Source organism: Peptostreptococcus sp. D1 (assembly GCF_900112955.1).
Lineage (GTDB): Bacteria > Bacillota > Clostridia > Peptostreptococcales > Peptostreptococcaceae > Peptostreptococcus.
On sequence record NZ_FONP01000014.1, the window covers coordinates 1 to 40,703 of the forward strand.

The window sequence follows — 40,703 nt, forward strand, 5'->3', positions numbered from 1 at the left end:
TGTATAACTATATTATACAATATATAACACCATAATGGTATATTAAAGTTTTTTTTGTTGATTTATCAAGTGTTATAATGTCGCTAGTGTCCAATAGGGTATATTATATAAATAAAAGTTGTCCCTTATTTGTCCCCCGGGGATTAATGTAAAATTAAATTTATTTTACCATTGACAGTCGCCCCGATTAATGGTATAATATAAATATAGAAAGGAGGAAATGTGATGGAAAAAATAATAGCTTTAACAATCTCAGTTCTAACAATTAGACAACTGGTTCTCCTAAATCAAAAGTCTAAGCTAGAAATAAAAAAGCTAAAGCTAGAAATAAAGAACTTGAAGAGAAGGGAATAACCCTTCTCCGGTTCTATACTTAAATTTTATCACATAAAATAATTATGTTCAAGTATGTAATATTAGCGATACTTATTTGTATAGTTGTTTTATCTATACAGCTTTTACTAAAAAAGAGAATCATTAAAAAATTAAAAAAGGAGAAAAAAGAATTATGCAAAACGAAGAACGATTAGCTAAAGTACAATTTTCTAAAAATGGTCAAGGCTATAGAACCACACGCATAGCCTTACCTATACCGTGGATTGATGCACTTGGTATATCAATCGATGATAGAGATATACGTCTATTATTTGATAGAGAAAACAAAAAAATTGTAATTAGAAAAAAATAATGAAAGGAGGAAAAATAATGAAATACTATAATAGGAATACAGACACACTTTTAGATGAAACTGAATATATTGAGCTAATTGAAAAAGAAGCAAAAGAATTATATCCGGAGTATTTAGAAAATACTCCGGAAGATGAAGATCCTATGGATTTCGATACGTACAAAATGAAACTTATCGAAATGGAAAGCGACTTTGAAGTTATAGAAGAGTAGGCAAACGCCTACTCTTTTTTTTCTGCAAATTTGTAAAAAAAATAAGGGTGGCATTTAGCCACCCTTTACTATTTATATCTTCCATCCGAGAAACTGCTTACAAGCTTCTTTGGCTGTATCTGCTCTTTCTTTACCTAAATCGCCAATATAGACAATATCCCAATCTTTGTGTTGTTCGTTTGGTAAATCTTTGTTGTTGTCTTTAAAGCAAGGAACATTTAATTGTTGAGCTATGAATTTAGCTGTAAGCTCATTGCCGTCTTTGTAATACATTACACACTTCTTTTTATTTGCCACTGGTTTACTCTCTCCTTTCACTTCCTTAGCTACACTGTCTTCAGATAAGTCTAGTATCAATCTTCTAGGTTTTTTAATCTCTTCTAGGAAGCTGTTCCATTTTGCGTTATTTGATCCAGCCATCATACCCGGACAAGATTTTCTGGATACATCATAATGTCTGCACACTCTAGCTTGCGGGTACAACCTTAACAGCTCTTTAGTTAACTCTATAGTATTAAATAGTGTCTTACTGAAATCGCCATCAGAATTAACACACATTTCAACGCTTATTGAATTCTGATTCGTGCAGCCATTTAAAGCTGTACCACGTCCTTGATTATCGCCTACAGCCCAAGCTACTTGACTATCTCCAATTACTTGAATAATTTCGTGGTCATCCACGAAATAATGAGCTGAGCCGTAACGTGTTGCATTTTGAAGATATCTATAGTGAGCCATTGCATTTGCCCTTTCACCTGTATTTCCTGTATAGTGAATTACAATAAACTTAATGTTGCTCTTTGGTCTTGACCCACCTATCTGCCTGTGGTTACTTATCTGCTTATACTTAAATGCTACCATGTTTTTTACCTCGCTTTCTTTATTCTTAGCCACTGTATCATATTTATCTAGCTTATACATCTCAATCAATCCTACTAACTGATTAACATATCTCTCCCTTGCGGTCGCATATGGATACTTACCTGATATCAATCCCTTACAAGCTTTCTTATAGTCAGTTTCGCCGATGGTTCCTTTATAATTTTCTTCTCGCCAACCCTCGTGAAAAAATTTAGCATGATCAACAAGAGATTCTTGCCAAGTACGGTACTTCCTGAAAGCTGCATCGATATAATATTTCTTACCTGAATCATCATATTCAGCAGTTTTAACTGTGTATCTTTCACCTTTCCAGTCATCTTTTGCTTTAATTCCAAATAGGTTATTGGCTTTCGTGGCTAACTCGGATTTACCCCAACCGCTTTCTAAGCAAGCCTGAGCAATAGTCACAGAGGGTAAAATTTTCCCCTCATACCACCCAGCAATTGCACCATCTTTGACTTTTTCAATAAATAGTTCTTGTTCTGTCATTTTCTATCACATCCTTTCAGCATTAAAATAAAAGCAAGGAGGTAGCAAATCGCTACCCCCATTATTTCCCTATTCATTTTTATCCCTCAACTGTTCCAGCGTTTTAGCCAAAATTGATGGATATTTAACTCCTAATTTACCACCATTTTCTAATATACTAAGACCTTCGTTAGCTATATAAAAAAAACACGTTGCCATTCTAATCACTTGATTGTCTATACCTACTAATCTGTCAAGTTGTACAGCTAATGCTACCATTAAAAATATTATTATTTTCTTGGCAATTCCTCTAAATCCAACTTTTGAGTTTAATTTATTGTTATATGCGGCCGATAACATTCCACTTGCATAATCAACTATTATAAATATTAATAGCACCTGAAAGGTTTTATCCCAACCACCGAACAGAAATCCAGTTAAACCACCGCACCCAGCAGCACCAACCTTTAAAAATTCCATTGCTTTATTCATTTTAAACACACCCTTTCTATATTCGAATATAAGAAAAGCATTGATATCTAGTACCTTAAAACGCTTAAAATCGATTTTAGAGCGTCTATTTTTCTAGTAATTTCAATGCTTTTGATAACTTTTTTTCTAAATCATCTATTTTTTTATTAAGCTTCACATTTTCATCTTTAAGTAGATTTATTTCAGATTCAATATTGTCATTTCTTTTGATTTCTTCTTGTAAAGCAACGTGAAGCATTGACATATAAGAATAAATATTAACGCCATATTTACCGCCATATTTATTTACAAGATATTTTTCAACTTTTTCAAACTTTAATAAATTTTGTGCAACAACTGAAATGCTATCAATTCCAAAATCTTTATAATCATATGTCGCTATTCTAGCATTTTTTACAAAATTCATGATATCGTCAACATTTAAGTGTTCAATCTCATGTTTTTTATTTTCACGAAAAACAAAATCTGAATCTAAATATTTAACATTTTCTTTTAAGCTAATATCTGATAACGGAGACATAGCAACTGTTTTAACCCACCCGGCGGTTATCAGTGCGTTTGATGCCTCTAATCTGTATGTTCCAGAATTAGACGTTGAACCGGCTGGGTGCGTTTCATACCACGAATCTTTGTAAATCGCAGCTGCGAATCCGTCAGTATAAAAATCAATTCGATTTGATTTTCTAACATTAATATACGTATCCGCATCGGCTTTTAGTCTAACCCCGTCATAGTTGGTGTCAATCTGTTTGCAGTTATTTGAGCCGGCCGTATAACCCCTCTCTAAAACAATTCTTTCATTTGTTCCAGGAGTAAGTATATCCGTGTTGATTGCTCCGGTTTCAATCATATTTGATTTTATAGTAGGTATTATCGCCCTGCCATCTGCACCAAGCTCTATTCGTTCACCAAACTTATGACCTAATACAAATCGCCCATCTGTTGTGAACATCCAATATACCTTACCCTCATTTAACCCAATTAACCCACTGAGATTCGTCCAATAGCCGTTGAAATTTACCCTTACGTTTTTGCCTACATACACACCGGTTTTACTGCTTGATGTTACCGAACTTTCGCCAACGAAAAGTTCAGGAGTATATACATATTTCCCTGATATTTCTGTAGCGTTATTACTCCACTGTTTTAGCGATTCCGGAAGTTCGGCAAGTGTACCATCTTTACCAGGCGCTCCCCTGTCACCTTTAGGGCCTAGCATATCCTTGCCGGTTGCAGGCACCCAATCAGTGTCATCAGATATCGGCTCTTCTGATATTATAAGATTTTTGATACAAAATGGGATAGAGTCACTATAATTAAAGAGTGAAATACTTGTGTAATCTGGTGTATACGTTACAGTAAAGTCCCCCTTAAATGTTTTCCAATCGTCAGATTTCGCATCAAGTTTATTAGTCATTTTTAGAGGAATAGTTGTACTGACAGCATTTGGGTGCTTGAGGTAAACAAAAACATCGCAATGCCCTTTAGCAGTGAATTTAAAATAATATTTTTTCTGTTTATTAATTTTTTTTGTGATATATTTAGCGGGAGTGCCGAAGGCAGTTATTTCAAAATACTTTTCATCGGTTCCAACAACTTTACTTTTCGACACATCCTCAATCAACCATGTGTTATAAATTGGTTCTTCTGTATCCGTAAAACGACCGTTATGCTGTTTATTAAATCCCTCTTGCCTTGTAAAATCCCCATATTCTATTAGATTGGGTACAAAGCTTTTACCATCTTTGCCATCCTTTCCAGCAGCCCCAATTAAATCCTCACGAGATGGAAACCACTCGTCGTATTCCGTCAATTGAGTGTCTGATATTATAATATGATCTATAACAGCCGACTTTGGATTGTTGCAATCAATTTGAAACGAATAGTGGTCAACATTTGAAGTAGTTGTAAATGAAAATATCTTTGTTTTAAAATCGTCGTCATCAAAGCTTATTAAATTCTTGTAAGAACTGAATGAGTTTTCTGTTTCGTAATCCATCCTATAAATAGTAAATTTACCCTTCGCTCTAATTTTGAGATAATACTTTTTGTTGGATTCAAGCATTATGTGTTGATTTAGTTCGGGTCTACCATTTAATGTCAGTGTTTTTGATTTTTCATCTATTACCACATTCGATGCATCTCCGGAATCGGGAACCCAAACATTATATTTTTTCTCTGTGCTAAAATCTTTATTTGATACGCATTTTTTGCTGCTAAAATCTGAGCACGATATTAAATTATATCTAAAGCTTTTACCGTCTTTGCCATCCTTACCTTTTAAAGCATCTAGTAACTCTTTTTCAAGTGCATCTTTGCTAAGTGTTCCATTACCAAATTGCAACTTTTCACCGTCAAACTTAAGTAAAAAATCTTGGTCATTTCGTCCAATTAAAAAAGTGCCTCGTGTTAAGTCAAACTTAACAAAGCCACCTTTTAAAATTCCTGTTGTTATCCTATTAGCCACTATAGAACCATCCATAGTTATTGCAGTTTCGTACGGACCAATATATCCGTTATTGCTATAAGCTAGTCCATTGAGATTCCAACGCCATACTTTTTTAGCTGTTTTCATATCGGCTGTATCCATTATTAACAATTCATCCTTGCGTTTTACTACATGACCATTCAAGGCGTTGTTAATCATTTCAGTGGCATTTTTAACAGCTTCGTTTATAGCATCATCAACGGGTGGTATACTATCTATTTTTTTCATAATTTCATTGTTCGATGAAACAGCTGACCCACTCATGGCTTGTATACCATTCTGACCCAGCGTTATAGTATTGGCTTGTGGATTCATCATATCGATTACTAGTTCGCTAACTGGAAACACCTTGTCAAGTCCATTAGGTTTAGATATAACTCTTACTTCATCGAGCAACTCTATTTGTTCAATGTCGACATTAACCATATGTAAATCTATGGCTTTCACTTTCAAAATGACATTCTCGAACTGAATACTTTTTAAGTACTCCTCACCTTTATTCTTTAGTATTATTGGTTTATGCACATTATCCCAAGTTACAGTTTTAAAAATCCAACCGTATGTATCTACTGCTGATTTGCTTGCGACATAATCAAGATTGTTATTGACCGACTTTATAGTCAATCTCTCTTCTAGCTTTTTTATACTACTTTCTTCTAATCTTGCACCCAGTGGAATTACAGCTGTTACAATCTGTGTAGCATCTATATTTTTAGTAAAGTCGAGTAAATTCGTACCAAATTCTATCACCTGTTTATTAGTTCTAGGATAGTCTTTTAAGTAGTCTAAGTACTTGGTATCTCCCTCAAACCTAACCCTTAGATGTCCTCCGTATTTATCTACCAAATCTGTCTTAATGACCTGTAATGTTGTTTCCCAGTTGGTATATTTGTATATGCTGTCATTGTCATCGTGAACAGTAACCATGCCTATTTTGAATTGTAATCTAGGGTCTGACACCTGTTGATTGTGGTAGTTAATCAGTGTTTCAAGATAGGATCTAATCGTCAAATTATGATATTCAGCTGGTCTTTGAATACTATCATTTAAGTATGCCAATGCTCCTTCACACATCACTTTTTTACAGTTTTTGAAATCTATAGTTTCATCAATCGGCCTACTTGCAAATATAGTTTTTTCACCCGACGTAACTTTTATCTCCGATTTCATTTTTCTTATTTTGTTATATATGAAATGGTCCGGTAGTATTGAAAATTCAATAGTACCAGCGTTATTATCCTGGAGTTTTAGAACAGGTGATACTAGAGTTGTATCACCCGACAAGTCAAATATTAACTCATTGTCACAATATATTTTATACACATTACTCCCCCTCTCTTCTTATATAGATTCATTTCTGTAGGTAAAGGTCGCTACACCTTCACCATAAATAATAAAGTCGTTATAACCAGGGTCTAATTTGATGTGTCCATACTGTGTATCAGTGGATGTAAGATTATACTTAACTAAATCACCAGTGGCGTTTATCGTTCCTACCCCAGTGAACTTAACCAAAGGGCAAACGGGTACACGACCGTCATACTTAATACGTATACTATGTTCTTTACTACCCGATAAATTATGAGTTGATTTTTTTGTATCAACGCTCAAATAGTAAGGATATGTTTTTTTACAACTTATATTAAACGCAAATATCGTACCATCTACCATAGTTGGCTCGCTTACTGACCATCTTCCACGTAAAACCTCATTAGGTCTATCTGGTTCTTCAACTTCACGAATTTGACCATGTAGATACGATACAATATAATGGTATTTTTTAATTCTATCTTCGTATGTCCCATTTACCCCCATAAGTGTAAATTTAACTTCTCTATCACTATATCTAATCCCACCCATGGACTCGATGAGATCTAAACTACCGTTATGCCCTGGTATTTCAATCGTATACTCCTTAATCTCAGGTGGTGATATTTCTTTATGATTTAAGACCAAGCCCCAAGTGTCATATGTTCTATATTCACCAATTTTTAATTGTCTCACATCTTATACCCCCCTAGTTCTTAGATTATATCTGTGCCCTAATTGTGCGTCGATTTCATCTATCGTTTCACCTATCAACGTTTGTTTGTCGATATATAAATCTTTATTACAAGCCTTGACCACCTTGTCACAAGCTAACTCGATAGACTTAATAACATCGGATAGTGTAATACTTCCTACTGGTGATTGGTTATCAAATGTAGCTGTTAATTTACGGTCTAACGTCAAGCCATTTTGACCTGCTCCAACTAAATCTCCTACCAGTGCGTCCATAGGGTCTAAGGCATCATCGATATTATCAGATATACCTACACCTATACCAGCTGGAATATACTGTCCTACTTGATTAGCCATTACCCTTGATGGTGAGAATATTCCCAGTGCTTCTTTAGCCCTATCAACCAGTCCACCTAGTGCATCTTCTATCGTGCCGTATAAATAATCCACTGCATTACCTATACCGTTAGCAATACCATGAATTATATCTCGACCGATACTTAGCATCTTACCAGGTATACTTTTTACAGCTCCTACAATAGCATTTGCGACTTCTCTCATCTTACGACCCGCAATATTAATCATATCGCTACCCCAGCGTCCTAAATTGCTTATAGCACCCTTGATTGCATTCCAAACATTACTAGGTATTTTGGATAATATTCCAATAATACTGGACACAATTCTCTTAGCACTATTCATTCCGCTTTCTAGCATCTTGGAGCCCCATTGACCAAACTTTAATATTGATCCAGCTATCGCAGTCCAAAATTTTATAGGCAATTCGACAAATATAAATATTAGAGCGTCGATAATTGTCTTACCAATTTTCTTACCGGACTCTAACATATCCGCTCCCCATTTGGTGAATTTTTCACCCATCTCAGTGAAGAACTTACCTATCTTAGCTGGTATCTCGCTTATCCATTTGAATACTGCATCGACAGCATTTCTGAACCCATCGCAATTCTGATATAGCTTATATATTGCAACTCCTATACCTACTATTAATCCCACGATTAGGACAAATGGATTTGTCAATAATAGAGAGAATAAAGAACCAAATGCTCCTCCGACTGCACTAAGTCCATTCATTATGGCTGGCCATAATGTCACTAAATTACCTACCAACACTAGCATATTACCAATTCCCATAAGTAAAGGACCAATGGCTGTTACAATTGCTAAAATGCCTATTATAACTTTTTGCGTGTGAGGATCTAATTCGCCAAACCATTTAGCTAAGCCTTGTAGCTTTTCAGCTAAATCTTTCAGCAGTGGTCCTAACGAAGTTAAAAGTGTCTCACCCAGTGATATACCTGTATTCTTCAATGCGTTAAAGGCTTTTTTAGCTTTTGCACTTGGTGTATCTAGTGTTTCCAGTGCCTTAACTGTATTACCTGTTGAATTTCCCATTTTAGCAAGCTCATCATTGAATTCTTTAGTTCCCTTGCTCGCTAAAGTCAGTGCACCTGTTCCAGCTTCTGTAGAACCCCACAAGTTAGCAAATGCTGTAGTATCATTGTTAACTGATTCCATCAATATACCAAGTACGTCACCCAGTGATTTACCGCTAGCCATCAGTTCCCCAAAGCTCTTACCTGTTTTTTCTTTTAACACATTTGAGACCTCAGAACCATTTTTTCCAAGTTCATTAAGCATAGATTTTAAATAAGTACCTGATTCTCGAGTAGCTATACCGTTTTTAGTAAGGTTCGCATATGCGGCCGATAAGTTATCTATATTAACGTTATAGGCACTCGCAATAGGAATTACTTTACCCATACTTGACGATAATTCATTAACTGTTGTCTTACCGTCATTCTGTGTCTGAATAAGTTTGTCCGCAACATCTTGGGCGTCCTTGGCCTCTAGACCATATGCATTAATTATTGTCGTTAGTACGTCAACAGCATCTGATGTTTCCAAGAAACCAGCTTTAGCCAGCTTTGTGGCTGTACCTACGAAGTCGACAGCACTAGCGGTATCCACTGATGCAGATATCGCCTGATAAGTAGCTTCTGTAATCTCAGTCGCACTACGCCCTGTATCAGTTGAAAGTTGTAACATATCTTTACTTAATTTTTCCAACGATACCTTGGATGTATCTGCTACAGTTCCAACCTTAGCTACCCCATCTTGAAAGTCTGATGCTAATTTAGCTGAACCCGTAAGAACAGCACCGGTAACAGTTGATAACTTAGAAAATTCACGTCCTACATCTTGAACCTTGCTACCTACACCTTTCAACTTTTCTCCAAATGCAGCCACTTTTTGATAACCAACAGAGCCAAAATTTTTCTGTTCTTCAACTAACCCTTTTAGTTTCTGCTCAGTATTAACTATCTCTCGTTGTAAATCTCTATATTGTTCTTCAGTAGCCTTAGTTTCTCCACTATCAATTTGCTTCATAGCTGTTTTTAACGTGTCTAGCTTTTCTTTAGTTTGACCAATTGACTTAGTCAATAAGTCTTGTTTTTGTTTCAATAACGTAACATTACCAGAGTCTAACCTTAAGAGTGAGTTTACACCCTTTAACTCGCTCTGTAATGTTTTAGTTTTACTATTAACATCACCCAACGCCTTACTTAATTTTGTAGTATCACCTCCGATTTGTATTGTGATACCTTTAAGTTGTCCAGCCATTAGCTCGCTCCTTTCTTAAAGTGTGAACTTAATGCGTTCCTATCCGGCGTTGTTTGTTCAAGTCTAAAAGCATTATCAAGATATTCTCTTCCTTTCTCACTCTGATTCATAGAATATATAAACGCATCACGTCTATATATTAGATAGTCAACTATGCTTAATTCTTGAACTTCTACCATGTTCAAACCTGTGTATTCACTTACAAGATGGTCATCCCATGTTTCTATTCTGTAGTTATGTCCCGCACTATCTTCTAACGGATAGTACGGGATTTTAAGTTTTTTGAGTCTTGTATTTCACTAACAAATTCAATATAAGCTTGTAAAAATATAACTAAATCTTCCATGTCAAATATACTTTCTAATTTTTCGCCAGTTATATGTATATTTTGTTTATTTCTACTCATAACCTTAGCACATATTTCATACAAAGTGTTAATATCTTCAATGTCTGACTCGCCATTTTCTATATCGGTTAAGGTCCTAGATACGTTAACAATTTCGGTAAGTAGCTTCTTACTAGGTGTATATATGTTTAATTTTGTATTTCTTTTATCATTTAATATAATTTCTAAACTTGATTTTTTTAAACTATTAAAATTTAATGCCATCTTTATTTAATCCTCCATTTTTTTAAAAAAGCGGGTAACAATGTACCCGCCTATTACCTATATTTATGATTTTTCCATTTCTTCTACAAATGTGACTAATGTCCCTTGCTTATCTCCTGGTAGTGCCTTAAATTCAGCATCTATAACCGTTTCCTTATCTTTTACAAAAGCCATACTAAAGCCGTTCTGATTTTTACCAACAATTGTGACCCATATATCACCGTCAATTTTATCTTGATGATGGAAACAAATAACATACCTCTTGCCATCAATATTTCCTATACCACCTATCTTTACAGTCCTTAATTTCTTACTCTTATCCTCTGTAACTCTTGCAGTACTACAAAGTTTCCCCAATGTCTTGCCGTTCCATGTAAGAACTCCCGACTTAAGAGTAACCTCTTCTTCTGTAAGTATTGTTTTACTTATAAAACCAAGGTCATCTTTAACCTCGTAGAACGAAGGTTTATATTCGAGAGTTGCACCTCCCTGTATCCTTCCCAGTCTATTATTTTCTGTACAAATTGTAGCGTTGTCAGGTATCACATCACCCGTAAATTCTGTGCAATATAATGTACCTGATCCTAATCTAATCTTGTCAACATTTTCAGCCATATTATTCTCCTCTCTTATCGTAATACTCAAATGTATATATTGTTTGGTATATATTTTCGCTGTCTATCCAATAGCGTTCTTCTTTCTTCCACCCGTCAACCATATATTGGTAAGAATCATCTAATGTTTTTTCCAACTTTTCTATAACTTCACTGTCTATTGTAGGTTCGTATAATTCAAACGTAACCACGTGATACTTTAAAACCGGAACATCATCTGCCCCTTGTCTATCGTAATTATCGTGATAAACCACGTATGTACTCGTAGGTGGCTTTATAAATCTAGTCTCTTTGTACGTTTTATTTTTTGCAAAACCTGCCGATTTTAATATCTTATCGACCATGTTCTATCGCCTCCTTAAGAGCTTTCACATACTTATTTTCAACATCAGTGTATGCTTTTTTAACGAAATTAAAAGCTCTTGACCTTTTACCATTTCTCAACTGGTGACCATGCTCTAAAAGGTGTGTTAACCTGTAATCAGGACCATCAACATACCATACTTCTCCGTAAGATAATCCTACCGCACTATCTTTATCCAAATATTTTTTGGATTTGATATTATCTTTGTAATGCTTTTTACGCTTTCCCACTGGTGCAGTTGCCTTTGTCACTCGTACCAGTTCTTTCATTGCCTTTTTAGTTTCTTTCTTTACAGCGTTACCTACTACTTTTTTATTATAGTCATTCAATACTTTTTCCATTGTATCAACCAGTTCACTAGGATTTATTATAAAATTTGTCATTATTGGGCAACTCCTAGTAGTCTGACATTTTTATGCTTAAACATAAAGTCGTCATAATCTGATATATCGTATATATGGCCGTTGTAAAGTACTCTATAAAGCTGTGTATTTAAAGATATATCTTCTATATTCTTAAAATATCTAATATCAAAAGTTAATGTCTGCTTAGATTGAATGGCTCCTGCACTTAGGAATTCGTCACCTTTTTTAGATTTATTGATGTGTGCGTGTAAGGTATATATCGACCTCCATCTCTCTGTTTCTTCATCAACTTTTTGTATGATTATAGGTTTGTCGTAAATTTTATTCACGTTTACGCCTCCTTAGTTCCATTCGTAATTGTAGACTCATATCATCAACCAGTCGTCTAGTTGTTCCTTTAATAGTATTTGATTCAGCATTTCTGTTCTCATATAAGTCATTGATAATTATAAGCCCTAACTCCTTAGCTCTAGGATCGTCAACTGGATACTTCTCACCTATTGAGCCTTTTAAAATAGCATCGGCTGTTTTAATAGCTCGATGTAAGTTATCCTCGATTGTACTGTCCATATAATCAATTCCTATATAATTACAAGCTTCATCGATTGTTATATCTATCATCTTTTCAACTCCTTATATAAGCTGTTGGAGGCCCTATAAGGTACCTCCAAACAACATATTATTACTCTGCTGATGTAATGAATCCTCTTACAAAGGCATCCTTATCCCTTAAAGTAACATCTTCTCTCTCGATTGCTCTGTATAATGTTAGGTCTTCTTCAAAAGCATTTAAATCCCCTATTACAGCTGTTGTCGAGATATTAATAGATATAAGCTGTCTATCCCAGTAAACGATACCCTCTTCTAGATCTCCGACAAGAAATGGTATCTTCTTTTTGTCAGTTGGCATATCTGCATTAGGTATAACCTCAACAGGAATAGTGTTAGCTCCTACCTGTAATCCCATCTTCATTGTATCTCCTGGCATCGGTGCTAATAGATATCTATTAGTTGAGTCCTTAAGGGTATCTAGGTACTGTAGACCGTCATCATTAGTGATTATCCTAGCCGTTGGTTTAAATGCCTGACCAAGTGTTACGTTTAGAGCCTTCTTAATACCATCCAAGTTCTTAAGGTCTGTCTCTTCCTTCTTCTTAACTTCTTCTAGTATCAACTTATTAGCTGTTACTCTTGACTCATCACCCAACCATTCAATTATAGTGTTAGCTACATTCTGGTCGCTATCCGCCAACAATTCATTAGTAACTGGTAGATATCCTGCGTACTTTTCGATTTCGTAGCTTAGTCTTTCAAACTGAGGTGTTGATTTAGCTGTTATTTTTCCACCTTCACCAACTTTAGTGAATCCTGTCTGCTGTGCTCTCTTTTTAAAAGTTCTCTGACCTTTATTTGTTGTAACTTTTTCAACTGTGACAATGTCAAGTAGTGAGGCCTTAGCTGTCTTATATTCGTTTATTTTAGTCTGTATATCTTCCGGAACTATATAGCCACCGTCCGCTGGAACTCCTTCTGCTAACTTCCCAGCTTTCACAATGAAACCATTTCTAGCATCCTCTGCGAATTTTTCAATCGCTGATTTTTCAATCTTTTCTGTCTTAGCTGTCTTCATCTCTTCTTCGTTCGGTGTATTATCATTCTTAGATAAATTAAATAACCTTTCTTCTGCGTCATATTCCTTCTTCAATGCGTCGACCTCATCAAGTAATGCACTGGCTTTATCTAAATCCTTATTTTCTTCTCCCATAAAGAATTTAGCCTGTATTGTTTTTTCGTTAATTGCATTTAAAAGCTCTCTCATTTTCTTATTCATGTTAAATCTCCTCCTTAAAATTTGCATTTAAAAAAGATACTGCCCTTTCTAATCTCTTAGAAACATTAGTATCTTCATTAGTATTTTTATTTTCCTCTGTCGATTCTCCTGTTGATTCTTTAACTGGCTTTGTAAATCCTACGCTCTTAGTTGTACCAGCTCTTGGCTGTGCTGGAACTGCTACAAAAGATACTTCAAAAGCGTCTTTTGCTCCATCTAGTAGCATATTGCACCTTTTTTTACTGGTCTTGCCCTCTAGGTCTACATATTCGTATTCTCTTCCAGGCCAATGCCTACAATAGTCTTTCATATTGTCACATCCGCATATGCTACAAATCATCTTGTTAGCTACTGTCGATGTTGATACTTCTTTCTTAATACCACCTTTAATCTCAGCTATCAAGTCTTTGTTTGATTCAGTGACTACCATGTATATCTTAGCTACTAACTCTGTGTGTAATTCTCCTAAATCTGTAGTTTTATTAGGATTTTGCACTAACTCGGTGTCGTAGACTCTACCTATCTGATTATCTGCGTTACGCTTGTGGTCTTTTAACATAGTCTTACCGGGATATAATTTTTTCAAATCCTGTAGAGCCTTCAAGTTAAAAGGCATGTTGTTTCTGTCATCCTGCTCATTATCCGCCATAGTTACCTTGAATATAAAGACTTCCTCGGCCGTTAACTTAGTAAGAGTATATTTGTTAATCTTCTTCAAGTCGTCATCTGTAATCTCTAATGGCGATATACTTGACACCTTAGTAATGACTCCTGGTATAGCATCCGGATCATTGAAATTTAACTTTTCCTTATCCATTGTCTTCCTCCTCTCCTTCTTTTTTTGCGTCCTTCTTAGGGTCTTCACCCTCACTCGTATCCGTCTTAATATATTGAGTACCAGCAAGTTCAACCGGTATACTCGCACCATTTCCAAGTAGTTTATCCCCACCTGGTTTACTCTCCAAGTCTAGCATTGCCCTAGCCTCGTTAGGCGTATATATAAAGCCTGCTACACCTTTAGAAAGCGTATCAATTTGAGTAGATAAATCTGCTCTTAAGATTACATTAACATTAAATTTGACGTATAATCCACTCTCTATTTCTTCATGTGATAGTAACTTATACGTTATTTCTTCCTCATACTGTTTAATTATGTAAAGTAAAGTATCGACATAAAAACTCAACTGCTGTATCTCAGTGCTGGCATATGATGACTTTGTATAGTCACCTATTTGATATGGTTTAATTCCAAATGCACTAGCAATTTGTAAGGCTGTGTATTGTTTCACTTCGATAAATTGATTATCTGCGAGTTTTACATTAAGTGGTGTTAGCTGTGACCCTAACGGAATAGGTATAATATTTTCTATCCCTTCTTCTGATAGCTCACCCTTACTATACGACTCAATACCCTTTACAAATGCCTTGACGTTCTCGTCATTTAAATTACCTGTGTACTGTAATACCGCCTTAGCTGTAAATCCAGATTCGTACATCTTTTCAAGCAATTTCTGCGACTTAACTGCACCTGTAAGAGTTGTTTTTAGCTGGTCTTGAATTGGTACTCCCATCAAACCATCGAATGTGTTGCTTGTTCTGAAATGTAATATTTCTTCTGAGCCAAATTTAAAAGTCTTACCTCCACCAGTGTAAATATAGTATACATCCGGTTGAGCAGATAGAATTTTACCATCATCATACCAAACTTGAACATCTGTACTCGGTAAAATCCAAAGGCTTAGATTGTCTCCTGCACCTTGTATCCAAACGTAGGCGTTGCCGTAGTGATTGCGATTAAACTCCACAGTTGACCAGAATGTCGAAGCTGTCATATATGGATTAGGTCTATCGTGTAAAACTGTATATAAAGCATGGTCACGTACTGTAAATACACCGTTTTTATCAGTGTGTTTCAGTATTTTAAGTGGCAACTTACCGACTGATTCTGATAGCACTTTTAAACATGAAAAATATGTCGCCTCGCTAAGTGTATCTTTATTTGCACCATTATCAATTCCCAAGAACTTGTAAAGTTGATTTAACTCATTAGTACGCCTGGCGTTTTTATTTCTGATTCCTAATTTTAGAAATGTTTTTTTTAGTAAATTCAAAATATATGAGTCCTCCTTTCTGCGTTTATTATTCACGCTTATTTTGTTTTCCAACCCATCATTTCGAGATAATTATCCATTTCACTAGGTATATCGACAATAACTTCTTGCTTGTTTTTAAGTCTGCAAGCGTGGGCATCTACTATAGCATCGACTGGGTCAATACGTGCACATCTAGCCCCTGGTTTCTTATCGACTTTTACCTCGTCAAATGAGTTTCTAACAATAGTGGCATTTAAAAAAGACCAGCTCAAAAGCTCGTCATTCTTGTTATATTCTATATCTCCACTTTTAACTAATAGTTGTATATCCACTGTTGCATCATTTAGACTCTTACACGATTGAGTTATTAATACCACTGGACACCCAAATCCTTCCAAATCGGATAAGATGCCGTCTGCATTATGAGGGTCTATTCCTATACCTAAAAAAGTCAAATCATACTCTTCTTGAACTCGTTTAAGGTCTCTAATAATAAACTTATAGTCGTTTTTAAAGTCATTCAATCCACCTGTAACGGTGATTAACTCCATCTGCTCCCATATATCATATGGTGCTAGGTCTGTTGCAATATGTTCTTCTAATCGTCCTCTAGGCATGAATGAATGTGAGTATATATAATACTTCTCCTTGCCATCCTGGGTCGGTTCTGCAAACTCTAATGCGTAAGTTGTTAAGTCCCCGCCACTCGATAGGTCGAGGCCAACGAAACACGATTGACCCCTAAAATCTTCAAGGGTCCTATCTCCTGCACATTCTGACCACTTGCCAGCGTGAATGAATTGAATATCGGCATTTTGTACCCACATATTAAGACACTTGGTAATAAAGTCTCTTAAGTCACTCCCGCCCATATCCTTAGCTGTCTGAGCGTCGATTTTAAGAGTCTCAAATCGTTCAGGGTCTGCACTGATAAATGGATTAGCTTTAGACCAATTATTAGGGTCCCATATATCATCATCAGGATCTAAACAATAAATATCTACGAAAAAATCCTCTGCTGTTGCTGTTCCACGCAATATATTAATACAATAATCATCCATTTCTTTGCAAAACGAATTTAAATTATCACCCCTGGTCGTAATCATGGATACTAATGTTTCGGGTAGTGACCTAGTACCATTATACAGAGCCTTGTATATCTTGTTATCTCGGTGCTGGTGGATTTCATCAATGGATGAATATATACTTCTAAAACCATCTTCCAAACCTGCCTCACGACTCAATGCTTCAATGGTACAATTTGTATTTACCGCTACAACGGTTGACTTATAATCCTTGACCTCGAAATAGTCGCCCAAGTCATCATCGATTGTAATGAACTTACTCATTTCCTCCCAAGCTAATCTAGCCTGCCTTTTCTTCGTAGCCACTGTAAATAATTTACCATAATGATAACCACCGAATCCTGCTATATAGGTTCCAATAATACCATTCTCAAAAGTCTTACCATTCTGTCTTGCCATTGATTTATAACGTCTTCTAAACCGCCTCTTATCATTACTACACTTAAACCAACCAAATGTACATCCTAAATCAAACGCCTGTGAATCCAGTAGTTTAAGAGGTTTTGGTTCTTCACCTTCTGCAATGGTTAGGGTCTCTGCGAAGTCGATTATTTCATTTGCCTTAGCTGGGTTATAGTAATATGGGAACTTATCCGTTCTCTGATTATCCAGGTTATTTAGATGTCGCTTACAGGCTAGCCTGTGAAGTTCACCGCTTGGAACTTTTCCAGAAACAACGTCTCGTGCATATCGAGTAACACGGTCATTCAAAACTGCACTGCTCATTAAGTACCAGATGTCTTTTCAAACTTTTTAAATTTATTTTCTTTCGGTGCTTCTTTGTTGATTTCTGGAACTACCAGCTTACAGCGACTTGATATGGTTAATCCTAAATCGCTAGCACTTGTTCGACACTGTTTGAAATACCTATCCATCATGGCCGACCACTTCCAGCTTTTATCGGCATCATTCATTACTTCTTTTTTTCTAAGCTGCTTAACTACGTTCAAATAAAAATCATTGGATATAATATATCTAGCGAGTGCGTCGATATCGGTTTCGCCCATAATTTTTAATTTACCTAACTTCTCAGCTAGTTTGTCAAACTGCTCCTTTTGCTTTTTTGTTAAATAACTAGGTGCCTCAATTCCATCTGTAATTGGTTTTATTTCAGAGTCACGTCTGAATTTGATTTCATCTTTGGTAAGGTGTTTATTTCCCTTAGCTATAACTAATTCAATCGGCTGTTTATTTCTTCCCATATTCTCACCCCCTTACTATTAGTGTCATAAATAAAAAAAGGGACTTTTTGCCACGCTGTCCCCCCCTGTACCGTTATCCCCTAGAAACCTCTATAGAATTTATACCACCCCCTACCATCTTAGATGTTCATATCGCGACTTATAGCACGTTCGAACATAATCACCGATACTTTTATTGTGCAATGTGTCAATCTCTCTTAAAATGTCTTTTACGGCGTTTAAATCTATCATGCTTATCGTTGTGACATTGTTTACATAACAATTCAAGGTTATCATAATCAAGTCGTCTGTTCCAACCATCGTCCGTTTGAATAGGTTTAATATGATGAACTTCCGTTGCTATCTGTCCACAGACTTCACACTTGTATCCTTTATCCTGCATATAAGATTGAGATAGCACACGCCAGTCCTTAGAATTATAGAACTTAGTATACTTTGGTTCTCGCGTTTTATTATACTTTCTATTACTTCGCTTAACTGACTCTTGTCGTCTTAGCTCATTCTCCTTGGCTACCACATCACTACATACCCTGCAATAGGTACCCCCATATTGAATTAAAGCTCCACACCTGGCACATGACTTTAATAACACATCAATCCCTCCAATCCATATTTTCCACTAAATCTATAACCAACGATAAAAGGACCCATATATACAGGTCCTTCACGTTGATTATAATTTGTTGGGTGATGTTTGTTTATAGTGAACAACTTTCCCAATCGTCCACAATATCATTCTATCTCAATTTATAAGTTTTGTTAATGGCTAATTAGTATCAATTTACTGGCATTTTACTGTCATATATTACAAGTCTTGTTATAGCTTCTGAATACAATTTATACACGTGTCTTTTACCATATCCCATTTCATCAGCTATAGTATCCATATCTAGGCAATCTATAAAATATGATTCCAATATCTCGCAATATCTAGGATCATCTATCATATCTATTTGATTTATTATTTCACATTTTATACGCTCGCCCTTTTTAGTTAGTTTCTCAATCCTGTTTTCAAGATCATATTTATCTGCTATGATATCTTCTGTTGTTATAGGATTACCTTTTGGCATACTAGAATATGATGGTGATTTTGGATTTTTTAATCGTGATTCAGTCACATATAATTTATTTTTTAATCTTAATATACAAGCATTATTTTTTCGATAACGTTTAAGAAATATTTTTTTACTTTTAACTTTTTTTTGGATATCATCCACGTTTATCACCTCACTCTTAGCGAAAATATAAAGTATATCTAATTCCGTCAAAAATAACAAAATAACACAAAAAAACGCAACTCCTATATATATTTTTATTTATACTATATTTTTGCTTATATATACTATATATATTAAATATTATATTAAGTTAGTAAATATTATGTTATTATGTTATATTTAGAACAATAATGTAGTATTTACAAGGCTTATAGCATTTTTAAATATAACAAAAACTATAACAAAATCATAACAAAAACTATATTTTTTGTTATATATGTTTGTTTTATTTTTTTCATAAGTCAAAACGCTACCTTTAATTTTTGTTATATAACAAAAACTAAACACCTGTTTTTGTTATATTTTATCAGTTTTTGTTATCCACATTTCTATATCACCTGTAGATTTTGTTGCCTTTATATCTATAATTCTCTGATTTTTTGAGCCTCTAAATTGTAAAGAGATATCTTTTTGAGATTCTATAAATTTACCATCTACCACTACATCTACATATTTTAGCAACTCTATATCCTTAAAATTTTCATATGTATATCCAGTATAAATCCATATTGTTTTATCGCAATTTATAGTCTTTATAATTTTACAAATTTGAGTAACTACTCCCAAATTTTCAGGCTCTAACGGATCACCACCTAGTATCGTCAACCCCGATATATAACTTTTATCTAGTGCGGATAATAAATTAGATATAGTAGATAACGTGAATTTTTCACCATGATTAAAGTCCCACGTCTCCGGATTAAAGCATCCAGGGCACCGATTACGGCACCCAGATACAAATAGACTCACCCTAACACCTGGACCATTAGCTATGTCAGTGATGTTAATTTTGCTATAATTCATAGAGCTTATTCCTTATTTTATAAGTGTAAGACCCTATCGTCTATCTCTTGAGTACGCCCTTGATTCCAGAAATTTGACCCTAAGTACCCACAAGTACGACGCGTTACTGTCATCTCTTTTTGGTCAGTGTTACGACAATTAGGGCACTGCCAAATCAATTTCCCATGATGATCCTTGATGATTTTAATTTCTCCCTCAAATCCACACTTGTGGCAATAGTCAAATTTTGTATTGATTTCTGCGTACATTATGGTTTCATATATGTACCTTATCACTTCTAATACAGCTTCTAAATTATTTGTCATGTTAGGGACCTCAACATAACTTATTGCTCCTCCTGGGCTTAATGGCTGAAACTCTGACTCTAATCTTAGCTTATCAAATGCGTTAATCTCCTCTCTGACGTTCACATGATATGAATTAGTTATGTAATTTTTATCTGTGATACCTTCGATTATTCCATGGCGTTTTTGTAAACACTTTGCAAATTTATAAGTTGTTGACTCTAATGGTGTACCATACAAGCTAAAATCTATATTGGTAGCTTTTCTCCATTGCTCTGTAACTAGATTCAAAGTTTTCATTAATGCTATGGCAAATGGCTTACCTTTAATATCCTCTGTGTGACTCTTTCCTGTCATGTACTTAGTACACTCATATAATCCGGCGTACCCTAACGATATTGTAGAGTATCCATCATATAGCAACTTATCTATAGTTTCTCCTTTTTCAAGCCTTGCTAGTGCCCCATATTGCCATAGTATCGGTGCTACGTCCGACGGTGTACCTAATAATCTCTTATGTCTAGCCATAAGAGCCTTAAAGCATATTTCTAACCTATCCCCCAGTATATCCCAGAATTTGACAGTATCTCTATTTGAACTTAACGCTACGTCAACTAGATTAATTGTAACTACACCTTGATTAAATCTTCCATAATACTTCTTACCATACTTGTAATTTTTAGCATTAGCCAAATTCTTCGGTGTCCTATCTGGTGTAAGAAACGACCTACACCCCATACACGTATATACATCACCCTTAAGATTTCGCATTACTTTAGATGATATATAATCAGGAACCATTCTCTTGGCTGTGCATTCAGCAGCTAATTTTGTAATATGATAATATTCACCACTCGGATAAGCATTATTTTCATCCAAGCAATATATAAGTTTTGGAAATGCTGGTGCTATCCACTGTCCTACTTCATTTTTGACGCCCTTAATCCTTTGCCTTAGTACTTCGGCTATAATACAAGCTAAATCATCTCTAAGAGGACCAGGTGGAACCTCGTTTATATCCATGTATATGGTTACAAATGGAGCCTGACCATTAGTAGTCATCAAAGTCACCACCTGATATTGAATAGTCTGTACTCCGCGTCGTATATCATCGTCCACTAAATCTTCTATAAATCCATACCACTCTTCCGGAGACATTGTATTTTTTACATTCTCAAATTTTCTCAAATATTTTAGCCTCGTTTCTTGTACAAACGGTGCTAGATGTGCCAATGTTATACTCTGACCACCATACTGACTGCTTGCAACTTGGGCAATTATTTGCGTAGCTATATTACACGCTGTTGAAAAACAATGAGGTCTTTCAATCGTTGTACCCGATATAACTGTACCATTTTGTAACATATCCTCGAGATTTACCAAGCAACAATTATGAGTATGTTGTGCAAAATAATCCATGTCATGAAAATGTATTAATCCAGTGTCATGAGCATCTATTATATCCTTAGATAAAAACTTTCTACGCGATAAATCCTTGCTAATAGCACCAGCCATATAATCACGCTGTGTTGATATTATAGTAGGATTTTTATTACTATTTTCTTGTATAATATCTTCATTTTCACACTCTATAAGAGTTAATACTTCATCATCGATATTATTAGTTGCTCTTATCTTTTCCCTGTCATATCTATATCTAACGTAAGCTCTCGACAGTTCTGCTGTGCTAAATTGCATTAATACTTCTTCAACTACATCTTGTATATCTTCTACATTTAAAGAACTACCTATTTTATCAAATTTGTTACACTTATCTATAACTATGTCTACTAGTCCATCTATGTATGACTCACTTAGTTTTTCACTCTCTGATAGTGTGGTATTGGCTTTTAATATAGCTTGTTTTATTTTGCCATTATTAAATTCTACCTCTTTACCATTTCGCTTGATTACCAACATCTATTATTTCCTCCTTTATCTATAGAATGTAAGACGCCCATATTGATTTAATTATAGCTATCATTACAGACACAAATGCTATTGTACCTGCTCCAGCTATTAATAACAAAAGCATTGTTGATATTTTTTCACTTAGATTTCTCATGGTTACTCCTCCCGCTCTGTTTATACTTTTAAAAGCTCTTTTCTTAACTCATCTAAATCTCTTAAGAATCCTCTACCTTTCGATAAAGCTAAAACTAAACCATATAGATACTGATTGATTGACCAAGACCTTCTATCTGATTTCTCCGGTATATCTGTACGCCTTATATCGTCATAAAGAAAGAAACACTTCTTATCCATACTATTATTATTGAGACCCCACACTTGCCCTAACTCTGCAATAGTACCCAACGCATGGGATTTAATATTGAATATTATTATGTCAGCTTTTTTAATTCTATCCGTATCTTGCTTTACTATTTTCTCCGCTAGTTTATTATTCTCCTCAACACTAACATTGGATTTATCATTTATCTCGGTATTCTTTCTAGCCGAATAATAATCAAATCCCAAATCGTCAAGAACGTCCTCTATCAATGATATTTCATGTTGAGCACCTGTGCTCATTATGTCGCTTGCTATGTATACAAATTTATTTTTCATTTTTTAATCTCCTTATTCAAATTCATTACAACAAAAACTATTTATGTTCACGTTTAATTTTGCCTCTAAACTACCTCTTAAAATATTTTCGATCCTATCGTTAATATATCGTACATCATCCATATTTATGTTACTTTCTAATAACATCTCGTGTATATATCCGTCTTCAAATACAAAGTCTAGATTGGTGCCTAGTTTATCGGCGAGATATATACAACCTGACTCTTTATCATAATTTTTACACCATCTACAACAATTATAAGAATCTGCCATCTACGTCCTCCGTTATAGTTTTTCTATAAAATACCTTTTGCCGTCACCCTTCTGAGTGGCTTTTTCTTCAAATCCAAACTTGTCAACAACTTCTCTATAGAATCCTTTTTTACCCGTTATATTACTCGTCTTTATTCCCGATAATTTACACCAATCTACAAATTCACTATACAAAACATCTTTAGGTTTATCCAACATATAATATTCAGTTAAATCTTGGTCTTCAATATATGTTAAAACTGTGGAATTATCTGTTTTATATTTATTAAGTGCCGATTTTACTCTTGCTGGCTCTGTAAATTTACCCTTAGTAATTAATCTCTTAACCCCTCTTATTGCCAAATTCAATAAGTAACTCAATGCTTCTTCGGTAGTTATTTTTTCACCTATAAGCGGATCATAATCTTCATCATCTGCCGTAAATCTAGCATCGAATGGTATCAAAATCCAACGTCTATAAAATCCGTCTGACTTATCAAACGACCTAGGAATAGCATTACAACTGTATATATGAGTTGCATACGGCTCTATTGTGTAGGGTCTTTCTCCCTTACGCTCAACCATAATTGAATTTCCTGAAAACAGTTTTTTTAACGTCCCCGTATCTTTGATAGTCACGTTATCTATATCATCACCAATATTAGCCAACTTATTTTCTAATTCTACAGTGTTAAATCTATCTGTTACTTTCTCTAGTGCTATTGCTGAAAAATTCCTAGCTCCTAAAAAAGTTTTTATTAAATCTAGTATTGTACTTTTACCATTAGATCCCCCACCATAGAATAAAAATGCTTTTTGGTATCTATTATGTTTAAGTAATGTGGCACCCAACATTTCTTCAAATAGGTTGATTACTTCTCTATCTGCAAGAAACACTCTATTTAACATCTTGTCTAAGTCAGCACAGTATGCAGATGGGTCATATACCACTGGTATCTGTGCAAAATCTATAATCGATTTATCAAAAGGTAAGCACTCACCAGTTTTTAGATTATACCTAGTATTTTTTGTAGTTATTATATAAGGGTACACTTTTAAATTCCTCCCGTTTATTTTTTCCATATCGTTTATGTATGCCACTATTTCGTTCCTCTGATTATTTTTAATCGCATATACTTTTTTGCGAATATATCTACCTAGCATTTCACACGGTATATAACAACCATCTTTATACTCATGAATACAATTATTATAGTTAATCAACGTATACTCTTCTATTAATTCTTCAGCTATTTCCACGTGGTTAAAATTGGCTTTTTTGATTTGTGCATTAATTTCTTCATCTGGTTTAAAAGCCTCATCTCTACAAATTGTCGCAATCTCTAACTCACTAAGAGGGTCGTCAAATATATAGTCGTTTATAATGGGTATAGTATCCCTTATTTCATCACGATTGAAACCTTTAGCCTGTAAATATACAATGTAATCAAACAGTTCTTGATTACGCCCCGAACCGTCACCCATACCTTTAAAGTTAAATTTGTTTGATGGCGATGATACAGCCGTTAGCCATTTAGGTACCTCTTGAATGTCTTTCATCTTGACAGGACGTATCCACTCCCTGACTTTTCCGTCTTGCTTTATTTTTACATATGCATTACGCCCGCCACTCTTACGGTCGCAATATAAACCTATGGCTAGTCGCTGTTTTATAAAATTTTTAGGGTCCTTATCAGATGCTTTAAACCAGCAGTGAATCCCCCTAGTGGTTTTCATAACCTTAGTTTTGAGTTGTAATGCGTCTATTATTTTTAACATTAACTCAGCGTCGCTAGTAGTATCAAAGTCTAACACAATGTAGCCCTTAGGTACCATCACTGCCACGTTATCAAACTCCATAGCCTCTTCCTTGGTATACGTACCCTCTCCGTTCTTAAAATCGTGAGTGGGCGTTTTACCATTTAATATGATATACTGCATTGTATCACCTCTTATTTGTGATTCTTAACCTGCTCTAACTCTATCACATCAAACGGTGATATATTAGTATTGTTATAATAATTTGGTTTAATATTTTCTACTTTTTCCATACTTACCTCCAAATTTTACCTGTACGCTTATCCTTCAATGCTATACGTCCTTCAACGTGAAAACCTGCCAATTCACATATACAAAATATAGCTGTTAATAGCTTCTGTAGTCTTTCCTCTGATCTAGCATCACTATCTACTTTTCTAATAGCCTCATATGCTGTTATGTCTTTACACCCCGACGCATTCAATTTATTCTTGTCCATATAGTCACCTTTAAATACCTATAATTTTACTAGCAATCATATCGGCTGTATGTGTAAATAATACATTGTGATATTTCTTGATAGCCCTATCATAATAATCCCACATTTTGGTTTCATATGCTCCCATGTGCCATCTTATACAAGCTACTTCTTCGTCTGTAAGTCTTAGGTGATGTTGCAGCATAATAATTGACTTTTCAGCATGACCTGGCATTATCTGATCATCATTATAAATATATTGTAATTGTTCAAAATCCCACTCATAATTATCACACTTACAAATATCATGGTACATTCCTATGATATAAGGGCTTTCTGGTCTTTCCCATTCAAGACTCAACTTCTCTGTCAATTCCACCAGCATCTCTGTTACTTTTAAGCTATGGTCAAATAATCCTCCCTCATAGTTTCCATGAAATCTGGTACTTGCTGGTGCTGTAAAGAATCCCATATCTATTAATATCTGCCTATCTATTCTTGTGTGAATCGGCATTATTTCAGTAAATTTTATTATTCTATCTCTGGTTTCCATTTTGTAACTCCTTCACTATATTTATAAATTCCTCTATCGTATACGGCGCATAGTGCACTCCATCGGATCGTTCTATTTTACGTTTATGTATAATCTGGTCATCCTGTAAATCATTTTTACCGACCTTTAATTCAAACGCTACAAAGCGACCATTTATACAAGTTACAAGGTCGGGTTTACCTTTACCAGTAAACCCATCCCCGAACTGATTAATATAATATATTTTTTGTTTTTTTAGATAGGCTATAGCCTTATCTTGTAACTTTTTTTCTGGCTTACCCATTTTATAAGTCGTCTAACTCGTCAAGGTCATCTAGGTCGGCATCATCCTCTTCCTCAATATCTTCATTATCTATTTTTTTACTAGTCTTATCAAATCCACTAGCTGAACAATAATCATTTAATCTAACAGCTGTTCCTTCTTCACCTGCTTTATCGCCTGTTTGACGTATATACGTTTCGTGCTTTACTGTAGCTTTAATATAGCAACCTACAATGTCTTGTGTATCTATCTCTTCAACCTGGAAATTGTTTAGGCAAGTCCTAGCAAAGTACGACCAAGCTTTTAATGCTCCCTCGTTGATATCTCCGTTTTTCTTCTTGAAAGAAAACTGTTCGGTATGTTTTTCTCCCCTAGCTGTTTGTAATACAACTTTTAATTTACCATAATCTTCGTATTTAGATTCGTCTACTTCCATAATCTTAAATATTGTTATCCCTTCCGGTATTAGTGTAAATGTGCTTTCTGCTAACTTCATTTTTGCCATGTCTTTACTCCTCCTAGTAATTTAATAATGTTCCATTTATGAATCCTACTATTGTATTGCTCATACGGTCAGTAACCAATACAAACTTCTCAATATTATCATCCGATATCTCAACTTCTAGATATACCAATCTGTCATCTTTTTCTATCAAACCAAAATTCTCATTGCTTATACCTATCTCGTCACCAACATCTGTTTTAAATACTCTGACTATATCCGCTGGTTTAGAATCTGCGTAAGGTAATGACGCTCTACTTAACATCAATTCATCGTCGTCTATATCTGCATTTAGTATTGTCCTCATTAGGCTTGTAGGCTCATCTACATTACCAAATGGCTTTACTCCCTCAGGAACTAACATACCAACACCATTACATATCAACCACGGTCTATCTCCATCCTTTACTATTTTTCCGTGTACTCCTACTCTCTTTACAAACTTTTCAAATTTCATAACTTTACCTCCTATTTTTTTAAATAATTATTGCTTTTTCTGAATTTTCTACTAGTAATTTATAATATGATTCTTTTAGTTCGATACCTATAGCACGTCTGTTCATTTTCAAAGCCATATAATTTGAGCTACCTATGCCAGCAAATGGGTCTAGTACTATATCATCTGGATTAGACCACAACTCTATACACCTAGCTATCAAATCTAACTGTAACGGACATATGTGCCTCTCATCCTTATCATCCCTAGCCTGCTGTTTATTAAGTGTATTTGACTGTCTTATATCCATCCATACAGGACTCGCATATTTTCTCCAAACTTGATGAGAATATACCGGCGTAATGTTATATTTTTGCTTTTTGTCATATAATTCTTGATCCGGTTTAGGTCTATCCCCCTTTACTCCCTCCGGTTCATTCTCTCCAAAAAATCTATCAAGTCCACCTTCATGAGTTATTCTTTCAGGATTTTCCCCAGGCTTTCTCATAGTTATTAAATAATCTGGTAGCCCATTTCTACACATAGATGAGTCTTTACACAATTGTTTATGCATCAAACCTAATGCCTTTGTTCTTGTCGCCTCTACTAATGGATCTTTCCAAATGACTACTCTACTATGATATATAAATCCTGCATCTGTAAATAATCTGATTAACTCCCCTGGAAAATCTTTTAACCCTATCACACCGTCCCTCGACTTCATCATAGGTATATCCATGCAATGAAAACTTACCAATCTACCGGGCATTATCACCCTGTATAGCTCATCTATTAAATATTTAAAATGATTATAAAACTCTTTATCATCTTTACTGTTACCCATATCTCTATCACTATTTGAATACGTATATAAGCTTGCAAAAGGTGGACTAAATATACTATAGTGGATGCTATTATCAGGTATTCCTTTCAGTACTTCTACACTATCACCGTGATAACAACTATAAAACTCATTTATAGTTTGATTTAATATTTTATGTTCCATTAACTCATTTCCTCCCAGTTAGGTAATCTCATTCTTACATTTGGCTCATAAGCTGTCATAATCCTAGTTGTTCTTTCTAAATTTTTCTTAGTAATTTCTTTAGTCAATGCTAGCATTTGTCTTTTCATATTCTCAGCATCAACTTCTTTTCTTTCTATATTTTCCTTAACGGCACCCTCTCTAGCTGAAATTATTATATAAACATTAACTTCGTGGGTTTGACCAAACCTCCAGCATCTTCTAACCGCCTGATAATATGCCTCATAACTATCTGATAAACCAACAAATATCATATTATGGCACTGTTGCCAATTCATACCAAAGCCAGCTATTTTTGGTTTTGTAACAAGGCATTTTATACTACCATCTGAAAATTTTATCATTGTTTCAGTTTTATACTTAGCTTTATCAGACCCTTTTATTTCATATGACGAATTGATCAATTTATGTAGCATCTCCGATTCAGCGTTTAAATCGCACCACACTAACCACTGCTCGTCTGACTCATTAACCAATTCACTAGCCGCCTTACATCTAAGTTTTAACGAGTCTTTTCTTGCCTGCCTTCTTTGTGTTAACGTCTGTTTTTCAGTTATAACGCTATCTCCATCAACTATTATCTGATGTATATTTAATTTAGGTAAATCAAACCCTTGAATATCATATCCTAAGTTTCTCGGATTATCTAACACAACTGCCCACGAACTCATCCATTCCCAAAAAACATCTTCCGCGTGTCCTTTTAGTCTCCATTTTGATGTTTCCCCTGAATCGTGAATAAAGTACATCGATAACATCTCAGTCCTCGTCATAACCCCTAAAAACTCGCTATGATTACCTAGTTCCATGTAATCGTTGGGAGATGGTGTAGCTGTACAAGCTAGTTTATATGGTGTATTTCTAAAAATATTTATGATATTATCCCGTATCTTTCCTGTGAAAGATTTCAGTATACTTGACTCATCTAAAACAACACCTACAAATTTATTACCTACAAATCTATCCAGCTTTTCATAGTTGGTTATATTTATCCCGTCTATCACATCTTCTTGAGATTCACAAATATTTACATCATATCCAAATTCTTGACCCTCTAACTTAGTTTGTCCTGTTACTGCTAATGGTGCTATTATTAATACTTTACCACCCACTCTATTTATAATCTGCTGTGCAAACTCCAACTGCATTAAAGTCTTACCTAAGCCACAATCTGCAAATATAGCTGACCTGCCTTTTTTTAAGCTCCATCTGACTATATCTTTCTGATAGTCAAATAATTTTTTATTTAATAGACTTCTATTTACATCAAACCCCGATTCAATTGATACAGCTATTTTATTTTTAATAAATTGTTCGTATTGTAAAAGCATTTATCAATATCCCTCCTAATCAATCGAAGATGTTTTTAATGTATATACATCGGATGATTTTTTATATTTCTCAAATACATCGGGTAATTCTTTCTTTAATTTAGTCTGATCCAGTGATGTACGATTAGATTTTGTAAGTGTCCAAGTATATTTTTTACTAGCTATTTCTACCTTAGTATCACCCTCCCTAAATTGTGTAGTCATAGATTTTTTTACTATAGCTTGTATCTCTTTTAATCTATCCTTTTTTTCCTTTAATTTGTCTTCTGCTTTATTTATAGATGTTATAAGCTTGTCAGCTTCCAACATAAGCTTTTGAATGTCTTCATCCTTAGCCTCAGTAACATTCTTTCTCAGAACCTTTAGTATGTCAGCGTCCCTCTTCTCGTCAAACTCTGGCGATATACCAGTTAACACATGATCATCCCAAAACTTCAATGCTGGTTCTATGTAGGATTCTTTAAAAGTCGGATACTCTTTTGATAGACTAAATTCTATCACTACAGTATTATCTATGTTAGGCTCAAACTTTTTTGGATTTGTATAATCCTTATCCTCCAGGAAACTACAAGTCATAACCACATCATCAAAACCTAGTAGGTAAGCATACAAACACGCCTGTAATTTATAATATATTGGTGGCTCTATTTTTCCGTCCACACCCTTCCAATCTTCTACTCTCTTTGTGGTCTTAACTTCTACCACAAACTCATCTCCTATAAAGTCCCACATACCACCCAATGCTTCAGTATCCTTAAAAAAATCACCCCATGTTTTTTTGAAGTAATCTGGACCATATACATCTGTAGGGCTTTTAATGTCCATAAAATACCTATCTCTCAAATAGTTACATATTTTAGGCTCTATGGTTTTACCTGCTATCGTATATATAGTATCTTCAAACGGCTCTTCATATGTCCTCGTCATCTCACACCACGCTTTAAATGGTGTAGACCAATTATTAAATCCCAGAATTGATGCGAACCTTGTCGCTGTCAATTTCTTTGGTTTTTTCGGTGGATCAACCTTAATTTTGTTATTCGCTATAAATTCCATAACTATCACTCCTCTTTACTATTGAACTATCCTAGCTTTAAAAGACTTCTTGTTTTTCTTTTTTGAGTTTTTAACTACTGTAGTTTCCTTATCTTTGATATGTACTGTTGATATAGTCACTACCTCAGTACCTCTGAAACTTGCAATTTCACCTGTAGAATTATCTGTAACTAGATTCCAGTCGCCATACTTATCAGCTCCTATAGTTTCATTTAACTTATTGACGCTATAAGGCGTATCTGTCCTAAATGCTAGTGTTTTCCCATTTTTAAACGATAAAACATTTAAATACATATTTCTCAACCCTTTCTAACGGTTTGCCGTTAACTTTGAATATAATTATTCTACTACCTTCTCACCAATTTCTATCAGTAAATCATCCGCCTCAGACTTAGTTAGCCCATCCTTGACTCTCCTAACTGTGGATCTTATGAACTTAGAATATTTCTTTTCTAACTCGTCATCGAATACAACATTATCCTTATCCATATACTTAGCCCTTAGTTTTTTAAGACCATTTGTAATAGCTGTCTTTTGCGTCTTTGTAAATTCTCCATCAGCATCTGTCAACTCTTCCTTAACCTCTTCTCTTTCTCCTGGTGTAGCAGGTTTACTAGATTTCTTTTTGGTAGACTTTGACGCCTTACCGTCCTCATCTACCGGCTTGCCTGTTACAGCCTCTATACCGTCGCTCTCTATAATGTCTAATGCTAACATATATAGATATCTTCTTATGTATGTTTGAACAGCTCCTACCTTCTGTATAGGATTTTTAATTAGTGATTCATCAGTGGCTAACTGTGATGTAAATATAATTGACTCCTCTGGATTATCAACGTTAAATATCTGTAAAACTGCATCTACATCACTGAACGAAATTACGTCAGCTAGTCCAAGTTCTTTAAATATTCTTTGCTTTGTGGGTATGATTTCGTCTAATGTGAAATACTTATACTCTGCAAAGCTATTGATGCCTGTTTTCTTAATTCCTGCTTCTAGGAACTCCTTTCTTGCTTCTAACAATTTTTGATACACATTTTTTGTTGCTTTTGCTGTAGCCATTATTATAACCTCCTCTGTTATTTTTTTTAGTTTATTCTCGACTTTTCGGTCTATGTTTATATATTTATCGATACGACCCTTAGCCATATTGATATAATAATCCAGGTCCAGCTTATCTATAGTTAACTTATTTTCGTTGTCTATATATGCATGACTGGGACACTCTGAAATTGTCGATTCTTGCCACTCTGGTGGATTTACTGGTATTTTATCCATCTTGCCGGTTTCTTTATTTTTCTTTCGTTTAAAAGTAACCCTCTTACCTTTGACTATTTGACCATAAGATTCATCTTTGACAGCGTATATTCTATTAACTTTTTGCACTTCATATTTTTCACCGTTGATATAATGATATGTACCATCGAATGTACCACCTGTTTTTACAATCTGCTGAAATTTAAATATGTCATCACACTCTCGTATAGTTTTTTCGACCGGTATACCGTTAACTAAGAAGTCAACTACTGCCTTATGAATTATTGAAAGTGAGTTTGTTTTAAAATTACCACCATTGTATAAGGATACAAAACCACCTTTAGTCTTAAACGTACCATCGGCTTTGATGCCTATATAATTGTTGACATCCTTCTGGATGACTTTTACAAAGTCGTCCCTCTCCATCTCAAACTTAGTAATTTCGCACCACTCGGCTACTATTTTTTCAGATAAATCTACCTCTTTACGGTCGATTGAAAACATAATACCATCGGTGTTTATATTAATAAAATCAATTGACTTACAAGCTCTTGATAATCTTACAATCAGCATTGTCATTGCCAGTTGGTTTGTGATACATACAGACCTACCAGCCCATCTATCTGCTAAATCATTATATTGATTCAACATAGCACCATACACAGTATTAACAACTAACTTCAATGCACTGGCTCGTTGCCTGTCACCTTGCTTTTTATAACCTAGTCTTCTCTTGACTAGAGTTTCATAGGCTCCAGCATCTTCCATGGACCTAGAACAATATCCGAAATTTATCATCGAATTAGGGTATAGACTAGCTACGTCTTGATTGATTATGACCCTATCCTTATCTTCCTCAACTGTAACGCATGGTTTTGCACCATGAACTCCACCCCAAGCATATGTCACTGGACAAGATCCATATGACGTCTTAAAAATTATATCCAATGTCACTCCTTTTGACCCAGGCGAACCGAATAGTTTTATGTCGGGTATCGACTTATCACGTATTTGATTAAAAAACTCCATGACTTTTAGCGGAATATCGTCAACATTAATGTTATCGGGTACAATGTAATCTCGCTCGTCTGTCCTTTTTACCAGCTTCGCACCTAAGACCTTAGCTGATAACTTGGCGTTGGTTAGTCCTACGCCTTCTGATGGTGTGACACCATACATATCGGCCACCATAATCTTAGCATCTATATAGTCTTCTTTACGCTCATGATATAGCTTGATAGTACTATCTACGTCATACTTACAATATTGTATGACCTCGTCCAGCTCTTCAGCTGTTAACTTACGATCTATATTAAAAGGTATGGATGACTCTACTATAGGCAATCCTAAATTACCCTCTATAGCTTTCAGGGATATTCCTTTATCTGCTATATCGTCCCTTAAATCAAATGTTGGAACTGGTAATTTTTTATATGATACGAAAGGAAATTCCCATGCGTTACCGCCGTTTAATATATGATCATTATGTCGTTTAACCTCGACATTGGATCCTCCTAGAAACATTGTAAGTAGAACCCAGTTGTCATAGTGCTTATTATTAAAGCCTCCTAAAATAATGTTAGGCTGTTCTAAAAAACTTCTCAGATGAAAGTTATCATTATGTATCACTACATGGTTAGAACCTTCTTCCGGTCTTCTAAATACCACTACCCAATCGTCCTGAAATACTTCTATGTCATAAATGTATACGTTCATTTACTTACCTTCGCTCATATCATCTAAACACACCTCGCATATATCTGCCTCGTGGTTGTCTTCTAAAATACAGTCACACATTATACAATGCTTCATTTTTTACCACCTCCATATTTTCTCTGATAACTTTCTATATACTCATTGAATAGCTCCTCCGTAAAATCTGCGTATTGCGACAATGCCCTATATATATCAACCTCGATAGTTCCTTTGGTCAATAGGTGTATATAACTACATTTCTGCGTCTGTCCTGTCCTGTGAATCCTGTCTCTTGACTGCTCTAATGATATAGTTCTTATAGTGGGTTCGTAATAAATAATCGTATCACTAGCGAATAAGTCAATCCCTGCTGACGCCGTTTCGTACTGACAAACAATAATTTTGATAGACTCGTCTTCTTGAAACTTACGCCAAATTTTTTTGTCTTTTTGCTCTCCATTTAAAACAACATACTTTACTTTCAGCTTAGTTAATAACTTGCTGATATTAGCGATGGACTGTATAAAATGTGCGAATATTACTAATTTCTTCTCGCTTGGGAAACTTTCTATAATCTCCTGTAGTATACTTATCTTCTCGCATGGAACCTCTTCTATACTGCCGTCTTCCATAACTATAAATCCACTTGCTAGCTGTCTAAGTTTAATCTGACGTGCCAATGGGTTCTCTGCCAGGATGTCATATTCTAAAAGTGCTGACTTAGTGGCTAACCTCTTGTATTTATCCTTAACCTTTAAGTCCACTTTTATAATTTCATCCGGTAGCTTATCTGGTAAATCTAGACATTCATCTTTTTTGACTCTGAAACTATACTCATCCATGATATCCTGTAGCTCGTTGACGTGGATGTAAGAACTCGGTTTGAAATACTTATTGAGTATTGCATATCTTTTTAAAAATTCTCGGTATGAGCCTTTATGTTTGACACTCGGTTCGTACTCATCCATCTTACGACGGAATATATTACTATAAGTGTGACCACGCTCAACATAGCAATCTAGGAAACAAAATTGACTCCATATATCTTCAAGGTGACCATTGGATACAGGTGTACCAGTTAAAATATATTTATACTTAGCTCTGCTAGCTAGCTTCAATAAAAAGTCTGACCGCTTGGATGTCCTATTCTTAATAAAATGAGCTTCATCCAAAATAATACAATCGTATATATTATTATATCTAGTCCCACGCCACACTTTATCATAGTTAATCAGCGTAATATGTTTCTGTAGTAACCTCGTATCTTCATCACCAAATAACTCCATATCTCTTTCCCATGCTCCTAATGCTGATTTGGGACCAACTACCAAAATACTGTTTACTTCTTTAGACTTTATCAAATCCCTCAATCTGAATAACGCTGATAGAGTTTTACCTGTCCCTTGCTCCATGAATAATGCAAAATTATCATGTAATCGGGTATATGATAATGCTATTTTTTGATGATTATATAAATTGATTGTCATTTATACCCTCTATTTTATTATTCTTAAATAATTCACCAGCCAACATACCAGTGAATACAATTAATAAATCTCGAATATCTTGACGCTCATCTACTACGTCCCCTATAATTTTGCCTGCTATATGGCAAAATTGTTCTTCCGATATTACTTTCTCTTTATTTTCATGTATCAACTCTATATGATGTATCTCTGATTGATGTATTTTTCTTAACTCATTATTCTTTAATTTTATAATTATCACATAATCAGAATCCATATTGCATCTAAGTGATTTATATATTGATCTGACTTCTCCTATTATCATTTCACCGTTTAAATCGACCCTTACCATTTGATTGTTTATTAAATCTTTAATTTTTATCATATTCCCTCTCATTCTTTTAATTTCCTTTTGCTATTCATTCGCCCACTTGAGATATGAGCAAATATATTCGTATAATATCAATAATGCGTATTTAGTCGCTCCTAATGTTCTTTCTATAAAATTATTCATTTTCTCACCCCGCTAAATGTAATCTTGATATTCTATCGCAGAAAATGGTGGGACGCTCTTTCTTGCTACTGAATCCTGCAATCTCATGCCGTAATGCAGATAATATGCATAAGCTTTTCTAGATATAAACTTAAGCGAACCATATTCAGCTATACACTGAACTGGTATCTTCTCGTTCTTTTCTGCCTCTTCCCAAGCCTTTTCAAATATCTCATCCCCTTTTGTTCTTCCAATTTGGAAGTACTGAATTACGTCTTTTTTTCTAATCATGTCGGGTAAAATAATTTTTTCTTTTTTCACTTTTTATCATCACCTTACTCGTGCTCTTCAATAATAATGTCATTATATTTAATCAAAAGTTTAAGTTCACCTCTTGAAATATAATCTTCTAATATAGATTCATTAATTGTAATTTTTCTGAAAGTTTTTAAATCTAATAAACATATATTCCCATCATCATCAGGTATTAGTAGTTTTTCATTATTTTGATATAGAACTATATCACCTATTTCGACGTTGTTCTTTTTATTTGCAATAATTTTCATTTAAGCACCTCCTAATTTTGTTCTTTAATATTTAAAATATTAATTATCTTTTTTCTATAATGCTCGGCTTTTCGATTACCATTGATGATATCGGATAAATATGCGGCTGAAATATCAAGCTCATCGGCCAGCCATTTCATTGACTTGTTTTTTTTCAGTAAAGCCACTTTTACTTCAATTTTAAAATTCATTTTTTTCACCCCCTTTCGTATTATCAACAAATTTTCTTAGAAAAAATATTGACTTATAATAGCTAATATGCTAATATATAAGCACGATGAATAAACATAAAACTTTTGCCGAAGTTATAAATGTTATTTTTTTTTATTATATATTTAGCGGTTTTTTATGCATTGCGTTTTAGCTTATATGTCAAGTATAATGGATAAAATGCTAATTGTCAATAGCAAATTCGCTAATTATTTTTTATGGAGGTTAAAAATTGAATTTATTAGAGAGAATCCAACAATTAGCAGTTATCAGGGATATGTCTATTGCTGAAATTGAAAGAAAATCTAATTTAGGAAATGGTACAATTAGACGGTGGGCAGACTCAATTCCATCGGCAGATAAATTATACAGAGTTTCTAAAGTTTTAGGAGTATCGATAGAATATCTTTTATCGGGTGAAGAACCTATCGAAAACGAAAAAAGCAAACTAATAGCTAGAAAAGCTTCTTCTTTATCTGCTGAACAGCTAGATGCAGTATTAAACATGATTGATGTATTTAAGAATAAATAGGAGGTGTCAATGGTCTATAATTACGATGAGTATTTAAAAATTCCAAAGTACCCAAGGTACAGTTTTGTTTATTATGTTTTGGGAGATTTTATAGATGATACTATTAATTACCCAGTTGATTTAAGAGCGATATGTGATAAAAATAATTGGAAATTAATTCCTTACACATCATTCGATTGGAAATTATATAGTATTTCCAGTGATGGGTTTTCATTTGTAAATAACGGGGAAGTTTGTATTTTTTACAACGAATCGCAAATGACTGAAAGAATCAATTTTACAATCGCTCACGAGATAGGTCATATCGTATTAGGTCATCTTTTTACAAACGACGTACTGTCTCATAATAAGTTGGTTAAGAATAATGTATTAGAGATAGAAGCAAATGTATTTGCTAGAAATTTACTGTCACCTGCACCACTGATAGTAAACTTAAAACAACTTCCAAGTCCAAAGAATTTCGCAAAGAAATTTAACGTTAGTGAACAATTTATGAATATTAGATATCAGTATCTAGATCTTGATTACAAGTCGGTAAAATACAGCGACTGTGTTATAGAAAAGTTTAAACATTATACTAATAAAATAAATTTAATAAGTGCATATATGTAAAATTATGATGTTCATTTGAAAGGAGCAAGTACTATTATGTTTGTATTTTTATCATTTGTATTTTTTATATCTTTCATTTCTCTAATAGTTTTTGGTATTTTGACTATAAAGAATAGGAAGAACAATAAGAAAAAGAAGTATGTGAAAAATTGTAAAATCCTTATTGGTATTATTATAGCATCCTTTATCGGATGTGGATTTTTTGCACCTGATGATGCGACTAAAAACGCTAGTAACCCTGTAGAGGTAAATTCAAAAAAAGAAGCATCTCAAAAAGTTGATAAGGTTAAGAGTGAACCTAAGAAAACAGAACAAAAACCTCAAAAAGTAAAAGCTAAACCAGTTGTTAGTAATCACTTCGACGAGGCTAAAGTAGTTAGAGTTATTGACGGTGACACCATACATATATCCATCAATGGTCAAACACATAAACTTAGATTGATAGGGGTAGATACACCTGAAACTGTACACCCTAATAAGCCAGTTGAATTTTATGGTAAAGAAGCTAGTGACTTCACTAAAAATTCACTTGCTGACAAAACTATCTACTTGCAAAAAGATGTATCTGAGACTGATAAATACGGTAGACTGCTTAGATATGTATGGCTTGAAAGACCATCATCCGATGATCCAATTGAAGATGAAGTTGTAACCAAAATGTATAACGCAATTTTAGTTAAAAATGGATATGCCCATGCATATACCTATCAACCCGACAGTAAGTATAGTACCATATTCGCTCGATTGCAACATACGGCAAGAGAAAATAATATAGGTTTATGGTCTAATGCACAAATAGAGGAACAACCTAAATCGCCTGATAATAATACAACTAATTATAACGCCGACACAACGGAAAATGGAAAAATAAAAGGTAACAGAAAATCTATGAAATACCATGTTCCAGGTGGTATGTCATATAATAAGATAAGCGAAGATAATGTAGTTTATTTCGACACAGAACAAGAAGCAATAGATGCAGGTTATATTCGTGCTAAAAGGTAGGTGACTATTAATGACTATAGAAAATCAACTGCGTGAGTTAATCACATCAAAATATGGCTCTTTACGTGAGTTCACATTCAACATTGGCATACCATACTCTACTTTATCGACTATTCTAAAAAATGGTATCATGACTGCAACAATGTTAAATATGGTAAAGATTTGTACAGCTTTAAATATCAAACTCGATGAACTGGTATCAGGTAAACTAGTTGAAAACGAACCAAGTATACCATTGCTAGATGTTGAAAAAATAATAGAGCATACTAAGATTAGTATAGAAAATCCAAATGTTAAAATCGAGGGCAAAATTATGAATGAAAATACAAAAAAATTGCTTATGAACTCGCTTGACCTAAGTTATCAACTAGCCTTAAAAATGCGTAAAAATCTATAATTTTCAAATTAAGATAAAATAACAAAAACTATAACAAAAAACCATAACAAAACTACTAACAAAAAAAACTTTACATTTTTTACCACAATTTTTAAACATCCATCAACAAAAAAAATAACAAAAACATATTGTTTTTGTTAGCAAGTGTTATAGTTTTTGTTATACTTCAAACCCTTGAAAATACACAATTCCTATATAGAATATAACATAATAACATAATTTTCTTTAAGTTAATGTAATAATTAATAATATATAAGTATATATAATAAAAATAAAATATATATAAGAGTTGGAAAAATTTTTGTTATTTTGTTATATTTGATATTTTGGTTTTTCTCAATGAAAATAGGTAACTAAAAATTCATTATATGTGGTATGTGTTGATGTGTATAAAACCCGTCTAAAATCTTTTATACGGTCTTTTATAATTACACTTAGTACTTTTATTGTCGATTAGTGTTAAAACGCTAATACGACCGTTTAGAGCGTCAAACCGATATTTTAGAAAGGATGGTAAATTATGAATGTGGAGCAACTAAAAAATGGTAAGTTCAAATATAGAGAAAAATATAAAGATCCAATGACAGGCAATTGGAAATCTGTAACCATAACCTATGAGAAAAATAACAGACATATCGAAAAACTGGCACAACGAGAACTAAACAAAAAGATAGATACAATACTATCCGATAATATCAACAATAACATCGATGTCACTGTAGGCTCTATGATAAAACTTTATTTGGAAGATGTAAAAAATGTTCTAAAAGAAGATTCAACATATCCTCACAGAATTAGAGTTATGAAAGAAATTCAGTCATTACTAGGCAAAGATACAAAAGTATCTAACATTACATCTCTATACATAAATAAGACACTTCCTCATAACCACCTTAGAACATACTCTAAAATATTATTTAAATGGGCTTACCGAAATGAATTGACTGATAAAGATATTAGTTTATTTATCAAGAAAGATCTAAAAAAGAAAAAAACACTACAGGAGGTGATTAACCAAGATTGTGACGAAAGGCAATACTATACACGTGAAGAATTGACAAATCTTTTTAATACCTTATCAACATCGAAAAGTTATTATCCCAAAATGCTAAGGCTAATATTGGAAGCTCAAACAATCCTTGGAAAAAGATTCGGTGAAGTAATCGCACTGTATGAAGATGATATTGACGAACAAGAACAGATAGCTCATATATATAAGAGAATTTATAATGGTTCTGTTAACACCCCTAAAAATAAAAAATCAATCGATGATATAGGTATCAACAAGCGAATGATACAAATAAAAAAAGAGTCTGTATTTATAAAAAAAATGTATGGTATTGAATCTAGATATCTATTTCCTACTAAACATGGTGAGCCTTATTGTTATGATACTGCTAGAACAATTTTAAAACGATACGGATATAAGTCAAATACGCATATGTTTAGAAAAACCTGTGCCTCTTTACTGGCTGAGCAAGGTGTACCACTTAAATATATACAAGATAGACTTGGACACGAAGATGATAAAATGACTACAGATATATATATTCAAGTGACTGAGAAAATGAAAAAAGACCAACAAGACTATTTCAAAAACTTGAATATTTTTTAATTTTTTATCTAGTTTGTCCCTTTCTTGTCCCCTAATAAGTAAAAATATCTTATAGACTTTTATTATTTGTTGATATTTCAATGTTTTATACATCAAATCTTACTTTTAATTGTATAACTATATTATACAATATATAACACCATAATGGTATATTAAAGTTTTTTTTGTTGATTTATCAAGTGTTATAATGTCGCTAGTGTCCAAT

The 40,703-nt window shown here is 34.1% G+C and carries 48 protein-coding genes; 8 read left to right on the top strand and 40 right to left on the bottom strand.

Going from position 1 to position 40,703, the window contains the following annotated elements; genetic code table 11:
- Window positions 1-222: 222 nt before the first annotated feature.
- From BM120_RS11220 to BM120_RS08920, 3 genes are all read left to right on the top strand, one after another.
- Window positions 223-354, top strand: coding sequence for a hypothetical protein (locus BM120_RS11220; protein ID WP_091995229.1), 132 nt, complete (start codon window positions 223-225; stop codon window positions 352-354).
- A gap of 154 nt (window positions 355-508) precedes the next feature.
- Window positions 509-688 (top strand): hypothetical protein, encoded by a 180-nt coding sequence (locus BM120_RS08915; RefSeq protein ID WP_091995232.1) that lies wholly within the window; start codon window positions 509-511, stop codon window positions 686-688.
- Between the two features lie 17 nt (window positions 689-705).
- Entirely contained in the window at window positions 706-900 is a 195-nt protein-coding gene (locus tag BM120_RS08920) for a hypothetical protein (RefSeq protein ID WP_091995235.1), read from the top strand.
- A 72-nt stretch (window positions 901-972) separates the two neighbouring features.
- On the opposite strand, the gene BM120_RS08925 is transcribed toward BM120_RS08920, so the two are convergent.
- The 40 genes from BM120_RS08925 to BM120_RS09115 all read right to left on the bottom strand — a co-directional run bounded on the left by BM120_RS08925 (window position 973) and on the right by BM120_RS09115 (window position 36,318).
- The gene (locus BM120_RS08925; protein WP_091995238.1) at window positions 973-2,271 is read right to left on the bottom strand and encodes a glucosaminidase domain-containing protein; all 1,299 of its coding nucleotides are present in this window, start codon (window positions 2,269-2,271) and stop codon (window positions 973-975) included.
- A gap of 69 nt (window positions 2,272-2,340) precedes the next feature.
- Entirely contained in the window at window positions 2,341-2,742 is a 402-nt protein-coding gene (locus BM120_RS08930; protein WP_091995241.1) for a phage holin family protein, read from the bottom strand.
- Window positions 2,743-2,827: 85 nt separating this feature from the next.
- Window positions 2,828-6,553, bottom strand: a complete 3,726-nt coding sequence (locus BM120_RS08935; protein ID WP_091995244.1) for a phage tail protein — start codon at window positions 6,551-6,553, stop codon at window positions 2,828-2,830.
- Between the two features lie 18 nt (window positions 6,554-6,571).
- Entirely contained in the window at window positions 6,572-7,234 is a 663-nt protein-coding gene (locus BM120_RS08940) for a hypothetical protein (protein WP_091995246.1), read from the bottom strand.
- Window positions 7,235-7,237: 3 nt separating this feature from the next.
- Window positions 7,238-9,877: a phage tail tape measure protein gene (locus tag BM120_RS08945; RefSeq protein WP_091995249.1), complete on the bottom strand. Its 2,640-nt coding sequence runs from the start codon at window positions 9,875-9,877 to the stop codon at window positions 7,238-7,240.
- Window positions 9,877-10,062, bottom strand: a complete 186-nt coding sequence (locus tag BM120_RS08950) for a hypothetical protein (protein ID WP_330389448.1) — start codon at window positions 10,060-10,062, stop codon at window positions 9,877-9,879. The genes BM120_RS08945 and BM120_RS08950 overlap by 1 nt, the downstream gene beginning before the upstream one ends.
- A 68-nt stretch (window positions 10,063-10,130) precedes the next feature.
- Entirely contained in the window at window positions 10,131-10,487 is a 357-nt protein-coding gene (locus BM120_RS08955; protein ID WP_091995254.1) for a hypothetical protein, read from the bottom strand.
- A 63-nt stretch (window positions 10,488-10,550) separates the two neighbouring features.
- The gene (locus tag BM120_RS08960; RefSeq protein ID WP_091995256.1) at window positions 10,551-11,102 is read right to left on the bottom strand and encodes a hypothetical protein; all 552 of its coding nucleotides are present in this window, start codon (window positions 11,100-11,102) and stop codon (window positions 10,551-10,553) included.
- Window position 11,103: 1 nt separating this feature from the next.
- Window positions 11,104-11,445: a hypothetical protein gene (locus BM120_RS08965; protein ID WP_091995259.1), complete on the bottom strand. Its 342-nt coding sequence runs from the start codon at window positions 11,443-11,445 to the stop codon at window positions 11,104-11,106.
- Complete coding sequence (locus BM120_RS10760) at window positions 11,435-11,848, bottom strand: HK97 gp10 family phage protein (RefSeq protein WP_143076534.1); 414 nt, start codon at window positions 11,846-11,848, stop codon at window positions 11,435-11,437. The genes BM120_RS08965 and BM120_RS10760 overlap by 11 nt, the downstream gene beginning before the upstream one ends.
- Complete coding sequence (locus BM120_RS08975) at window positions 11,848-12,159, bottom strand: phage head closure protein (RefSeq protein ID WP_091995260.1); 312 nt, start codon at window positions 12,157-12,159, stop codon at window positions 11,848-11,850. The genes BM120_RS10760 and BM120_RS08975 overlap by 1 nt, the downstream gene beginning before the upstream one ends.
- Window positions 12,152-12,451, bottom strand: a complete 300-nt coding sequence (locus BM120_RS08980) for a head-tail connector protein (protein ID WP_091995263.1) — start codon at window positions 12,449-12,451, stop codon at window positions 12,152-12,154. Before BM120_RS08980 ends, BM120_RS08975 begins: the two co-directional genes overlap by 8 nt.
- 61 nt (window positions 12,452-12,512) lie before the next feature.
- On the bottom strand, window positions 12,513-13,661 hold the full coding sequence (locus tag BM120_RS08985; protein ID WP_091995266.1) for a phage major capsid protein: 1,149 nt from the start codon (window positions 13,659-13,661) through the stop codon (window positions 12,513-12,515).
- Between the two features lies 1 nt (window position 13,662).
- A complete protein-coding gene (locus BM120_RS08990) occupies window positions 13,663-14,478 on the bottom strand; it encodes a hypothetical protein (protein WP_091995269.1) in 816 nt (271 codons plus the stop codon).
- Window positions 14,471-15,772, bottom strand: coding sequence for a phage portal protein (locus tag BM120_RS08995; protein WP_242941598.1), 1,302 nt, complete (start codon window positions 15,770-15,772; stop codon window positions 14,471-14,473). The genes BM120_RS08990 and BM120_RS08995 overlap by 8 nt, the downstream gene beginning before the upstream one ends.
- Before the next feature lie 38 nt (window positions 15,773-15,810).
- Entirely contained in the window at window positions 15,811-17,565 is a 1,755-nt protein-coding gene (locus BM120_RS09000) for a terminase large subunit (protein WP_091995271.1), read from the bottom strand.
- A complete protein-coding gene (locus BM120_RS09005; protein WP_091995273.1) occupies window positions 17,565-18,041 on the bottom strand; it encodes a phage terminase small subunit P27 family in 477 nt (158 codons plus the stop codon). The genes BM120_RS09000 and BM120_RS09005 overlap by 1 nt, the downstream gene beginning before the upstream one ends.
- 187 nt (window positions 18,042-18,228) lie before the next feature.
- Complete coding sequence (locus tag BM120_RS09010) at window positions 18,229-18,633, bottom strand: HNH endonuclease signature motif containing protein (protein ID WP_091995276.1); 405 nt, start codon at window positions 18,631-18,633, stop codon at window positions 18,229-18,231.
- Between the two features lie 184 nt (window positions 18,634-18,817).
- On the bottom strand, window positions 18,818-19,162 hold the full coding sequence (locus BM120_RS09015) for a DUF1492 domain-containing protein (protein ID WP_177187411.1): 345 nt from the start codon (window positions 19,160-19,162) through the stop codon (window positions 18,818-18,820).
- Between the two features lie 456 nt (window positions 19,163-19,618).
- Window positions 19,619-20,125: an anaerobic ribonucleoside-triphosphate reductase activating protein gene (gene nrdG, locus BM120_RS09020; protein WP_091995282.1), complete on the bottom strand. Its 507-nt coding sequence runs from the start codon at window positions 20,123-20,125 to the stop codon at window positions 19,619-19,621.
- A 17-nt stretch (window positions 20,126-20,142) separates the two neighbouring features.
- Window positions 20,143-22,329: an anaerobic ribonucleoside-triphosphate reductase gene (gene nrdD / locus BM120_RS09025; RefSeq protein ID WP_091995285.1), complete on the bottom strand. Its 2,187-nt coding sequence runs from the start codon at window positions 22,327-22,329 to the stop codon at window positions 20,143-20,145.
- Window positions 22,330-22,348: 19 nt separating this feature from the next.
- Window positions 22,349-22,474, bottom strand: coding sequence for a hypothetical protein (locus BM120_RS11225; protein WP_278335341.1), 126 nt, complete (start codon window positions 22,472-22,474; stop codon window positions 22,349-22,351).
- Window positions 22,475-22,494: 20 nt separating this feature from the next.
- Window positions 22,495-22,977, bottom strand: coding sequence for a nucleoside 2-deoxyribosyltransferase (locus BM120_RS09030; protein ID WP_091995288.1), 483 nt, complete (start codon window positions 22,975-22,977; stop codon window positions 22,495-22,497).
- 12 nt (window positions 22,978-22,989) lie between these two features.
- Complete coding sequence (locus BM120_RS09035) at window positions 22,990-23,250, bottom strand: hypothetical protein (protein ID WP_091995291.1); 261 nt, start codon at window positions 23,248-23,250, stop codon at window positions 22,990-22,992.
- 12 nt (window positions 23,251-23,262) lie between these two features.
- Window positions 23,263-25,170 carry a DNA primase family protein gene (locus BM120_RS09040; protein WP_091995294.1) on the bottom strand — a complete coding sequence of 636 codons (1,908 nt, stop codon included), beginning with the start codon at window positions 25,168-25,170 and terminating at the stop codon, window positions 23,263-23,265.
- A gap of 112 nt (window positions 25,171-25,282) precedes the next feature.
- Window positions 25,283-25,486, bottom strand: coding sequence for a hypothetical protein (locus tag BM120_RS09045; RefSeq protein WP_091995297.1), 204 nt, complete (start codon window positions 25,484-25,486; stop codon window positions 25,283-25,285).
- A gap of 10 nt (window positions 25,487-25,496) precedes the next feature.
- A complete protein-coding gene (locus BM120_RS09050; protein ID WP_091995300.1) occupies window positions 25,497-26,018 on the bottom strand; it encodes an HD domain-containing protein in 522 nt (173 codons plus the stop codon).
- The gene (locus tag BM120_RS09055; RefSeq protein ID WP_091995303.1) at window positions 26,002-26,301 is read right to left on the bottom strand and encodes a hypothetical protein; all 300 of its coding nucleotides are present in this window, start codon (window positions 26,299-26,301) and stop codon (window positions 26,002-26,004) included. Before BM120_RS09055 ends, BM120_RS09050 begins: the two co-directional genes overlap by 17 nt.
- Window position 26,302: 1 nt before the next feature.
- Complete coding sequence (locus BM120_RS09060) at window positions 26,303-26,785, bottom strand: hypothetical protein (RefSeq protein WP_091995305.1); 483 nt, start codon at window positions 26,783-26,785, stop codon at window positions 26,303-26,305.
- Window positions 26,786-26,798: 13 nt separating this feature from the next.
- Window positions 26,799-27,239 carry a hypothetical protein gene (locus BM120_RS09065; protein WP_091995308.1) on the bottom strand — a complete coding sequence of 147 codons (441 nt, stop codon included), beginning with the start codon at window positions 27,237-27,239 and terminating at the stop codon, window positions 26,799-26,801.
- A gap of 19 nt (window positions 27,240-27,258) precedes the next feature.
- Window positions 27,259-28,224 (bottom strand): DNA-methyltransferase, encoded by a 966-nt coding sequence (locus BM120_RS09070; RefSeq protein ID WP_091995310.1) that lies wholly within the window; start codon window positions 28,222-28,224, stop codon window positions 27,259-27,261.
- Entirely contained in the window at window positions 28,224-29,594 is a 1,371-nt protein-coding gene (locus tag BM120_RS09075; protein WP_091995312.1) for a helicase-related protein, read from the bottom strand. Before BM120_RS09075 ends, BM120_RS09070 begins: the two co-directional genes overlap by 1 nt.
- 15 nt (window positions 29,595-29,609) lie before the next feature.
- Complete coding sequence (locus tag BM120_RS09080; protein ID WP_091995315.1) at window positions 29,610-30,650, bottom strand: YqaJ viral recombinase family protein; 1,041 nt, start codon at window positions 30,648-30,650, stop codon at window positions 29,610-29,612.
- An 18-nt stretch (window positions 30,651-30,668) separates the two neighbouring features.
- Window positions 30,669-30,944: a hypothetical protein gene (locus BM120_RS09085; protein ID WP_091995318.1), complete on the bottom strand. Its 276-nt coding sequence runs from the start codon at window positions 30,942-30,944 to the stop codon at window positions 30,669-30,671.
- Between the two features lie 45 nt (window positions 30,945-30,989).
- Window positions 30,990-33,623: an ERF family protein gene (locus tag BM120_RS09090; RefSeq protein WP_091995321.1), complete on the bottom strand. Its 2,634-nt coding sequence runs from the start codon at window positions 33,621-33,623 to the stop codon at window positions 30,990-30,992.
- 92 nt (window positions 33,624-33,715) lie between these two features.
- The gene (locus tag BM120_RS09095; protein WP_091995324.1) at window positions 33,716-35,089 is read right to left on the bottom strand and encodes a DEAD/DEAH box helicase; all 1,374 of its coding nucleotides are present in this window, start codon (window positions 35,087-35,089) and stop codon (window positions 33,716-33,718) included.
- Window positions 35,070-35,453 (bottom strand): hypothetical protein, encoded by a 384-nt coding sequence (locus tag BM120_RS09100; protein ID WP_091995327.1) that lies wholly within the window; start codon window positions 35,451-35,453, stop codon window positions 35,070-35,072. The genes BM120_RS09095 and BM120_RS09100 overlap by 20 nt, the downstream gene beginning before the upstream one ends.
- Before the next feature lie 141 nt (window positions 35,454-35,594).
- Window positions 35,595-35,882 carry a hypothetical protein gene (locus tag BM120_RS09105; protein WP_091995329.1) on the bottom strand — a complete coding sequence of 96 codons (288 nt, stop codon included), beginning with the start codon at window positions 35,880-35,882 and terminating at the stop codon, window positions 35,595-35,597.
- 14 nt (window positions 35,883-35,896) lie between these two features.
- Entirely contained in the window at window positions 35,897-36,127 is a 231-nt protein-coding gene (locus tag BM120_RS09110) for a hypothetical protein (RefSeq protein WP_091995332.1), read from the bottom strand.
- Window positions 36,128-36,138: 11 nt separating this feature from the next.
- Complete coding sequence (locus tag BM120_RS09115; protein ID WP_091995335.1) at window positions 36,139-36,318, bottom strand: helix-turn-helix domain-containing protein; 180 nt, start codon at window positions 36,316-36,318, stop codon at window positions 36,139-36,141.
- Between the two features lie 296 nt (window positions 36,319-36,614).
- Here BM120_RS09115 and BM120_RS09120 point away from each other — a divergent pair, with 296 nt between their 5' ends.
- The 5 genes from BM120_RS09120 (at window position 36,615) to BM120_RS09140 (ending at window position 40,498) form a co-directional block, all read left to right on the top strand.
- Window positions 36,615-36,869 (top strand): helix-turn-helix domain-containing protein, encoded by a 255-nt coding sequence (locus BM120_RS09120; RefSeq protein WP_207645714.1) that lies wholly within the window; start codon window positions 36,615-36,617, stop codon window positions 36,867-36,869.
- A 9-nt stretch (window positions 36,870-36,878) separates the two neighbouring features.
- Window positions 36,879-37,481, top strand: a complete 603-nt coding sequence (locus tag BM120_RS09125; RefSeq protein ID WP_091995339.1) for an ImmA/IrrE family metallo-endopeptidase — start codon at window positions 36,879-36,881, stop codon at window positions 37,479-37,481.
- Window positions 37,482-37,517: 36 nt separating this feature from the next.
- Window positions 37,518-38,486 (top strand): thermonuclease family protein, encoded by a 969-nt coding sequence (locus BM120_RS09130; protein ID WP_091995341.1) that lies wholly within the window; start codon window positions 37,518-37,520, stop codon window positions 38,484-38,486.
- A gap of 10 nt (window positions 38,487-38,496) precedes the next feature.
- Window positions 38,497-38,883, top strand: coding sequence for a helix-turn-helix domain-containing protein (locus tag BM120_RS09135; protein ID WP_091995343.1), 387 nt, complete (start codon window positions 38,497-38,499; stop codon window positions 38,881-38,883).
- A gap of 520 nt (window positions 38,884-39,403) precedes the next feature.
- The gene (locus BM120_RS09140) at window positions 39,404-40,498 is read left to right on the top strand and encodes a tyrosine-type recombinase/integrase (protein ID WP_091995345.1); all 1,095 of its coding nucleotides are present in this window, start codon (window positions 39,404-39,406) and stop codon (window positions 40,496-40,498) included.
- Window positions 40,499-40,703: the final 205 nt, after the last annotated feature.

Excerpts from the sequence above, each read along its gene's own strand:
- BM120_RS08915 (WP_091995232.1), top strand. The coding sequence starts at position 509 with ATGCAAAACGAAGAACGATTAGCTAAAGTACAATTTTCTAAAAATGGT.
- BM120_RS08920 (WP_091995235.1), top strand. The coding sequence starts at position 706 with ATGAAATACTATAATAGGAATACAGACACACTTTTAGATGAAACTGAA.
- BM120_RS08925 (WP_091995238.1), bottom strand. The coding sequence starts at position 2,271 with ATGACAGAACAAGAACTATTTATTGAAAAAGTCAAAGATGGTGCAATT.
- BM120_RS08930 (WP_091995241.1), bottom strand. The coding sequence starts at position 2,742 with ATGAATAAAGCAATGGAATTTTTAAAGGTTGGTGCTGCTGGGTGCGGT.
- BM120_RS08945 (WP_091995249.1), bottom strand. The coding sequence starts at position 9,877 with ATGGCTGGACAACTTAAAGGTATCACAATACAAATCGGAGGTGATACT.
- BM120_RS08955 (WP_091995254.1), bottom strand. The coding sequence starts at position 10,487 with ATGGCATTAAATTTTAATAGTTTAAAAAAATCAAGTTTAGAAATTATA.
- BM120_RS08960 (WP_091995256.1), bottom strand. The coding sequence starts at position 11,102 with ATGGCTGAAAATGTTGACAAGATTAGATTAGGATCAGGTACATTATAT.
- BM120_RS08965 (WP_091995259.1), bottom strand. The coding sequence starts at position 11,445 with ATGGTCGATAAGATATTAAAATCGGCAGGTTTTGCAAAAAATAAAACG.
- BM120_RS10760 (WP_143076534.1), bottom strand. The coding sequence starts at position 11,848 with ATGACAAATTTTATAATAAATCCTAGTGAACTGGTTGATACAATGGAA.
- BM120_RS08980 (WP_091995263.1), bottom strand. The coding sequence starts at position 12,451 with ATGATAGATATAACAATCGATGAAGCTTGTAATTATATAGGAATTGAT.
- BM120_RS08985 (WP_091995266.1), bottom strand. The coding sequence starts at position 13,661 with ATGAATAAGAAAATGAGAGAGCTTTTAAATGCAATTAACGAAAAAACA.
- BM120_RS08990 (WP_091995269.1), bottom strand. The coding sequence starts at position 14,478 with ATGGATAAGGAAAAGTTAAATTTCAATGATCCGGATGCTATACCAGGA.
- BM120_RS09000 (WP_091995271.1), bottom strand. The coding sequence starts at position 17,565 with ATGAGCAGTGCAGTTTTGAATGACCGTGTTACTCGATATGCACGAGAC.
- BM120_RS09005 (WP_091995273.1), bottom strand. The coding sequence starts at position 18,041 with ATGGGAAGAAATAAACAGCCGATTGAATTAGTTATAGCTAAGGGAAAT.
- nrdG (WP_091995282.1), bottom strand. The coding sequence starts at position 20,125 with ATGAATTATAGCAAAATTAACATCACTGACATAGCTAATGGTCCAGGT.
- nrdD (WP_091995285.1), bottom strand. The coding sequence starts at position 22,329 with ATGTTGGTAATCAAGCGAAATGGTAAAGAGGTAGAATTTAATAATGGC.
- BM120_RS11225 (WP_278335341.1), bottom strand. The coding sequence starts at position 22,474 with ATGAGAAATCTAAGTGAAAAAATATCAACAATGCTTTTGTTATTAATA.
- BM120_RS09030 (WP_091995288.1), bottom strand. The coding sequence starts at position 22,977 with ATGAAAAATAAATTTGTATACATAGCAAGCGACATAATGAGCACAGGT.
- BM120_RS09035 (WP_091995291.1), bottom strand. The coding sequence starts at position 23,250 with ATGGCAGATTCTTATAATTGTTGTAGATGGTGTAAAAATTATGATAAA.
- BM120_RS09040 (WP_091995294.1), bottom strand. The coding sequence starts at position 25,170 with ATGCAGTATATCATATTAAATGGTAAAACGCCCACTCACGATTTTAAG.
- BM120_RS09045 (WP_091995297.1), bottom strand. The coding sequence starts at position 25,486 with ATGGACAAGAATAAATTGAATGCGTCGGGGTGTAAAGACATAACAGCA.
- BM120_RS09050 (WP_091995300.1), bottom strand. The coding sequence starts at position 26,018 with ATGGAAACCAGAGATAGAATAATAAAATTTACTGAAATAATGCCGATT.
- BM120_RS09055 (WP_091995303.1), bottom strand. The coding sequence starts at position 26,301 with ATGGGTAAGCCAGAAAAAAAGTTACAAGATAAGGCTATAGCCTATCTA.
- BM120_RS09060 (WP_091995305.1), bottom strand. The coding sequence starts at position 26,785 with ATGGCAAAAATGAAGTTAGCAGAAAGCACATTTACACTAATACCGGAA.
- BM120_RS09065 (WP_091995308.1), bottom strand. The coding sequence starts at position 27,239 with ATGAAATTTGAAAAGTTTGTAAAGAGAGTAGGAGTACACGGAAAAATA.
- BM120_RS09070 (WP_091995310.1), bottom strand. The coding sequence starts at position 28,224 with ATGGAACATAAAATATTAAATCAAACTATAAATGAGTTTTATAGTTGT.
- BM120_RS09075 (WP_091995312.1), bottom strand. The coding sequence starts at position 29,594 with ATGCTTTTACAATACGAACAATTTATTAAAAATAAAATAGCTGTATCA.
- BM120_RS09080 (WP_091995315.1), bottom strand. The coding sequence starts at position 30,650 with ATGGAATTTATAGCGAATAACAAAATTAAGGTTGATCCACCGAAAAAA.
- BM120_RS09085 (WP_091995318.1), bottom strand. The coding sequence starts at position 30,944 with ATGTATTTAAATGTTTTATCGTTTAAAAATGGGAAAACACTAGCATTT.
- BM120_RS09090 (WP_091995321.1), bottom strand. The coding sequence starts at position 33,623 with ATGAACGTATACATTTATGACATAGAAGTATTTCAGGACGATTGGGTA.
- BM120_RS09095 (WP_091995324.1), bottom strand. The coding sequence starts at position 35,089 with ATGACAATCAATTTATATAATCATCAAAAAATAGCATTATCATATACC.
- BM120_RS09100 (WP_091995327.1), bottom strand. The coding sequence starts at position 35,453 with ATGATAAAAATTAAAGATTTAATAAACAATCAAATGGTAAGGGTCGAT.
- BM120_RS09110 (WP_091995332.1), bottom strand. The coding sequence starts at position 36,127 with ATGAAAATTATTGCAAATAAAAAGAACAACGTCGAAATAGGTGATATA.
- BM120_RS09115 (WP_091995335.1), bottom strand. The coding sequence starts at position 36,318 with ATGAATTTTAAAATTGAAGTAAAAGTGGCTTTACTGAAAAAAAACAAG.
- BM120_RS09120 (WP_207645714.1), top strand. The coding sequence starts at position 36,615 with ATGTCTATTGCTGAAATTGAAAGAAAATCTAATTTAGGAAATGGTACA.
- BM120_RS09125 (WP_091995339.1), top strand. The coding sequence starts at position 36,879 with ATGGTCTATAATTACGATGAGTATTTAAAAATTCCAAAGTACCCAAGG.
- BM120_RS09130 (WP_091995341.1), top strand. The coding sequence starts at position 37,518 with ATGTTTGTATTTTTATCATTTGTATTTTTTATATCTTTCATTTCTCTA.
- BM120_RS09135 (WP_091995343.1), top strand. The coding sequence starts at position 38,497 with ATGACTATAGAAAATCAACTGCGTGAGTTAATCACATCAAAATATGGC.
- BM120_RS09140 (WP_091995345.1), top strand. The coding sequence starts at position 39,404 with ATGAATGTGGAGCAACTAAAAAATGGTAAGTTCAAATATAGAGAAAAA.